This window comes from Caballeronia sp. RCC_10 (genome assembly GCF_041360715.1).
Classification (GTDB): Bacteria; Pseudomonadota; Gammaproteobacteria; order Burkholderiales; family Burkholderiaceae; genus Caballeronia; species Caballeronia grimmiae.
Genome location: NZ_JBFUPT010000005.1, coordinates 1 through 57,671 on the forward strand (window position 1 = coordinate 1; position 57,671 = coordinate 57,671).

General features: G+C 63.6%; 47 protein-coding genes and 1 other RNA gene (1 of these 48 running past the window's edge). 31 read left to right on the plus strand and 17 right to left on the minus strand.

Annotation, left to right across the window (positions count from 1 at the left end; all coding sequences use genetic code 11):
• Positions 1-855 precede the first annotated feature (855 nt).
• The 3 genes from AB6804_RS11535 to AB6804_RS11545 form a co-directional block, all read right to left on the minus strand.
• Positions 856-2,172, minus strand: coding sequence for an MFS transporter (locus AB6804_RS11535; protein WP_370886587.1), 1,317 nt, complete (start codon positions 2,170-2,172; stop codon positions 856-858).
• A gap of 138 nt (positions 2,173-2,310) precedes the next feature.
• Positions 2,311-3,087, minus strand: coding sequence for an SDR family oxidoreductase (locus AB6804_RS11540; RefSeq protein WP_370886588.1), 777 nt, complete (start codon positions 3,085-3,087; stop codon positions 2,311-2,313).
• Positions 3,088-3,112: 25 nt separating this feature from the next.
• Positions 3,113-4,552, minus strand: coding sequence for an aldehyde dehydrogenase family protein (locus AB6804_RS11545; RefSeq protein WP_370886589.1), 1,440 nt, complete (start codon positions 4,550-4,552; stop codon positions 3,113-3,115).
• 432 nt (positions 4,553-4,984) lie between these two features.
• Here AB6804_RS11545 and ppa point away from each other — a divergent pair, with 432 nt between their 5' ends.
• Positions 4,985-5,512 (plus strand): inorganic diphosphatase, encoded by a 528-nt coding sequence (gene ppa, locus AB6804_RS11550; protein ID WP_370886590.1) that lies wholly within the window; start codon positions 4,985-4,987, stop codon positions 5,510-5,512.
• A gap of 51 nt (positions 5,513-5,563) precedes the next feature.
• Here the strand turns inward: ppa and AB6804_RS11555 are convergent, their stop codons facing one another.
• A complete protein-coding gene (locus tag AB6804_RS11555) occupies positions 5,564-5,863 on the minus strand; it encodes a GIY-YIG nuclease family protein (protein WP_370886591.1) in 300 nt (99 codons plus the stop codon).
• 146 nt (positions 5,864-6,009) lie between these two features.
• Here AB6804_RS11555 and AB6804_RS11560 point away from each other — a divergent pair, with 146 nt between their 5' ends.
• From AB6804_RS11560 to AB6804_RS11580, 5 genes are all read left to right on the plus strand, one after another.
• Positions 6,010-7,152, plus strand: coding sequence for a GNAT family N-acetyltransferase (locus AB6804_RS11560; protein ID WP_370886592.1), 1,143 nt, complete (start codon positions 6,010-6,012; stop codon positions 7,150-7,152).
• A gap of 69 nt (positions 7,153-7,221) precedes the next feature.
• The gene (locus AB6804_RS11565; protein WP_244794266.1) at positions 7,222-9,276 is read left to right on the plus strand and encodes an NAD(+) synthase; all 2,055 of its coding nucleotides are present in this window, start codon (positions 7,222-7,224) and stop codon (positions 9,274-9,276) included.
• 117 nt (positions 9,277-9,393) lie between these two features.
• Positions 9,394-9,732: a P-II family nitrogen regulator gene (gene glnK / locus AB6804_RS11570; RefSeq protein ID WP_008342452.1), complete on the plus strand. Its 339-nt coding sequence runs from the start codon at positions 9,394-9,396 to the stop codon at positions 9,730-9,732.
• Between the two features lie 180 nt (positions 9,733-9,912).
• Positions 9,913-11,670 carry a cation:proton antiporter gene (locus tag AB6804_RS11575; RefSeq protein ID WP_370886593.1) on the plus strand — a complete coding sequence of 586 codons (1,758 nt, stop codon included), beginning with the start codon at positions 9,913-9,915 and terminating at the stop codon, positions 11,668-11,670.
• 117 nt (positions 11,671-11,787) lie between these two features.
• On the plus strand, positions 11,788-13,233 hold the full coding sequence (locus AB6804_RS11580) for a gamma-glutamyl-gamma-aminobutyrate hydrolase family protein (RefSeq protein WP_370886594.1): 1,446 nt from the start codon (positions 11,788-11,790) through the stop codon (positions 13,231-13,233).
• 197 nt (positions 13,234-13,430) lie between these two features.
• On the opposite strand, the gene AB6804_RS11585 is transcribed toward AB6804_RS11580, so the two are convergent.
• Entirely contained in the window at positions 13,431-14,189 is a 759-nt protein-coding gene (locus AB6804_RS11585) for a hypothetical protein (protein ID WP_370886595.1), read from the minus strand.
• A 519-nt stretch (positions 14,190-14,708) separates the two neighbouring features.
• Between AB6804_RS11585 and AB6804_RS11590 the strand changes: the two genes are divergently transcribed.
• A complete protein-coding gene (locus AB6804_RS11590; protein ID WP_035959704.1) occupies positions 14,709-16,004 on the plus strand; it encodes an MFS transporter in 1,296 nt (431 codons plus the stop codon).
• A 91-nt stretch (positions 16,005-16,095) separates the two neighbouring features.
• On the opposite strand, the gene AB6804_RS11595 is transcribed toward AB6804_RS11590, so the two are convergent.
• The gene (locus AB6804_RS11595; protein WP_370886596.1) at positions 16,096-17,946 is read right to left on the minus strand and encodes a tetratricopeptide repeat protein; all 1,851 of its coding nucleotides are present in this window, start codon (positions 17,944-17,946) and stop codon (positions 16,096-16,098) included.
• Positions 17,947-18,056: 110 nt separating this feature from the next.
• On the opposite strand from AB6804_RS11595, the gene AB6804_RS11600 reads away from it, so the two are divergent.
• From AB6804_RS11600 to AB6804_RS11610, 3 genes are all read left to right on the plus strand, one after another.
• Positions 18,057-18,422 (plus strand): ArsR/SmtB family transcription factor, encoded by a 366-nt coding sequence (locus AB6804_RS11600; protein ID WP_370886597.1) that lies wholly within the window; start codon positions 18,057-18,059, stop codon positions 18,420-18,422.
• A gap of 15 nt (positions 18,423-18,437) precedes the next feature.
• Positions 18,438-19,439 carry a cation diffusion facilitator family transporter gene (locus AB6804_RS11605; protein ID WP_370886598.1) on the plus strand — a complete coding sequence of 334 codons (1,002 nt, stop codon included), beginning with the start codon at positions 18,438-18,440 and terminating at the stop codon, positions 19,437-19,439.
• A gap of 223 nt (positions 19,440-19,662) precedes the next feature.
• The gene (locus AB6804_RS11610) at positions 19,663-21,396 is read left to right on the plus strand and encodes an FAD-dependent monooxygenase (protein WP_370886599.1); all 1,734 of its coding nucleotides are present in this window, start codon (positions 19,663-19,665) and stop codon (positions 21,394-21,396) included.
• Positions 21,397-21,407: 11 nt separating this feature from the next.
• On the opposite strand, the gene AB6804_RS11615 is transcribed toward AB6804_RS11610, so the two are convergent.
• The 4 genes from AB6804_RS11615 to AB6804_RS11630 are packed head-to-tail and all read right to left on the minus strand — an operon-like array spanning position 21,408 to position 26,630.
• On the minus strand, positions 21,408-21,653 hold the full coding sequence (locus tag AB6804_RS11615) for a formate dehydrogenase subunit delta (protein ID WP_244794275.1): 246 nt from the start codon (positions 21,651-21,653) through the stop codon (positions 21,408-21,410).
• 3 nt (positions 21,654-21,656) lie between these two features.
• Entirely contained in the window at positions 21,657-24,584 is a 2,928-nt protein-coding gene (gene fdhF / locus AB6804_RS11620) for a formate dehydrogenase subunit alpha (protein ID WP_370886600.1), read from the minus strand.
• 10 nt (positions 24,585-24,594) lie between these two features.
• Positions 24,595-26,151: a formate dehydrogenase beta subunit gene (locus tag AB6804_RS11625; protein WP_370886601.1), complete on the minus strand. Its 1,557-nt coding sequence runs from the start codon at positions 26,149-26,151 to the stop codon at positions 24,595-24,597.
• Entirely contained in the window at positions 26,148-26,630 is a 483-nt protein-coding gene (locus AB6804_RS11630; protein ID WP_370886602.1) for an NAD(P)H-dependent oxidoreductase subunit E, read from the minus strand. The genes AB6804_RS11625 and AB6804_RS11630 overlap by 4 nt, the downstream gene beginning before the upstream one ends.
• Positions 26,631-26,756: 126 nt before the next feature.
• Here AB6804_RS11630 and AB6804_RS11635 point away from each other — a divergent pair, with 126 nt between their 5' ends.
• The 3 genes from AB6804_RS11635 to AB6804_RS11645 all read left to right on the plus strand — a co-directional run bounded on the left by AB6804_RS11635 (position 26,757) and on the right by AB6804_RS11645 (position 29,686).
• A complete protein-coding gene (locus AB6804_RS11635; RefSeq protein WP_370886817.1) occupies positions 26,757-27,827 on the plus strand; it encodes a substrate-binding domain-containing protein in 1,071 nt (356 codons plus the stop codon).
• Between the two features lie 126 nt (positions 27,828-27,953).
• Positions 27,954-28,223 (plus strand): hypothetical protein, encoded by a 270-nt coding sequence (locus AB6804_RS11640; protein WP_035959694.1) that lies wholly within the window; start codon positions 27,954-27,956, stop codon positions 28,221-28,223.
• Between the two features lie 386 nt (positions 28,224-28,609).
• Positions 28,610-29,686 carry a glycosyltransferase family 4 protein gene (locus tag AB6804_RS11645; protein ID WP_370886603.1) on the plus strand — a complete coding sequence of 359 codons (1,077 nt, stop codon included), beginning with the start codon at positions 28,610-28,612 and terminating at the stop codon, positions 29,684-29,686.
• 52 nt (positions 29,687-29,738) lie between these two features.
• Here the strand turns inward: AB6804_RS11645 and AB6804_RS11650 are convergent, their stop codons facing one another.
• The 5 genes from AB6804_RS11650 to ompA form a co-directional block, all read right to left on the minus strand.
• Entirely contained in the window at positions 29,739-32,081 is a 2,343-nt protein-coding gene (locus tag AB6804_RS11650; protein WP_370886604.1) for an FG-GAP-like repeat-containing protein, read from the minus strand.
• 647 nt (positions 32,082-32,728) lie between these two features.
• Positions 32,729-33,086, minus strand: a transfer-messenger RNA (tmRNA) gene (gene ssrA, locus AB6804_RS11655).
• A gap of 77 nt (positions 33,087-33,163) precedes the next feature.
• Positions 33,164-33,928, minus strand: a complete 765-nt coding sequence (gene gph / locus AB6804_RS11660; protein ID WP_370886605.1) for a phosphoglycolate phosphatase — start codon at positions 33,926-33,928, stop codon at positions 33,164-33,166.
• A gap of 4 nt (positions 33,929-33,932) precedes the next feature.
• Positions 33,933-34,631 carry a bifunctional 2-polyprenyl-6-hydroxyphenol methylase/3-demethylubiquinol 3-O-methyltransferase UbiG gene (ubiG, locus tag AB6804_RS11665; protein WP_370886606.1) on the minus strand — a complete coding sequence of 233 codons (699 nt, stop codon included), beginning with the start codon at positions 34,629-34,631 and terminating at the stop codon, positions 33,933-33,935.
• Positions 34,632-34,814: 183 nt separating this feature from the next.
• On the minus strand, positions 34,815-35,480 hold the full coding sequence (gene ompA / locus AB6804_RS11670; protein WP_035959690.1) for an outer membrane protein OmpA: 666 nt from the start codon (positions 35,478-35,480) through the stop codon (positions 34,815-34,817).
• 653 nt (positions 35,481-36,133) lie between these two features.
• On the opposite strand from ompA, the gene gyrA reads away from it, so the two are divergent.
• The 16 genes from gyrA (at position 36,134) to cysM (ending at position 54,179) form a co-directional block, all read left to right on the plus strand.
• On the plus strand, positions 36,134-38,791 hold the full coding sequence (gene gyrA, locus AB6804_RS11675) for a DNA gyrase subunit A (RefSeq protein ID WP_244794285.1): 2,658 nt from the start codon (positions 36,134-36,136) through the stop codon (positions 38,789-38,791).
• A gap of 180 nt (positions 38,792-38,971) precedes the next feature.
• Positions 38,972-39,583 (plus strand): DUF2059 domain-containing protein, encoded by a 612-nt coding sequence (locus AB6804_RS11680; protein WP_370886818.1) that lies wholly within the window; start codon positions 38,972-38,974, stop codon positions 39,581-39,583.
• Positions 39,584-39,777: 194 nt separating this feature from the next.
• Positions 39,778-40,860, plus strand: a complete 1,083-nt coding sequence (gene serC / locus AB6804_RS11685) for a 3-phosphoserine/phosphohydroxythreonine transaminase (protein WP_370886607.1) — start codon at positions 39,778-39,780, stop codon at positions 40,858-40,860.
• Positions 40,861-40,886: 26 nt separating this feature from the next.
• Positions 40,887-41,969 (plus strand): prephenate dehydratase, encoded by a 1,083-nt coding sequence (gene pheA, locus AB6804_RS11690; RefSeq protein WP_370886608.1) that lies wholly within the window; start codon positions 40,887-40,889, stop codon positions 41,967-41,969.
• Between the two features lie 62 nt (positions 41,970-42,031).
• Entirely contained in the window at positions 42,032-42,958 is a 927-nt protein-coding gene (locus AB6804_RS11695) for a prephenate dehydrogenase (RefSeq protein ID WP_370886609.1), read from the plus strand.
• A gap of 39 nt (positions 42,959-42,997) precedes the next feature.
• Positions 42,998-44,302 carry a 3-phosphoshikimate 1-carboxyvinyltransferase gene (gene aroA, locus AB6804_RS11700; RefSeq protein ID WP_370886610.1) on the plus strand — a complete coding sequence of 435 codons (1,305 nt, stop codon included), beginning with the start codon at positions 42,998-43,000 and terminating at the stop codon, positions 44,300-44,302.
• Between the two features lie 55 nt (positions 44,303-44,357).
• A complete protein-coding gene (cmk, locus tag AB6804_RS11705; RefSeq protein ID WP_370886611.1) occupies positions 44,358-45,038 on the plus strand; it encodes a (d)CMP kinase in 681 nt (226 codons plus the stop codon).
• Positions 45,039-45,208: 170 nt separating this feature from the next.
• Positions 45,209-46,942, plus strand: coding sequence for a 30S ribosomal protein S1 (gene rpsA, locus AB6804_RS11710; RefSeq protein WP_174447177.1), 1,734 nt, complete (start codon positions 45,209-45,211; stop codon positions 46,940-46,942).
• A 22-nt stretch (positions 46,943-46,964) separates the two neighbouring features.
• Positions 46,965-47,294 (plus strand): integration host factor subunit beta, encoded by a 330-nt coding sequence (locus AB6804_RS11715; protein WP_035959682.1) that lies wholly within the window; start codon positions 46,965-46,967, stop codon positions 47,292-47,294.
• 318 nt (positions 47,295-47,612) lie between these two features.
• Positions 47,613-47,906 (plus strand): lipopolysaccharide assembly LapA domain-containing protein, encoded by a 294-nt coding sequence (locus AB6804_RS11720; RefSeq protein ID WP_370886612.1) that lies wholly within the window; start codon positions 47,613-47,615, stop codon positions 47,904-47,906.
• A 73-nt stretch (positions 47,907-47,979) separates the two neighbouring features.
• Positions 47,980-49,155: a lipopolysaccharide assembly protein LapB gene (gene lapB / locus AB6804_RS11725; protein ID WP_035959680.1), complete on the plus strand. Its 1,176-nt coding sequence runs from the start codon at positions 47,980-47,982 to the stop codon at positions 49,153-49,155.
• Positions 49,156-49,225: 70 nt separating this feature from the next.
• The gene (locus AB6804_RS11730; RefSeq protein WP_370886613.1) at positions 49,226-50,629 is read left to right on the plus strand and encodes a UDP-glucose/GDP-mannose dehydrogenase family protein; all 1,404 of its coding nucleotides are present in this window, start codon (positions 49,226-49,228) and stop codon (positions 50,627-50,629) included.
• Positions 50,595-51,572 carry a D-glycero-beta-D-manno-heptose-7-phosphate kinase gene (rfaE1, locus tag AB6804_RS11735; RefSeq protein WP_370886614.1) on the plus strand — a complete coding sequence of 326 codons (978 nt, stop codon included), beginning with the start codon at positions 50,595-50,597 and terminating at the stop codon, positions 51,570-51,572. Before AB6804_RS11730 ends, rfaE1 begins: the two co-directional genes overlap by 35 nt.
• Before the next feature lie 20 nt (positions 51,573-51,592).
• On the plus strand, positions 51,593-52,585 hold the full coding sequence (rfaD, locus tag AB6804_RS11740; protein WP_370886615.1) for an ADP-glyceromanno-heptose 6-epimerase: 993 nt from the start codon (positions 51,593-51,595) through the stop codon (positions 52,583-52,585).
• Between the two features lie 73 nt (positions 52,586-52,658).
• Positions 52,659-53,027: a ComEA family DNA-binding protein gene (locus AB6804_RS11745; protein ID WP_370886616.1), complete on the plus strand. Its 369-nt coding sequence runs from the start codon at positions 52,659-52,661 to the stop codon at positions 53,025-53,027.
• A 249-nt stretch (positions 53,028-53,276) separates the two neighbouring features.
• Positions 53,277-54,179 (plus strand): cysteine synthase CysM, encoded by a 903-nt coding sequence (gene cysM, locus AB6804_RS11750; protein ID WP_035959675.1) that lies wholly within the window; start codon positions 53,277-53,279, stop codon positions 54,177-54,179.
• 41 nt (positions 54,180-54,220) lie between these two features.
• Here the strand turns inward: cysM and mltB are convergent, their stop codons facing one another.
• Positions 54,221-55,375: a lytic murein transglycosylase B gene (mltB, locus tag AB6804_RS11755; protein ID WP_370886617.1), complete on the minus strand. Its 1,155-nt coding sequence runs from the start codon at positions 55,373-55,375 to the stop codon at positions 54,221-54,223.
• A 306-nt stretch (positions 55,376-55,681) separates the two neighbouring features.
• Between mltB and AB6804_RS11760 the strand changes: the two genes are divergently transcribed.
• Complete coding sequence (locus AB6804_RS11760) at positions 55,682-56,605, plus strand: histone deacetylase family protein (protein ID WP_035959673.1); 924 nt, start codon at positions 55,682-55,684, stop codon at positions 56,603-56,605.
• On the opposite strand, the gene AB6804_RS11765 is transcribed toward AB6804_RS11760, so the two are convergent.
• Entirely contained in the window at positions 56,602-57,483 is an 882-nt protein-coding gene (locus AB6804_RS11765) for a lysophospholipase (RefSeq protein ID WP_370886618.1), read from the minus strand. The genes AB6804_RS11760 and AB6804_RS11765 overlap by 4 nt on opposite strands.
• A gap of 174 nt (positions 57,484-57,657) precedes the next feature.
• On the opposite strand from AB6804_RS11765, the gene AB6804_RS11770 reads away from it, so the two are divergent.
• Positions 57,658-57,671, plus strand: the start of a protein-coding gene (locus AB6804_RS11770; protein WP_370886619.1) for a methionine ABC transporter ATP-binding protein. The gene runs 1,021 nt beyond the window's last position; 14 of the gene's 1,035 nt are visible here — the first part of the coding sequence; it begins with the start codon at positions 57,658-57,660; the stop codon falls past the right edge of the window.

The following is a 57,671-nucleotide window of genomic DNA, read 5'->3' on the forward strand; positions in this document are numbered from 1 at the left end:
CATTGCTGCCTCCAGGTCGTGACCAATATAGTAGCATTCCTAAGGGCCATTACACGCGCGAGTTACGCAGAGTTTCCTTAAGTCGCAAGTCGCAAGTCGCAAGTCGCAAGTCGCAGGTCGCAGGTCGCAGGTCGCAGGTCGCAGGTCGCAGGTCGCAGGTCGCAAGTCGCGAGTCGCAGGTCGCGGAACGCGAGTAGCGAGTACCGAGTAGCGAGTAGCGAGTAGCGAGTAGCGAGTAGCGAGTAGCGAGCCGTAGCCGTAGCCGCAGCGCGCAGCCCGCAACTCCGCAAGCGACAAAAAGCATAAGCACGGACGGACCACGACCACGGACGGACCACGACTAGGGACCACGACTACGGACCACGACCGGATCACCGATTTTGACGGCGAGTGATGGCCGGACGTAGTGTTCGCGAGCGAAGTCGATGATGCGCTGAGGCACTTGTTGGAAGGGGAAGGTGCTTGTGAAATGTTTTGTTGTAGCGAGGCGGCCGGTGTCCCGATGGTGTTGACGAGCCGAGGGGCTCGGAGGACGTTAGTAGTCAGCGGGCGGGGAAGGTGATTCAAGGCTCTTTCAAGCTGAGTGCCACCGATGTTCTACGGGGTGGGCACACAAGTTCGTGCACTGGGCGGTTCGAAAAAAAGCTGCTTTCTTTGGTTACTTTCTTTGCAGCGGCAAAGAAAGTGACCCCCGCCCCGGGGAGGGGCGAGCTAATAGACCGACACGAGAAACCGGAGAAAATCAAGCTACCCGCTCAAGGGCAAAAACTTCTTCTGATGCCCGCCCCGGCGAAGGGGCAAGCAAACAGACCACCACAAAAAAAAAGACGCCCCCCCGCCCAAGGGCAAACCAAATCACCGATTGACCATCCGCGCAGGAACACTGAGCGCAAGCAGAGCCCCAACCACGAGAAACCCGGCAAGCATATACATCCCACTGGAATTAGCCCCGGTGGCTTGCTTGAGCCAGCCAACAAGATAAGGACTAAGAAACCCGGCAAGATTGCCGAGAGAGTTGATCATGGCGATCCCGGCCGCCGCCCCAGTGCCCGCAAGAAACGCCGTAGGCAAACTCCAGAACAACGGCAGCGTAGTGAGAATGCCCATCGTGCCAAGCGTGAGCCCAAGCATCGCAAGCGGCGTATTCCCGGCCCAGATAACCGACAGCACAAGCCCGATAGCCCCAACAAACGCCGGCACGGCAATATGCCACCGACGCTCACCACGCTTGTCCGCACTGCGCGCCACGAGCAGCATGCCAACCACCGCCGCGCCATAAGGAATCGCCGACAGCAGCCCGATGGTCAAAGCATCGGTCACGCCCGTCGCCTTGATGATCGTTGGCAGCCAGAAACTCACGCCATAAAGACCCATCACGAACGAGAAATAGATCAGGCTCATCAACCAGACCTTCGGGCTCGACAAGATACGGCTGATCGGCAGATCCTCCTTCTCGACGTTATCCGCCGCGATGTTCCGCTCCAGCAAATCGCGCTCTTCCTGCGTGAGCCACTTCGCCTTGCAAATGCGATCGTCCATCATCAACAACACGACGATGCCCACGATCACCGACGGAACGCCCTCCAGCAGCAACAGCCATTGCCAGCCGTGCCAGTTGTTCGCGCCGTCGAAGGTCTTCATGATCCAGCCAGACACCGGCCCGCCGATCAATCCCGACAGCGCAATCGCCGTCATGAACAGCGTCGTCATCCGCCCGCGCCGATGCGCCGGATACCAGTACGTCAGATAAAGAATGATGCCGGGAAAGAAGCCCGCTTCCGCGACGCCGAGCAAAAAGCGCATCACGTAGAACATCGTGGGCGTAGTGACGAACATCGTGAGCGCGGAAATGATGCCCCACGAAATCATGATCCGCGCGATCCACACGCGCGCACCGACCCTATGCAGAATGACGTTGCTCGGTATCTCGAAGATGAAATAGCCGAAGAAGAAAATGCCAGCGCCGAAGCCATACACGGCATCCGACAAACCGAGATCGGTGGACATTTGCAGCTTGGCAAAGCCAACGTTCACGCGGTCCAGATACGCCACCACGTAACAGATTAGCAGCAGCGGCGAGAGCCGCCACGCGACCTTTCGATAGGTCGCTTCCTCAAAGCTCGAAGGCGCGCCCGCGCCCGGGCGATGCACGGGATTGGCAGTGCTCGACATCTCGTCTCCTTACGCTCGTGCAAACGCGAGCATCGTTATATTGGCGTAAGGATTCTAGCCGCTCGGCTGCACGCCAAGCGGCTGTTTTAGATGGGGAAAACACCGATGAAGCCCACGCGGGCGCGCGTCGGCCCCGCGTCAGACGCAGCGTCCGCCGTCCACTTCGAGCGCCACGCCCGTGATGAATTCGGCATCGTCGGAAGCGAGATAGAGCGCCGCATTCGCGATGTCCTGCGGCGTCGACAGGCGGCCGAGCGGAATCGTCGCGAGGAACTTCTGACGGTTCGCGGGCGTGTCCTCCATGCCCATGAACTCGGAGAGCAAGCCCGTTTCGCCCATCACCGGATTGATGCAGTTCACGCGGATGCGATCGGGGCCCAACTCCACGGCCAGCGCCTTGCTCGCGACGATCACCGCCGCCTTGCTGCCGTTGTACCAGACAAGACCAGGGCGCGGCCGCACGCCCGCCGTCGATGCAATGTTGATGAACGCGCCGCCGCCTTGCTGACGAAAATACGGCACGAACTGCTCGACGCTCCAGTAGATGCTCTTCACGTTCACTGCATAGACGCGATCGAACTCGGCCTCGGTCACATCGAGCACGGGCTTGTTACGGTGCGTCGTCCCCGCGTTGTTGACGACCACCTGCACGCTGCCGAAGTCGTCGATGGTCGCATCGAAGAGACGCTGCCAGTCTTCGCGCTTCGTGACATCGCCCTGAACGGCGATCGCGCGTCCGTGCTTCGCTTCCTGCGACGAAGCCAGCGCGATTTCGCTGGCGACGCGCTCGGCAGCCGCGCCGTTCAGATCGTTGACGACGACGTTCGCGCCTTCGCGTGCGAACGTCTTGGCGATGCCTTCGCCGAAACCCGAGCCCGCGCCCGTCACGAGTACCGTTTTGCCTTGCAGTCGCATGTTGTCTCCTGTTGATGGCTGTGCGTCAGCCGTGCTTGATTGCAATGGTCTTGAGCGTCGTGAAGCCATAAAGCGCCTCGAAGCCCTTCTCGCGTCCGTGTCCCGAATGCTTGACGCCGCCGAACGGCAATTCGACGCCGCCGCCCGCGCCATAGTTGTTGATGAACACCTGGCCCGAACGCACGCGCCGCGCAAGCCGCATTTGCCGCGCGCCGTCGCGCGTCCAGATGCCCGCGACGAGGCCGTAGTTGGTGTCGTTGGCGAGCTTCAATGCGTCGGCTTCATCGTCGAAGGGCATCACGGCGAGCACCGGGCCGAACACTTCCTCACGCGCGAGCCGATGCGTGCGCGGCACGTCGCGCAAGAGCGTCGGCGCCTGATAAAAGCCCGCTTCCGGCGCTTCGGTGACGACTTCGCCATGCGCGGCCATCGCGATGCCGTCGTGCTGCGCATCGGAGAGAAAGTCCCACACGCGCTGCTGCTGCTTCGCGCTGATGAGCGGGCCGCAGTCCAGATCGAGCCTGCTCGGGCCGACCTTCAGCGCCGCGAACGCCTCCGACAGCCGCTCGATGAGCGGCTCGTAAGCCGCACGCTCGATCAGCACGCGGCTGCCCGCCGAACACGTCTGTCCCGCGTTCTGCACGATCGCCGCGACGAGCACGGGCAGGGCGGCGTCGAAGTCGGCATCGGCGAACACGATTTGCGGGGACTTGCCGCCCAGCTCGAGCGTGACGGGGACGTGGTTGTCGGCGGCCATCTTCGTGACGGCGGCGCCCGTCATCGGCGAGCCGGTGAACGAAATGTGATCGATGCCCGGATGACGCGCGAGCGCCGCGCCCGCTTCGTATCCGTAGCCGGTGACGATGTTCAGCGCGCCTTCCGGCAATCCCGCCTCGGCGGCCAGCTCGGCGATGCGCAGCAGCGAAAGGCACGCGTCCTCCGCCGGCTTGACCACGCACGCGTTGCCCGCGGCCAGCGCCGCGCCGACGCTGCGCCCGAAGATTTGCAGCGGATAGTTCCACGGCACGATATGGCCGGTCACGCCATGCGGCTCGCGGATCGTGAGCACGGTGAAGCCGGACTGGTACGGCAGCGTCTCGCCGTGCAGCTTGTCGGCGGCGCCCGCATAGAACTCGAAGTATCGTGCGATGCCCGCCGCGTCGGCGCGCGCCTGCGTGAGCGGCTTGCCGGTGTCGCGCGCCTCGATTTGCGCGATGTCCTCGTGACACGCGGCGATCAGCATCGAGAGCCGCGCGAGGATGCGCCCGCGGTCGGCGGCGCTCGTCGCGCCCCATGCGCCGTCATAAGCGGCGCGAGCGGCGCTCACGGCGCGGTCGATATCGGCGCTCGTGCCGCGAGCGATCTGCGAGAACGCCTGCCCATCCGATGGATCGACGACCGGAATCGTTTCGCCGCTCGACGGCGCGGTCCACCGGTTGCCGATGAAATGCTTGCCTTCTTCCATGCGTGTCTCCTGGGTCTGTTCGAATATAAAACAGCCATGCGATGCCGCGTAAGGGGCCGGTCGCACGGAATGCGACGTCGACGTATCAGCGAGGCGCATGACGCGGCCAGCGGTCCCTGCGCAGCAGCCCCTGACTATAATTGCATTCCGGCGAACGCCTGAAACGCGCCGCATCGCCGCGCCGCGCGCCCCTTGCTCGGGGAGGCGAAACGGCGCGCCGCGTTCCGCGCGCTGTAGCCGTTTTCAAGCGTCCGCGTGGCCGTTCGGTCATGCAAACGGCCCTTGCGATCGTCCGCCATCGTCCAGCACGGCGCGCCACACAGCCCCGGTCCGGCAGGCTCCTTTGGCTATAATGCCTGAAGTGTTTCACCTCGCTGCGCCGGCGTTTCACGCGTCGCCTGCTTCCCGTACCAACTTCTCCAGAGAGCGCTCATGAGCTTCAACAACGTACCTCCCGGTAAGGACCTTCCGCAGGATTTCAACGTCATCATCGAAATCCCCGCACAGAGCGATCCGGTCAAATACGAAGCGGACAAGGACATGGGCCTGCTCGTCGTCGATCGCTTCATCGGCACCGGCATGCGCTATCCGGCGAACTACGGCTTCATCCCGCAGACGCTGTCGGGCGACGGCGATCCCGTCGACGTGCTCGTCATCACGCCGTTCCCGCTGCTGGCAGGCTCGGTCGTGCGTGCACGTGCGCTCGGCATGCTGCAGATGACCGATGAATCCGGCGTGGACGCAAAGCTGATCGCCGTGCCGCACGACAAGATCTGCCCGATGACGGCGAACATCAAGTCGATCGACGACGTGCCCGAATACCTGAAGGATCAGATCAAGCACTTCTTCGAGCAATACAAGGCGCTCGAAAAGGGCAAGTGGGTGAAGATGGAAGGCTGGGCGGGCATCGACGCCGCGCACAAGGAAATCACCGAAGGCGTCGCGAACTACAAGAAGTAAGCGCGTTTCATCGTTAAGAAACGCCGCCGCGTGCTTCGACGCGGCGGCGTTTTATTTTTGTTCGCTTGCTTCGGCCTCGGTCCGGGGCAACACGGACTCAAGCGTTCTTTCGCCCGCGATCAACGCGCGCTTTTGCTGCACCGGCAGGCGCTTGACCCAATACTCCGCGCGCGACGCCTCGGAGCGCCCGGACACTTCGAACGACGCCATCACTCTGACCGGCTTTCTCGTGCGCGTATAACGCGCGCCCTTGCCGCTCGCGTGCGCGGCGAAACGCGCATCGACATCGGTGGCGATGCCGGTGTACAGGCTGCCGTCGGCACATTCGATCAGATAGAGAAACCACGGCATCGCGTCGTATCGGCAAGGGCAAGAAATTGCCGCGCATTATCGCCGATGACCGCGCCATCGGCCCATGCCGACGCCTTTTATCGACTTGCGCGAAAATAGCCGCTTCGCGCATGACGCGCTCATCGGTCACACAGCGAGGTAGCCTGTTGAATCGCGAAGTCGAAATTCACGTGGTCGATACGCTCGACGATATCCCGGCGGACGACTGGAATCGCCTCGCCGGCGACAATCCTTTCGTGCGGCACGGCTTTCTTCGAGCGTTGCAGGACACGCATTGCGCGGTCAAGCGCACGGGCTGGCGCGCGCATCATCTCGTTCTGCGGCGCGGCGGCGAATTTGCGGGCGCGATGCCGCTCTATCTCAAGTCGCATTCGCGCGGAGAATATGTCTTCGATCACGCCTGGGCCGACGCCTTCGAGCGGCATGGCCTGCGCTATTACCCGAAGGCCGTGTCCGCGGTGCCGTTCTCGCCGGTGACGGGACCGCGCCTCATCGCGGCGGAGCATGAGGATCGCGTGCTGCTCGCGCGAGGGGCGATCGAACTGACGCGCCGGCTCGATATCTCCTCGCTGCACGTGTTGTTTCCGCACGCCCAGGACATCGATGCGCTGACGGACGCCGGCTACATGCTGCGCGAAGGCGTGCAGTTCCACTGGGAAAATCTGCCCGGCGACGGCTACGCGAACTTCGACGCCTTCCTCGCGACGATGAGTCACGACAAGCGCAAGAAGGTGAAGCAGGACCGGCGTCGCGTGATGGAAGCGGGCGTGAGCTACACGTGGCTGCGTGGCGCGGAGATTGACGAGAGCGCGCTCGACTTCTTCTACGACTGCTACGACAACACGTATCGCGAGCACTGGAATGCGCCGTATCTGTCGCGCGAGTTCTTCGGCCAGATTCACGCCGATGCCCCCGACAGCATGCTGCTCGTGATCGCCGAAGCGGACGGCGAGCGGCTCGCGTGCGCGCTCAACATGATCGGCGGCGACACGATGTATGGCCGCTACTGGGGCACGCGCGAGTTCATCTCGGGGCTGCACTTCGAGACGTGCTACATGCAGGGCATCGCGTATTGCATCGAACACAGGCTCGCACGTTTCGAAGGCGGCGCGCAGGGCGTGCACAAGATGTCGCGCGGTCTTCTGCCTACGCCGACATGGTCCGCGCACTGGATCGCGGATCAACGCTTCGCGCACGCGATCAGCGAGTTTCTGGATGCCGAAACCACCGCGATGAACGAGCATATCGAAGAGCTGGAAGCGCATACGCCGTTCAGAAAAATGGCTTAGGGTCACATGCGATAATCGTTTCGACGCTTCGCTTTTCGTCCGACACACCCCGCGCAGGCAACGATGAACATGAGCCAAAACTTCTTCAATTTATACAGTCATGATTTCGCGCGCGTCGCTGTCGCCATTCCGAACTGCAAGGTGGCCGATCCCGCGTTCAACGCCGAAGAGACCATCAAGCTCGCAAGGCAGGCGGCCGCCCGCGGTGCGGTGCTCGTCGCGTTTCCTGAGCTAGGCCTGTCCGCCTATACGTGCGACGATCTCTTTCATCAAAGAGCCTTGCTCGATGCCTGCGAAGATGCGCTCGGCAGCATCGTCGAGGCGTCGAAGGGATTGAAGATCGCGATGATCGTCGGCCTGCCGGTGCGCGCGGAGCACAAGCTCTTCAATTGCGCGGTCGTCGTGGCGGATGGCGTGATTCGCGGCGTCGTGCCGAAGAGCTATCTGCCGAACTACGGCGAGTTCTACGAAGCGCGTCAGTTCAGTCCCGCCGATGCGGCCACCACAAACACGCTCGCGCTTTGCGGCCAGCAGGTGCCGTTCGGCGCCTCGCTGCTGTTCCAGCTCAAGGACCTGCCGCTCTTCCGGTTCCATGTCGAAATATGCGAGGACGTGTGGGTGCCGATCCCGCCGTCGTCGTTCGCGGCGCTCGCAGGTGCGACGGTGCTCGTGAATCTGTCGGCGTCGAATATCGTCGTAGGGAAGTCGGCGTATCGGCATCAGCTCGTCGGGCAGCAGTCCGCGCGTTGCGTGGCCGCGTATCTCTACACGTCGGCGGGCGAGGGCGAGTCGACGACCGATCTCGCATGGGACGGCCAGGGCCTCATCTACGAGAACGGCGAGATGCTCGCGGAGTCCGAGCGGTTCGCGGGCGAATCGCATGTGATCTATGCCGATGTCGATCTCGAACGGCTCTCGCGCGAGCGCATGAAGCAGACCACCTTCGGGCGATCCACCGCGCGTCATGCCGATGAAGTCGCGAAGTTCACCGTCGTCGAGTTTTCGCTGGCGGCGCCGGTCGAAGGCGCCCTGCCGCTGGAGCGTCGCGTCGCGCGCTTCCCGTACGTTCCGGCCGATCGCACGCGTCGCGACGCACGGTGCAACGAGGTCTACAACATTCAGGTTCAGGCGCTGTTGCAGCGGCTGCGGTCGTCGGGGATATCGAAGGTCGTGATTGGCGTATCGGGCGGGCTCGATTCGACGCATGCACTGCTCGTGTGCGCCAAGGCGATGGACCGGCTCGGCCTGCCGCGCGCCAACATTCTCGCCTATACGATGCCCGGCTTCGCCACCAGCGACCGCACGCTTCGACAGGCGCGCGAACTGATGCAGGTGATCGGCTGCACCGCCGAGGAAATCGACATTCGGCCGAGCTGCACGCAGATGCTCGCGGACATCGGCCATCCACACAGCGAAGACAACGAGCAATACGACATCACGTATGAGAACGTGCAGGCTGGCGAGCGCACGAGCCATCTCTTCAGGCTGGCCAATCTTCATAACGCGATCGTCATCGGCACCGGCGATCTGAGCGAACTTGCGCTCGGATGGTGCACGTATGGCGTCGGCGATCACATGTCGCACTACAACGTGAACGCCAGTGTGCCGAAGACGCTCATCACGCATCTGGTGCGCTGGGTCGCGGAGTCGGGCGCAATCGGCGATGCCGGAACCGACGTGCTCGAACATATCCTGAGCACCGATATCAGCCCGGAGCTCATCCCCGGCAAGGCGAGCGGGGCGCTCGAACAGAAGACGGAAAGCGTCATCGGGCCGTACGAGCTTCAGGACTTCAACCTGTACTACACGATCCGCTTCGGCTTCGCGCCGTCGAAGGTTGCGTTCCTCGCCCATGCCGCCTGGCGCGACCGCGATGCCGGCGACTGGCCGGAAGACCCGAACGTCGCGCGCAATCAATACGGGCTCGCGGATATCCGCAAGAACCTGCGCATCTTTCTGGACCGGTTTTTCCGCACGAGTCAGTTCAAGCGTTCCTGCATCCCGAATGCACCGAAGGTGGGATCGGGCGGCTCGCTGTCGCCGCGTGGCGACTGGCGCGCCCCGAGCGATTCGCAAGCCACCGTGTGGCTCAAGGATCTGGAGCGGATTCCCGAGACGGAGTGACCTTCATCTCGCGGTTTACCGAACCGCCGGCACCATCAAACGCGACTAGAATCGAAAGCATCCGTCACGAGAGTGACGCCCCTTCTCTGAACTCCTGACTCCGAAGCGAGGCACGCCATGAAACGCATCACCGCCATCATCAAACCGTTCAAGCTCGACGAAGTTCGCGAAGCACTCGCCGAAGTCGGTCTGACGGGGCTCACGGTCACGGAAGTGAAGGGCTTCGGCCGCCAGAAAGGGCATACCGAACTCTATCGTGGTGCAGAGTATGTGGTGGACTTCCTGCCGAAGGTGAAGATCGAAGTGGTCGTCGCGAACGATCAGACCGATCAGGTCATCGATGCGATCATCGGCGCGGCGCGCACCGGCAAGATCGGCGACGGCAAGATTTTCGTCGCGGACGTGGAGCGCGTCATCCGCATTCGCACCGGCGAGGAAAACGAAGCAGCGGTCTGATCGCCGCGCGTCGAGCTTCGCCGCATCGCAGCCCGCTCGCCCGAGCGGGCTTGTTCTTTCCGCTTCCGCATCGCATGCACCGGTTCGATGCGCGTCTCGCCGTTCCGTCTTACTCCAGGCCGCAACGGATCATCGTGCTGTAACATCGGCTCGAATAATATTTTTGTAAGGAAACTGTCGATGCACCACGCGATCGGCTTCATTCAGGATCTCGCTGTCATCATGGCCATCGCGGGCGTCGTGACGGTGCTGTTTCATCGCTTGCGGCAACCGGTGGTGCTGGGCTATATCGTGGCGGGCGTCATCATTGGGCCGTACACGCCGCCGTTTCAGCTCATCAACGACGAAGCGACCATTCAGACGCTCGGCGAAATCGGCGTCGTCTTCTTGATGTTCTCGCTCGGGCTCGAATTCAGCTTGCGCAAGCTGTTTCGCGTCGGCGCGACGGCGCTGGTCGCGGCGCTCTCCGAAATCGTGCTGATGATCTGGATCGGCTTCGAGATCGGCCGATGGTTCGGCTGGAACGCGATGGACTCGCTCTTTCTCGGCGCGATGCTCGCCATCTCGTCGACGACGATCATCGTGAAGGCGCTGTCCGAGCTTGGCATGAAGCGCGAGAGCTTCGCGCAACTCGTGTTCGGCATGCTGATCGTCGAAGACATTCTCGCCATCGCGATGCTCGTGCTGCTGTCGGGCATCGCGCAGACGGGCTCGGTGAGCGCGGGCATCGCCGTCGTGACACTCGGCAAGCTGCTGCTCTTCATGACGGTATCGCTCGTCGTCGGCATTCTGACCGTGCCGCGCGCGCTCAATTACGTCGCGGGCGCAAAGAGCGACGAGATGCTGCTCGTCACGGTGCTCGGCTTTTGCTTCGGCTTCTGCCTGCTCGTCGTGAAGCTCGATTATTCGATCGCGCTCGGGGCGTTCCTGATCGGCGCGATCATGGCGGAATCGAAGCATCTTGCGCGCATCGAACATCTGATCGCGCCGTTGCGCGACATGTTCTCCGCGATCTTCTTCGTGACGATCGGGCTGCTGCTCAATCCGACGGTCCTCGTCGATTACGCATGGCCGATCGCCGTCATCACGGTCGCGGTGGTGCTCGGCAAGATCGTGTCGTGCGGCCTCGGCACCTTCCTCGCGGGCAAGGACGGACGCACGTCGATGCGCGTCGGCATGAGCGTCGCGCAGATCGGCGAGTTCTCGTTCATCATCGCGTCGCTCGGCTTGTCGCTGAAAGTGACGAGCGGCTTTCTCTATCCGATCGCGGTCGCCGTCTCCGCGCTGACCACGCTGTTCACGCCGTATCTGATGCGCGCCGCCGATCCGCTGACGCTGCGCCTCGCCCGCGCGATGCCCGCGCCGCTCGCGAACACGTTCGGGCTCTATTCGCAATGGCTCGCGAGCCTGACGCCGGCCACGGGCGGCGCGACGCTCTTCTCGATGACGCGGCGCATCGTGCTGCAGATCGCCGTCAATCTCGCGCTCGTCGCCGCGATCTTCCTCGGGGCGTCGTATTCGGCGCCGTTCGCATCGCAGTATCTGTCGCGCTGGCTCGACACCGACAATGCGCAACGCGTCGTGCTGTGGAGCGCCGCGCTCGTCGTCGCGTTGCCGTTTCTGGTCGCGGTGTATCGCAAGCTCGAGTCGCTCGCGCTGTTGCTCGCGGAAGTCAGCGTGCAGCCCGCGAAAGCGGGGCGCTTCACGAGCGCGATCCGCACCGCGATTTCCGGCCTGATTCCGATCGTCGCGATGTTCGGCGTCTTCCTGCTCGTCGCGGCGCTGTCGGGCGGCATCCTTCCGCCGTTCGGCCTGATGATCGGCGTGCTGCTGTGCGCGGCGCTGCTGCTGACGGTGTTGTGGCGCTGGTGCGTGAAAATCCACGCGACGATGCAAATCGCGTTGCGCGAGACGATGGAGGAAACGCGCGATCATTGAGGCGCGCGCATTGATGCAGATGTGAGCAAATGTGTGCTGGTTTGCGTCGTGCGGTTCGATGGGCGGATAATCGACTTCTCTTTTTCTTTCGTGGCGCCGCGCGCGCCTGAAATCGGGATGAGCGAAAACAAAACGTCCAACGACTCAGGCAACACCGCCAATAACGAGACCCGCGCAGGCAATGCCGCCGGGGACGCCGCCAGTCGCGCCGCCGAAGCCCGGCGCGGCGGCGCGGATGCTTCCGCCGCCGGCGGCTCGCGCGACAGCGCATCGCCCGCGGCCTCGACATCGCCTCCGGTGAGCGCGACGCAGCGCGCATCGACGGATTCGCCTGCGAGCGCATCGGCCGTCGAACCCGTCGATACCGCCGCCGCGCGCCGCGACGACGCGCAGCAGTCCGCTCGCGAAGCCCGCGCGAATGCCGCAAGCGCGACCGCCTCGCAAGAGGCCGCCGTCCGCGCCAAACATTCGGCGCGCGTCGAGCCGGTCGACGCGAAGGCAAGCCTCGCGCAGAACCTCGAAGCCGCCACCGAAGCGGAGGCCGAGGCCGAAGCGGAAGCCGCCACCGAAGCTCAAGGCTCGGCTGCGGCGGACGTGGACACGCAGGTCAACGCCCACGTTCTGCCGCCCGATTTCAGCAAGCTCAATCCGCCGCAGCACATGGCGGACGCGCCTTCCGCACCTCCGGCCTACCTCAAGAATTCCGATTCTGCGTGGTCCGTGTTCGGGCGGATCATCGCGGCGCGCGCGCGGCAAATCTTCGACCGGGCGGGGCAGCGCATCACGCAGCGGACCTTGCGCATCGGCGTGTCGGCGCGGATCTTTCATCCGGAGCCGGGCGCGCGGGGCTTGCGCGGCAAGACGCTGCAGTATCTGGAGGAATCGATCGCGCACTGGGTCATGTCGCGCGACGTGCTCGTGTTCATGATCCCGACGGTCGGTCATCAGGGGATGCTGCATCCGAGCAACATCCGTCTGCGCGATTACGCAAAGCATCTGGATGGCCTGCTGCTGCAGGGCGGCGCAGACGTGTCGCCGCAGTCTTACGAGGAAGCGACGACGCGTCCCGAGTGGCCCGGCGACCGCGTGCGCGACATGTACGAGCTGGAACTGCTGCATGAGTTCGTCGAGTCGGGCAAGCCGGTGCTCGGCGTGTGCCGTGGCTGTCAACTCATTAACGTGGCGTTCGGCGGCACGCTTTACGGCGATATCGCCACCGATGTGCCGACGGCCGGCCTGCACGTCAGCGAGCACTACGACCAGCATCGCCATTCGATCCGCTTCCCCGATGGCTCGTCGCTCGTCAACATGTTCCCGCATCAGCGCGAGGCGATCGTCAACTCGATCCACCATCAGGCGGTGAAAACGCTCGGGCGCGATCTGAACATCGAGGCGGTGTCGTCGTCGGACGGGATCATCGAGGCGGTGCGGTATCGCAAGGCTCCGTTCGTCGTCGGCGTGCAGTGGCATCCGGAGTTTCATCGCGCGGGCGGCGAGGAGTTGCTCGATTGCACGCCCTTGCTCGATACGTTCCTGCGTGTCGCGCGGGAGACGCGGTTCTAGGCGCGCGTGACCGGTCAGGCGCAAACCACAAGGCCCGCTTCGAGCGGGCCTTGTGGTTTCCAGCGATCTATTTGCGCGAGCCTTAGCGCGCCGGCGTTACCGTCACCGGCGTGATGCCGGCTTCCGTTGCGCGCTGAAGCTGATCGACCTGCTGCTGCAATGCGTTGCTGCCTTCGGCAGCTTGGCGCGATGGACGGTCACGCTGCTGACGCTGGCCGACGCTTCGGGGTTTGCCGCCTTGGCTTGGCCGGTCGTCCGGATATGCGTCTCGTTCGAGCCTGCGCCGAGGTTGCCGCCGGCTGTGACGCGCTCTGAGCCTCGGCTCCCGCCGGGCTGGAGATCGCGCTCGCTTCGACGTGCGATGCCGGCGCGTCCGAGCTTGCAGCGGCGCTTACAGGCACGGTGACTTGCGATGCTGCCATCGGCTTCGGCGTATCGATCGCCCGGACTGCCGCGATGGCGCCGTCGGGTTCCTCGTTCACCGGATGCTGACCGCGACAAAACAGCAGCCACACGATCAGCGCGGCGCACGCGAGCGCAATGGCTCCCGTCATCGGCTTCGCGAGGAACGCGTAACGGTCGTGCCTAACCGACGCAGCCGCGGGTGCGCTCACGGCAAGCGGAACGCGGACCGGCTCTGCGGGTTGTTGCACGGCGGGGTTCGCTGGCGCGTCCACCGCCTGCATCAGATGCAGCATCTTTTGACGAATGCGGCCTTCGGTCAGCATGCCCCAGATGTTGGCGGCGCGGTAAGGCGCGTTGCCATCGCGAAGGCCCAGCGCGTCGACGTAAGCGGTTCGAAAGAGCGCTGCCGCGATTGCAAATTCGGACTCCGAGCGAATAGGGCGCGACCGCCAGGGCGCCCATTCTCGACCGAACATCAGTGACGGACCGGCGATTGCGCGAAGCGCCGGCAGGCGCAGCTTGCCTTCGATATCGATCAGAGGTTCGGTCATGAAGATTCAGATGCATGGGTCCAGGCGCTAGACCGGAGCCGCGCCCAAAGCCCCGTCACGGGTCGCGGGCCGCGGTGCGCGGCATGGGCGGCGTGACGGGGCGTCGAGTGAGAAGCCAGCGTTGAGCCGCGATGATACGGAACGCCTGGACGCCCCGCGACCGCATTTCTGCGAAAGAAAGATTTTTATAGGATCACTGATTGACGAAACCGCGCTCGTATGCTGGTCGGGAGTTTGCGCGGTTTTAGCAATTTCACCGGCTGGCGGCTAGCCCGGCTGTTTGACAGTCCGAAAGTACAACGTATGCGAAAAGACAGTATAAAGAAAGCGTAAATTAATGTTAATTGACCGGAGTTGAGCGAGGTTGCGTGCAATGTTTCGTCGGCAGGCGGTAAGATTCCGATTACCCACATTCAAAAACAAATGTAAGGGGTAAACCCTAGGAAAACCGCGCCGGCTCTTGCGTCCTTTTGTCCCGTATCGCACCGGACGCCATGAGCCCCGCTTAGAGGAAGTCTCATGTCCACGACCCACCTGGCACCTGCCAACGAATCCAAGGCCAAGACCGTATTTCGCGTCGTCAGCGGAAACTTTCTTGAGATGTACGACTTCATGGTCTACGGCTACTACGCTTCGGCGATCGCCAAGACCTATTTCCCGAGCGACAACGACTTCGCCTCGCTGATGCTCGCGTTGTCGGTGTTCGGCGCGGGCTTTCTGATGCGCCCAGTCGGCGCCATCGTGCTCGGCGCGTACATCGATCATCACGGCCGGCGCAAGGGGCTGATCCTCACGCTCGCGCTGATGGCGGTCGGCACTGCGCTCGTGGCGCTCGTGCCGGGCTACGCGACCATCGGCGCGCTCGCACCGATCATCGTGTTGTCGGGGCGGCTGCTGCAGGGCTTTTCGGCGGGTGTCGAACTGGGCGGGGTATCGGTCTATCTCTCCGAAATTGCGACGCGCGGCAACAAGGGTTTCTATTGCGCGTGGCAGTCGGGCAGCCAGCAGGTAGCCGTCGTGTTCGCGGCGCTCATCGGCGTGATGATGAACCGCCTGCTGCCGCCCGAGCAGATGACCGCGTGGGGCTGGCGCGTGCCGTTCCTGATCGGCTGCCTGATCGTACCGTTCCTGTTCATCGTCCGCCGCTCGCTGCGTGAGACGGACGAGTTCCTCGCCAGGAAGCATCGCCCGAGCATGGGTGAGATCGCGCGCTCCATCGCTCAGAACTGGGGCGTCGTGCTGGCGGGCATGGGGATGGTCATCATGACGACCGTCTCGTTCTACATGATCACTGCCTACACGCCGACCTTCGGCAAGGAAGTGCTGAAGCTCAGCGCCATCGATGCGCTCGTCGTGACGGTCTGCGTCGGCCTCTCGAATCTGGTCTGGCTGCCGGTGATGGGCGCGGTGTCGGATCGCATCGGCCGCCGTCCGGTGCTGCTGTTTTTCACCATTCTGACGATTCTCACGTCGTATCCGGCGGTGCAGTGGCTCGTCGCGGAACCGTCGTTCGGGCGTCTGCTGATGGTCGAACTGTGGCTTTCGTTCCTGTACGGCAGCTATAACGGCGCGATGGTCGTGGCGCTGACGGAAGTCATGCCGGTCGATGTCCGCACCACCGGTTTCTCGATGGCCTATAGCCTCGCGACCACCATCGGCGGTTTCACGCCCGCCATCTCGACTGCGCTGATCCACGGGACCGGCAACAAGGCAGCGCCCGGCCTCTGGATGGGCCTCGCGGCGATCTGCGGGTTGATCGCCACGCTCGTGCTGTACCGTTCGCCGGAAGCGCGGAACCAGTACAAGACCGCCTGAGTTCGCACCGTATCGCATGGATTTGCATGCGGATGCGAATGCGAAAAGCCCCTCGCGTCAGTCTGAGCGAGGGGCTTTTCATTATCGGCGTTCAGGCGCGCAAGGCGGCGGCGACTTCCGCCACGACGCCCGCCCAGTCGCCCGGCGCGCGCTGCCGCACGAGCCGCGCGCTCGGATACCACGCCGTTCGTCGACTATCGACGCCCCAGCGCCAGTCGGCCGCGAAAGGCAGCATCACCCAGACAGGTTTGTTGAGCGCGCCGGCCAGGTGCGCGACGGACGTATCGACCGATACGACCGCATCGAGCCGATCGACGATCGCGCCGGTATCCGCTAAATTCTCGAGCCGTCCTTCGAGGCGATGAATGGTGCGCGCACGCGGATGCGCGATGAGCGCCGCGCGTTCGTCGTCGGTGAGGAAGGGCTGCAGCACGATCCAGTCGATGCCTTCGAGCGCGAAAAGCGGCGCGAGCGCGTCGAGCGGCGCCGAGCGTGTTTCGCCCGGCTGCAGCCGCCCGGACCACGCGATGCCGATCTTGCGCTTCTGCTGACCGCCGAGCGAGCCGCGCCATTTGCGGCGATAGTCAGCCGGCACGACGATATACGGCGCGCGCGCCGGAATCGTCTCCAGCGATGTCATGCCGAGCGCAAGCGGCAGGCTCAGCAGCGGACAGAAGGCGTCGGCGCTGGTCGCGGGTTCGTCGGTCCGGCTCTTCAGTTCGATGCGAGCCGCGCGCGCCGCCGGCGCGAGCAGCGGCACGAGCGCCGGCTGCACTTCGAGCACGAGCTTGCCGACGCGCTTTGCCGCAAAAGCCGCAAAGCGCATGAACTGCAGCGTATCGCCGAAACCCTGTTCCGCGCGCACGCGCAGCGTTCGGCCCGGCAGCGGCTCGCCCGACCAGCGCGGCAGTGGCGGCGCGGGTTCGCTGCCGGGCGTCTGCAAACGCCATTCGTAGGCGGGGAGACCGCGCTCGTAGTCGCCCGTCGCGAGCAGCGCAAGACCGCGATTGAGATGCGCGGCGGGCATCTGCGGATCAAGGCGCAAGGCTTCGTCGAATGCGCGGATGGCGGCGGCGTGGGCGGTGAGCGCGAGATGCGAATTGCCGAGACACAACCACGCGACGCCGTATTTCGGATCGAGCCCGACTGCGCGTTCATACGACAGCACGGCCTCTTCATGGCGATTCAGCCTGGCGAGCGCATGGCCGAGGCCGAAGTGCCCCGGCGCGAAACGCGGCTGCAGGCTGATTACCTTGTGGAAGCGGGGCAGCGCTTCTTCCGCTTGCGCGCGGGCATCCAGCAGATTGCCGAGGTTGAAGTGCGCGGCGACGTAGTCCGGTTCCGCGTCGATCGCGGCGCGAAAATGCGCGATCGCGCCCATCGGATCGCCGAGCGCGTTCAGCGCCATGCCGAGGTTGTTGTGCGCGCCCGCGTGACGAGGCCGCAGCGTGATCGCGCGGCGAAAGGCGCGGGCGGCGTCCTCGTAGCGGGAAAGCGAAGAGAGCGCGTTGCCGAAGTTGTTCCAGGCGGCGGCATCGTTCGGCTGGGCGCGCAGGGCTTTCTCGAAGGCGTCGGCGGCGTCTTCGTGCCGGCCTATCGCCGTGTAGGCGTTGCCGAGGTTGTACTGCGCGAGTGCGAAGCCCGGCGCGAGCGTGAGCGCGTTGCGGAAACGCTCGATGGCGTCGTCGATACGGCCGAGCGCCTTCAACGCGTTACCGAGGTTCAGTTGCAGGGCGGCATCGGTGGGGCGCAGATCGACGGCGCGGCCGACGAGCGCAGCCGCTTCCTCGTGCTGCCCCTGTTGATGGCGCAGCACGCCGAGATAGTGCAGCGCTTCGACGTGGGCGGGTTCAGCGGCGAGCGCGGCTTGATAGTCGCGTTCCGCATCGGTCAGGCGGCCGTCACGATGGGCCGCGAAGCCGCGGGCAAATACGGTGTCCATGACGGAGGAATGTTGCAAACCACGCATTTTCCCACATCGGCAGGCAGGGCTTCCGAATCTACGGTTGACACGTTGTCCCGATGATACTTAACATGTGAACACCTATTCATATGTTAACGATATCCGTGGCGTCCTCAGTTCCTGTCTCCGATTCGGCGACTTCCGATGATCGCGTGGTGCCACTTGCGGACTTGTTCCGTTTGCTTGGCGATCCGACGCGGCTGCGCATCGTGCTGGCCTGTGTCGAGCGCAGGCGCGCGGTCGGGGCGATTGCGGAATCGCTGGGCTTGTCGGGATCGCTCGTGAGCCATCACTTGCGCCTGTTGCGCGCGGCGCGGATCGTGCGGGCGGAGCGGCAGGGCAAGCAGGTCTTCTACGTCGCGGCGGACCGCCATATCAGTTCGATGCTGGGAGAACTGCTGGAGCACGTGGCCGAGCCGCACCACGACGCCACCGATATCGACTCGACCGACTGAAACAAGAGCAAGCCGATGAGTACGCATTCGCATCACGATCATTCCCACGCGCACGATCACGCCGACCATGCGGGCCACGCGGATCATGCCGGGCATGCCCATGGTCATGAGGCCGGCGGGCATCACCATCATCATCATCATGCGCCGCAGGCGGGGCAGGGGCGCACCTTCGCGATTGCCGTCGGGCTCAATGTGGTGATCGTGATCGTGCAGGCCGTTTATGGCGTGATTGCGCATTCGACTGCCTTGCTCGCGGATGCGGGCCACAATCTTTCGGATGTCCTCGGTCTTCTGCTTGCGTGGGGCGCGGTGTGGCTCGGCGCGCGGCGGCCGAGTGCGCGTTATACGTTCGGGCTCGGGAGTTCGTCGATACTCGCGTCGCTTGCCAATGCCGCGCTGCTGCTTTTTGCGTGCGGTGCGATCGTGCTCGAAGCGGTGCAGCGTCTTTTGAATCCGGCGCCGGTCGCGGGATTCGATGTGTTCATCGTCGCGATGCTGGGTCTTGTCGGCAATGGATTTTCCGCATGGCTTTTCATGCGGGGGAGCAAGGAGGATCTCAACGTTCGCGGTGCGTTCCTGCATATGGCCGCGGATGCGGCGATTTCCGCGGCCGTCGCGGTGAGCGGGCTCGTCATTCTTTACACGGGATGGAACTGGATCGATCCGGCGATGAGCATCATCGTGGTGGGCGTCATTCTTTACGGCACGTGGGGGCTGGGGCGCGATGCGGTGCGGCTCGCGATGGCTGCCGTGCCGCCGGGGGTCGATACCGCGGTTATTCAGAATTATCTAACTGCGTTGCCCGGGGTGCGGGGGGTGCATGATCTTCATGTCTGGGCGCTTTCCACTACCGAAAATGCGCTTACCGTGCATCTGGTCATGCCGCAAGGGCATCCGGGGGATGCGTTCTTGCAAAGCGTCGTCGCGACGCTTCGGCGCGACTATTCCATGCATCACGCTACTTTGCAGGTCGATTTTGGGGATGCTTTTACGGGGTGTAGTCTGGATCGGCGGTGAACGATCTTTTTGCCCTTGCGCAGGCGGGCGTTTTCTTCTTCGGTTATTCGTGTCGGTCTATTAGTGCGCCCCTCCCCGGGGCGGGGCGCGCCAATAGACCGACACGAATACAAGCTCCACGCAGCAAGAAACGCAACATGCGAACCACAAACACGCCCCGTGCGAACCACAAAGACCAACCAGCGTACACTAACCCGAACGCAGGGAAAGCGGAGCCACCAGCATGTACGCGTACAAGCTGAACCCCAACGACAAACTCGACGTTGCGCCGGTCCTGATCGTCGGCGCGGGCCCGACTGGCCTCGCCGCCGCAATAAGTCTCACACGGGCGCACATCCCCGTGCGCATCATCGACAAAGCGCGTCAGCCTTCGCCCTATTCACGCGCCATCGGCATCCAGGCCCGCACGCTCGAACTGTTCGAACAGCATCGCATCGTCAACGGGTTTCTCGAAGCCGGACACCGCGCCCGCGTCGCCAATCTGTATTCCAACGGTCAGCGCCTCGCGCGGCTCGACTTCGATCCGCTCCAGACACGTTATCCCTATCTGCTGTTTCTCGCGCAATCGGAAACCGAACGCCTCCTCGCCGAACACCTGCACGAAGCCGGCGTGAACATCGAACGCGGTATCGAACTGACCGACTTCACGCAAGGCTCCGCCGGCATACAAGCGACGCTGCGGCATCCCAACGGCCGCGACGAAACCCTGCGCCCCTCGTACATGATCGCAGCCGACGGCGCGCACAGTTCCGTGCGGCACCGGCTCAACGTCGGCTTCGACGGCAAGACCTTCGATCAAACCTTTCTGCTCGCCGACCTGCAAGCCGATTCCGACTGGCCCGACGACGAATTCCACATCTTCGCGTCCGGCGAAGGTCTCGCCGCGCTCTTTCCGATGGGCGATGGCCGCGCACGCCTGATCGCAGACCTGCCCGCCGCCGGCGTCGCAACGAAAGCCGATGAGCTGAAGCCCGGTCCGACACTCGACGAATGCCGGGCGCTCGTCGAGCGGCGCGTGCATCATCGCGTGATGCTCTCGAGTCTCACGTGGTCATCGACGTTTCATGTGAACAGCCGCATGGTCGACCGCCTGCGCGTCGAACGCATCTTCCTCGCGGGCGATGCCGCGCATGTCCACAGCCCCGCAGGCGCGCAAGGCATGAACACGGGCATTCAGGAAGCGCTCAACCTCGGCTGGAAAATCGCGCGCGCGCTGGCCGGCGGCGCGTCCGAGCGTCTGCTCGATACTTACCACGCCGAGCGGCATCCGATCGAACGCGACGTGCTGCGTCAGACCAGCATCCTGACGCAGATGGCCGAAGCCGAGCACGGTCCGATGAAGCTGATGCGCGACCACGTGATGCCCGCGCTCGCGGCAATCGGACCCTTGCGAGACGCGATGCGGCGCACCGTCAGCGAACTGTCGATCAACTATCGCAAGAGCCCGCTCACGCTGGAGCGTCTGCTCGATGGCGGCCCGCGCGCCGGCGAACGCGCGCCCGATGCGCGCGTGCATGTCGTCGATGGGCCGCTCGGCCGCTTGCCCGGCGTCGGCTGCCTCTACGATCTGCATGATCCCGGCTGCTTCTCGCTGTTCCTGCTCGTGAATCCGACCGGTGACGACGACATCGCGCTCGCTCCCGCGACGCTCACTCCGGCCCATGCGATGCGCGATCCCGACCTCGACGGCCTCGCGCAATCCATCGAAGCGATCCTGCCGAACGCGGTCCGCATCTGGCGCATCACCGATACGAGCGGCGACGATGCGCACTCGCTCACCGACAACTATGGCCGCACGCGCCCCGCGTTCTATCTGGTGCGCCCGGACGGCTACATCGCCGCGCGCGGACGCGTGCCGTCGGATGTGAGCGCGCTGCTGCGTCATTGCGAAACATGGTTCGGACAGGAGCGCCCGAGCAGCCCGCAACGCAGCGTGAGCGAGTATCCCGAAGACTGAGGCGTCCACGCTCAGGCCGTGGCGACTTTCGGTTGCAGATCGGCCCGGTGCAGCGTCAGCGCCTCGCGCAGGATCGGCTCCATCGTCGCGCTCGCCCGTTCATCATCGAGCGCCGCGAGAATCGCAAGCCGCATGCGCGGCTCCCAGAAGCGGCGGATGTGATCGGCGATGCTATCGACAGCTTCGGCGCGATCCGGCATCGAATCGAAAAACTGTCCGATGCGGTTCGCCATCTCGATCAGGTTATCGACGTCCATGGATCATTTCCCCGAAGTAGTCGCAACGTCGCGCATGTTGAGCAGTTCGAGCTGCTGCGTGTTGAAGCGCGAATAATCCTTCTGCCATTGCGACGGCTGTTCCACCGGCATGACCTGCACGGCCGTCACCTTGTACTCCGGACAATTGGTGGCCCAGTCGGACGAGTCCGTCGTGATCACGTTCGCGCCCGATTCCGGGAAATGGAACGTGGTGTAGACGACGCCCGGCTGCATGCGCTCAGTGATCTTCGCGCGCAGCACGGTCTGCCCCGCACGCGATTCGATGCCGACCCAGTCGCCCGTCCGGATGCCGCGCTCTTCCGCGTCGTGCGGATGGATCTCCAGTCGGTCCTCGTCGTGCCAGCGCGAGTTCTCCGTGCGCCGTGTCTGCGCGCCGACGTTGTATTGCGACAGGATGCGCCCCGTCGTCAGCAGAAGCGGATACTTGCGCGTGACCTTTTCCGGCGTCGCGACGAACTTCGTGATGACGAAGCGACCCTTGCCGCGCACGAATTCGTCGATGTGCATCGTTGGCGTGCCGTCGGGCGCCTTCTCGTTGCACGGCCACTGGATGCTGCCGAGTTCGTCGAGCTTCTCGAAGGAGACGCCGTGAAAGGTCGGCGTGAGACGCGCGATCTCGTCCATGATTTCGGACGGATGCGTATAGCTCATCTCGTAACCGAGCGCGCGAGAAAGCTTGATCGTCACTTCCCAGTCGGCGTAGCCGGCAAGCGGCGGCATCACCTTGCGCACGCGCGAAATGCGGCGCTCGGCGTTCGTGAACGTGCCGTCCTTCTCGAGGAAGGTCGAGCCCGGCAGCAACACGTGCGCGTACTTCGCCGTCTCGTTCAGGAAGATGTCCTGCACGACGATGCATTCCATCGCCGACAGCGCGCCCGCGACATGCTGCGTGTTCGGGTCCGACTGAACGATGTCCTCGCCCTGGCAATAGAGGCCCATGAAGGTGCCGTGCGTGGCGGCATCGAACATGTTCGGAATGCGCAGGCCCGGCTCCGGCTGCAGCTTCACGTCCCACGCTTCTTCGAAGAGGGCGCGCGTCGCGGCGTCGCCGATATGGCGATACCCCGGCAACTCGTGCGGGAACGAGCCCATGTCGCACGAGCCCTGGACGTTGTTCTGCCCGCGCAGCGGATTCACGCCGACGCCTTCGCGGCCGACGTTGGCCGTCGCCATCGCGAGGTTCGCGATGCCCATCACCATCGTCGAGCCCTGCGCGTGCTCGGTCACGCCGAGGCCGTAGTAGATCGCCGCATTGCCGCCCGTCGCGTAGATGCGCGCGGCTTCGCGGACCAGGTGCGCGGGCACGCCGGTGATCGCTTCCATCGCTTCCGGCGAGTTCTCCGCTTGCGAGACGAAGTCGCGCCATTGCTGGAACGCTCGCGGCTCGCATCGGTCGGCGACGAACTGCTCGTCGACGAGTCCCTCGGTCACGATCACATGCGCGAGCGCATTGATCATCGCGACGTTCGTGCCGGGCCGCAGCGCCAGATGATGCGACGCCTTCACGTGCGGCGTATCGACGATATCGATGCGGCGCGGATCGATCACGATCAGCGTCGCGCCTTCACGCATGCGGCGCTTCAGGCGCGATGCGAAGACCGGGTGGCCGTCCGTCGGATTCGCGCCGATCACGACGATGACATCCGCTTGCTCGACCGATGCGAACGTCTGCGTGCCCGCCGATTCGCCGAGCGTGGCCTTCAGGCCGTAGCCGGTCGGCGAATGGCAGACGCGGGCGCACGTGTCTACGTTGTTGTTGCCGAACGCAGCGCGCACGAGCTTCTGCACGAGATAGGTTTCCTCGTTCGTGCAGCGCGACGACGTGATGCCGCCGATCGAATCGCGTCCGTACTTGCCCTGAATGCGGCGGAATTCGCTCGCCGCATAGTTGATCGCTTCGTCCCACGACACTTCGCGCCACGGATCGGTGATCTTCGCGCGGATCATCGGCTTGGTGATGCGGTCCTTGTGCGTCGCGTAGCCCCATGCGAACCGGCCCTTCACGCATGCATGGCCTTCGTTCGCCTGGCCGTTCTTGTTCGGCACCATGCGCACGACGGTGTTGCCCTTCATCTCGGCCTTCAGCGAGCAACCGACGCCGCAGTACGCGCACGTCGTCACGACCGAATGCTCCGGCTGGCCGAGCATGATGACGCTCTTTTCCTGCAGCGTCGCGGTCGGGCACGCGGCGACGCACGCGCCGCACGACACGCACTCCGATTCCATGAACGGCACGCTTTCGCTCGCCGCCACACGCGATTCGAAGCCGCGCCCGGTGATGGTCAGCGCGAACGTGCCTTGCGTTTCCTCGCAGGCGCGCACGCAGCGATTGCAGACGATGCACTTCGACGGATCGTACGTGAAGTACGGATTCGACTCGTCCTTCTTGTCCTTCAGGTGGTTCGCGCCTTCGTAGCCGTAACGCACTTCGCGCAGGCCCACGACGCCCGCCATGTCCTGCAATTCGCAGTCGCCGTTGGCGGGGCAGGTGAGGCAGTCGAGCGGGTGATCGGAGATATAAAGCTCCATCACGTTGCGGCGCAGGGATTGCAGCTTGTCGCTTTGCGTGCGTACCTTCATGCCCGCTTCGACGGGCGTCGTGCACGATGCCGGATACCCGCGCTTGCCTTCGATCTCGACGAGGCACAGACGGCACGAGCCCCACGGTTCGAGCGAATCGGTGGCGCAGAGCTTCGGCACGTTGACGCCGGCTTCGATCGCCGCGCGCATCACCGACGTGCCCGCCGGCACCGTCACGTTTTGCCCGTCGATTTCGAGCGTGACGTCGACATCGGCGTGACGCAGCGGCGTGCCGTAGTCGGTTTCGTCGAAGGGATCGCGGCGCTGCGCGGAAGCGGCGCTCTTGCAGGCGCAATTGCCGGAGCCGCAGCCGTTGATGGTGTTGGACATAGCGTTATCCTCAGGCAGCTTTTTGCGCCGGCGTACGCGGCAGGCCAAAGTCTTCGGGGAAATGATCGAGCGCGGACAGCACCGGGAAAGGGGTCATGCCGCCCATCGCGCAGAGGGAGCCTGCGACCATCGTGTCGCAGAGTTCGCGCAGCAGCGTGATCTGTCGCACCGATGTATCGCCGTCACGAATCTTCGCGATGACTTCTTCGCCGCGCGTCGAACCGATGCGGCAGGGCGTGCACTTGCCGCACGATTCGATGGCGCAGAAGTGCATCGCGTATTGCGCAAGTTCGGCGAGATTCGAGGTGTCGTCGTGGATCACGAGACCGCCGTGGCCCACCACCGCGCCGACCTTCGCGTAGGCTTCGTAGTCGAGCGGAATGTCCCACTGGCTTTCCGGCAGATACGTGCCGAGCGGACCGCCCACCTGCACCGCGCGCGCGGGACGGCCGCTTGCCGTGCCGCCGCCATAGTCGTAGATGAGTTCGCGCAACGTCACGCCGAACGCGAGTTCGACGAGACCGCCTTGCTTCACGTTGCCCGCGAGCTGGAACGGCAGCGTGCCGCGCGAACGGCCCATGCCGTAATCGCGATAGAAGGCCGCGCCCTTCGCGAAGATGATAGGAACCGTCGCGAGCGTGATGACGTTGTTGATGACCGTCGGCTTGCCGTACAAACCGACGAGCGCCGGCACCGGCGGCTTCGCGCGCACGATGCCGCGCTTGCCCTCGAGCGATTCGAGCAGCGCGGTTTCCTCGCCGCACACATACGAGCCCGCGCCTTTCGCCACGTACAGATCGAACGCGTGCGACGTGCCGAGGACGCTCGCGCCGAGCCATCCCGCTTCGCGCGCCTTGTCGATCGCGCGATTGAGTGTCGTGATCGAATGCGGATACTCGCTGCGCACGTAGATATAGCCTTTGGTCGCACCCGTCGCCACGCCCGCGATGATCATGCCTTCGATCAGCATGTACGGATCGCTCTCCATCACGAGGCGGTCGGAGAACGTGCCGGAGTCGCCTTCATCCGCGTTGCAGACGACGTACTTCTGATCGGCCAGCGCCGCGCGCACGGTCTTCCACTTGATGCCCGCCGGAAACGCCGCGCCGCCGCGTCCGCGCAGCCCCGAGTCGACGAGCGCTTCGCAGACGGCGTCGCCGTTCATGTCGAGCACGTTGCGCAAGCCTTGCAGGCCGCCGAGCGCGGTGTAGTCGTCGATCGAAAGCGGGTCCGTGATGCCGATGCGCGCGAACGTCAGACGCTGCTGGTTCTTCAAATACGGGATTTCGTCGACGATGCCGACGTTCTTCGCATGCGCCGCGCCTTCGTGAAAGCGTGCATCGAAGAGGGCGGCGATCTCGTCTTCATCGACGTTCGCGTAACCGACGCGTCCCTGCTCCGTTTCCACTTCGACGAGCGGCTCCAGATAGAACAGCCCGCGCGATCCGTTACGCACGATCTGCACGTCGATGCTGCGCGACTGCGCTTCATTCGCGATTGCCTGCGCGATGCGATCGGCGCCGAGCGCGAGCGCGGCGGAATCGCAAGGGACATAGATGCGCGTCATGCCGTCACCTCGTTCTTGTCTTTGGCTGCGCTGAACAGGCGATCAAATTTCTGCGGCGTCATCCTGGCGTGAATCTCGCCGTTGATCGTCATCGACGGCGACAGCGCGCACTGGCCGAGGCAGTAGACCGATTCGAGTTCGGTGTCTTCGGCGTGACCGCTATCGAAGCGGCAGCCTGTATGGCCTTCGATGTGATCCTTCAGCGCCTCGGTGCCCATGCTGCGGCACGCCTCGGCGCGGCACAATTGCACGGTGACGCGCGCGGGCGGCTCGGAACGGAAGTGGTGGTAGTACGTGATCGTGCCGTGAACTTCGGCGCGCGACAGCGACAAGGCGCGCGCGAGCGGCTCGACGGTCTCGGGCGGCACGAAGCCGGTTTCGTCCTGGATGGCGTGCAGGATGGACATCAGGGTCGCGCCTTGCACGGCATGGCGACGCACGAGTTCCTCTGCGGCGACGGCGGATAGCGGTTGTCTCATGGGGCTCCTCCACACTCGGCATATGTTTTCTTGATGCATATTTCGATCATATAATCAGGGTCGCCGAGCCTGTGAAAGAACAATAGGCGTCGTGATATATCTTGGCAATAGGAAGGGGCAATGCATATGGTCGACATCGAATGCCGCGCCGAGCTCATCTTGCGGGACGTCGATGGCCGGGAAACCAGTCTCAGCGCGGTTGTGCCGCTTTTGCAGCTCGTGGCGCAGACGGGAAGCATTGCCAATGCGGCGAGCGCTAGGGGTTTGTCCTATCGGCATGCGTGGGGCCTGCTGCGCGAAATCGAGGCGCGGCTGGGCGGCGGGTTGATCACCAAGTCGCGGGGGCGCGGGTCCGTGCTGTCGGAACTGGGCGAATCGGTGCTGCGCGCGCAGCGCATGTGCGGCGACCGGCTCGAAGCGCCATTGCAGGCGGTCGCTAACGAAGTCGCCAAGGAACTGAACCGCCGGCTCGCGGGCGAAGTATCGGAGGTGCGCATTCACGCATCGCACGGCTATGCGGTCGCGACGCTTGTGCGCGCGCTCGGCGAGCGGCGCGTGCCGGTGGACATCAAGTATCGGGAAAGCGCTGAGGCGGTGAGGGCGCTCGCGCGCAACGAGTGCGAGCTGGCCGGCTTCCATCTGCCGATCGGCGAATTCCGCTCGGTCTGCGCGGATATCTACCGGCCTTATCTGGATACCAGGAAGCATCAGTTGATTCGCCTCACCCGGCGCACGCAGGGCCTCTTTCTCGCGAAGGGCAATCCGAAGCGCGTCTCAGGCCTGCGCGATCTCGCGCGCGACGACGTGCGCTTCGTGAACCGTCAGCCGGGCTCTGGCACGCGCATGCTGCTCGATCTGGCGCTGCGCGGCGTCGGCGTCGATCCGGACCAGATCAACGGCTATGCGTCGACCGAGCTCACGCACTCGGCGATCGCCGCGTTCGTCGCGAGCGGCATGGCGGATCTCGGCTTCGGCGTGCAGCCGGCCGCGCAGCACTTCGGGCTCGATTTCATTCCGATCATCGACGAGGATTATTTCTTCGCCTGCGAGCGCGCGCGGCTCGACGAAGCGCGTCTCTCGACCGTGCTCGGCGTGTTGCGCAGCGAGGCGTTCAACCGCAGCGTCGCGCATCTCGGAGGCTACGATCCCGAGCAATGCGGCACGCTCGTCGATATCGACGAGGGCTTGCGCGGCTGAACGCGAAACGATCCGTAAGAGGAACGCGGGCCGCGAAGCGGGCTTGCGGCGGCGAATTGGGTTAACCTAACGGCTTGCTGTCGAGTTCCACTTTGTTGAGACGCGCGTCGCCGCGCGAATACCGCCATGAAATTCTCGTTGCTCGCTTCATTGTCGGCGTCGCTCGTCGCCGGCGCCATCTGTCTCGCGCCCGTTGCTTTTGCCCAGAATTCGCCGGGTCTGCCTGGCGGCGTGCTGCAGGAACAATTCCGCCTCAACGAGCATCCGCAGATGCCGTTTGCCGCGTCCGCGCCGTCGGACAAGTATCAGCAAGGCACGTCCGCGATGCGTCGACGCGCCGATAACGGCGACCCCAACGGCTGCAACCTGAAGTGCCCGAAAGACGGCACGAACTAAAGCCCGGATGAATTGCGGCGCGTGCAATGCGCGCCGTCATCGGCTTCCATTCTTTCCCTCGCTTTCTCCCGTTCCGTATGGCCATCCGCACGCAGCGTGTGCGCGTCACCTCATTGCGCGCGCAATGGTTCGGGCGCGGACCGAAAAGCACTACGAGATGGCCGATGTGCGGCATGACCTCGGCAGTACCTTAATCCGGGCGTGTCATTGCGGCTTTTGGCGGGGCGCGCGGTCGTTTTTCTTACCGTCGAAAAATCACAAAAACACGAGTGCGCCGGCTGCCCGAAGACGCGGATATCGCGCGCGGGCGAGGCACGGGGGACGCGATGCCTTGGGCACGGCGCGTGGCTTCGAGCGCACTACGGACCATCCGAGGGACTGCAACCATGCGAATTCTGCAGGTCATACTTGCGCCCCGCCTGTCGGGGGCGGAGGTTCTTGCAAAGGGCGTCGCGATCGGACATCAGCGCGACGGACACGATGTCTCCATCGCTTCGCTGATGCCGGAGCACGATGACTTCGCGCACATCAGCGCCGAGCTTCGCGCGCACGGCGTGTCGTGCATTTTCCCGGACAAGACGCCGGGCAAGCTGGGCCGCCTGCTGTTTCTTCATCGGGCGATCCGCACGTTCCGGCCGGACATCATCTTCGCGCACGCGACGATTCCCGCGCTCTACGTGCGCGCCTTGCCGACGCGCGTGCCGATCGTCTGGGTCATGCACTCCGGTGCGAACGACTTCGCCAACGCCGCGCTGATGCGTGCCGAGCGGTTGCTGTCGAACCGGGCGAAGGCGGTGATCGGCGTTTCGCAGAAGAATATCGACGAGTACGTGAAGGAGATCGGCCTGCATCCGTCGATGATCGTCGTGCCCAACGGCGTCGACGTCTCCCGCTTCGCCGACGATGGCGGTCCGCGCGTGCCGGTCGCGTACAAGCAGATCGTGCAGGTGGGCCGCTACATTCCCGAGAAGAACCAGTTGCAGACGGTCGAAGCGTTCGCCCGCGTCGCGCGCGCCGATCCCGATGCGCGGCTCCTGCTGTGCGGCGTGATCGAGAACCTCGACTATCACAAGGCGGTCGTCGAACGCGTCGCGCAACTGGGACTGAACGATCGCGTGACGATCGACGGGCCGCAGACCAACGTCGCGCAGATTCTGCGTGCATCGGCCGTCTTCGCGATGCCTTCCAGCTTCGAGGCGCACAGCATCGGCTTTCTGGAGGCGCTCGCGTCCGGGATTCCGGTGGTAGGCAACGAGATCGCGTCGTTCGCATTCGCGGGCGGTTTTCCCGGCGTGCAACTGCTCGATACGAACGATGCGGAGGCCTACGGCCGGGCGCTGCTCCACGCGCTGACGCAGCCGCGCGCCAAGCGTCCGCTGCAAGGATTGACGTTGCAGAGCACCGCCGACCGTTACCTCGCGATTGCCCGCGATGTGCTGAACATGCGGGTGGGACTGAGCTAGACAGCGAGAGCTGGAAAGCCGGAACGCCGCCTTGATCGGGCGGCGTTGTGCTTTAGCGGCTCCAGTAAACGAGTGTCTTCGTCCAGAGCGATTCCGAGAACAAGCCCGGCAGGTCGCCCCAGATTTGCACCGGCCCGAGACGGAACGACGTGTCGATGTCGTAGCCCGACAGGCTCGGCGCGCCGCCCGTGTAATAGAACTCCTTGAGCAGCGCGTTCGCACGCCGGAACAGCATCAGCGTGGCGTGATTGTCGTGCTCGTTGCGGCGGATCAACGCGGGCATCGAATCGGCATAAGACGTGTCGCGCAGCGTCGCCGTCTTCTGCGCGGGGCCGAAAACGCGACCGCCCTTGATCGTGAAGACGCGCGTGCCCGAGGCGTCGCCGCGCGGTTCGAGCACGGCGAGATCGTCGATGCCGTCGCCGTCGATATCGCCCGCTGCGACTTTCACCGATGCCGCGCGCAACTGCGGATACACATTCGTGCGATAGCGCGCGGTGAACGCGCTTCCCGTGCTCGCGAGCGGCGAGAGCGCGAGCGCGCCATCGACGTTTTCCATCGCGATGAGGCCCGCTTTCGGCGAGCCCGCCACGCGCGCCGGGAGAAAGCGCGCGCTGGCATCGAGTTCCCGGGCTTCGAGCCATAGCGCCGGCGGCGCGGCGGAATCGAGCATCCAAAGATCGAGGCCCGCGTCCTTGCGCTTCTGCGCGATGACGAGATCGGCGCGGCCGTCGCCGTTGAAATCCCCCGCGATGTATTGCTGCGCGATGTCGGGCGTCCATGCGGCGCTCGTCTGCCGCCACAGGCGCGGCGCTTCGAAATTCGTGCCCGCGCTTCGCAAGAGCCAGAATGCGGTGCCGCCATTGCGCGGCGTGACGACCATCAGATCGGCGCGGCCGTCGCCATCGAAGTCGGCGAGCAGGAAGCGGGCGCTGTCGAAGCACAGCGTATCGCCCTGGCACGTGGGCGCGGTCGCTTTGGGATCGAACGGCACCGCGTTCAGATACCAGGGCGCGGCCTGATCGATGCGCGACATCTCCGCGACCCACACGTTGAAGCCTGGGCCGTCTTTGCGGCGCTGGACATAGACGGTGCTGTCGCGGCCCGCGCCGCGCACGTCGCCATAAAACGCGCCTTCCTGACGCGTATCGGTCCACGCGGTCTGCGGCGACGGCGACCAGCGGTATTCGGCGGTCAGGAGCGAGCATCGGCCCGCGGTGAGCGCGCCGTTCTTCTCACCGAGGCAATGGTTGAGCGGCGTGTAGACGAAGCCGAAGTCCCACGGCGTCCATCGTTGCGCTGCGCTTTTCGCGTCGCATGCTTCTTCGACCAGCCCCGAGTCGCGCTCCGCGATGCACGCTCGCGTCGATGCGTTGATGAGCAGCGCATCGTTCTTCTCGCCGGGCGTCGCGGGCAATTGCTTCCAGAACCAGTTCTGTGATGCATCGCCTGAACATGCGCCAAGGCGCGGCGCATTGCCCGGTCCGCCGGACGTGAGGCATCGGCTGGAATACTCGTTGACGAGCTGGAACGGGCGCAACTGGAAGTCGGGGCCTGCGTCGCTGCTGCGGGCGGCGCTCCAGTAGCGGCGCGCAACCCAGTTGCCGTCCCACATGTATTCGCCGAAGACGTGGCCGGCGTCGTTGCCATCGACGGCGAAATAGCTGGCGACGACATCGCGCTTGCGTAGCGTGTCGGCGGCATCGAGGTTCTTCGGCAGGCCGCCGGTCGGATAGGTCACGTGGTAGCCGATCGGCAGGCTGCGCTTGAGGCCCTGCGCCGCCGTGCGGGTCATGCGCGCGGCGTAGATGTGGTCCGGATGCTCCATGAACGCGACGGTGTCGGGATTCAGCGTGTAGATCTCCGTGGCGTCGGCGAGGATCGCGCGCAGCGTCGCGATTAGCGAGGGGCGGTCGTAGGTGGTCGGGGCGGTGCCATCCGCGTTCAGCGGGTAGGTGGTGAGCGTCTGGCCGCGGTCCCACAGCAGGCCGAGCGGCACCTTGCCGCCGCGCACGCCGCCGCCGGGCAGGCGCAATTCGAGCAGCTTGACGCGCGGTTGCTGCGCGAGCACGAGTTGATGCACGGGCTTGCCGGCGAACGTGACCGTCGATTCACGCCATTCGTCGGGAACGCCGGCCATGCGCGCATAGGCCAGTTTGGTGCCGGTCTCCCGCAGCAGCACGTAGTCGAACTTCGCGCCATTTGCGCCGCCGACGATGTGAACCGTCGTGATGCACCAGCCGGCGTCCAGCTTGTCGCTGATGCCGGGGTTCACGAAGAGAAGGTCGTCGTCGAGATGCGCGACCACGGTGATGAGCGTGCCGGCGTGGCAATCCGGCGATGCCGCTGCGGCGTGGGCCTGCACAGGAACGAAGAGGCTGAAGAAGGCCCACATCAACGACAAGCACGCCGATTCTAACCATGTAGTCCTGATGCCTCTGCGCATGCTTTCCCCGTGTTTGCGCGACCGCGCAAACTGATTCGAACGATAGAGCAGAAGATTGCCGCGCGTTGGCCGATGGGGTCGGTGCCCGAGCGAACATGTATGAAGGATGCGCGGGAAGCTCGATCGACGAGCGGCGCGACAGGCGAAAAAAACCTCGCTCGAAGGCGAGGCCAAGTACTTGGAATGACTCTGCGTCCGCAACAGGTCAAGGGTCAGCCGCTCGGTGGACGAACAGCAAGGGAAGGGTAGGCGGGATGCCGGAGTGCGGACGTCGATTCATCCGATAAGTCGTTTATCAGTCAGAGATGATTGACTGCAGTCAACAAAGAATGTTGGCGTACGCTTGACCGAGTGCAAAAGCAGATAGTTGGCGGAAGGCAATTATCGGATCGGTCCGATTCGAGCGACGCGCCGGAGCCTCTATTCTCTCGCCGTAGTTCACGTTGTCTCTGCCGTGACTATGTCTCTCAAGGATGTTTGCCCCGCCCCGTGCGGGGCTTTTTTTCGCGCCTTGCAGACGTACGGCCCTCAGCAGTGCCGGACGACAGAAGAAAAAACCCGCGACGCTTGCGCTGTCGCGGGTCTTTGAAAGGGGGTGGTGGAGGCGGCGGGAATCGAACCCGCGTCCAGAAGCGATCTACGACCAGTTCTACATACTTAGTTCTGTCTTTTGATTTAGCCGCAACGACGCGGACGAACACGCTGCGTTACGGCGATTCACTAAATTTTCGACTTTGGCGTCGTGACGCCACCAAAGCTTAACTGACGTATATGACCTCTCGCGGTATTGCTACCCTAGCCCGTCAGTGAACTAGTGAGAGGACGGCGGCCCTTAGGCTGCCAGTGCGAACGTATCGTCGTTTGCAGTTACGATTTTCCCATTGATTAACGAGGTGACGGGTCCTCGGTATGCCCTGACCGCTTCACAACCCCTGTCGAAACCAGGTCGCCCCCAAAGCGGAAGTTTCATTATCCCACGAAAAGCCATATGAGGCGAACGGCCCCGTTTTCAAGACGCCGCCGCGCCTGCGTTACGCGATGTCGCGCAACAGATGCTGCAATTCCTCAGGGGTATCGACGACATGGTTCGCGTGCCACCGGCGCGGCGGGATGTCGTCGCCGCAATAGCCGTAGGCGGCCGCCACCGTGATCATTCCCGCCGCGAACCCCGCTTGTACGTCGCGCAGGTCATCGCCCACATAGACGATACGTTCCGGCGCGACATCGAGCAGCTCGGCCGCATGCAGCAGCGGTGCGGGATGCGGCTTGGAATGCGGAGTCGTGTCCCCGCAGACGAGGCAGGCCGCCCGCGTGTCGAGGCCTAGCAGCGCGACGAGCGGCGCCGCGAGCCGCGTCACCTTGTTCGTCACGATGCCCCAACGCACGCCGCGCGCGTCGAGCTGATCCAGCAATTCCGCAATACCCGGAAACAGCGTCGTTTCGATGCACAGATCGGCTTCGTAGTTGGCGAGAAACTCCTCGCGCATCGATGGAAACTCGTGATGTTCCGGCCCGATATCGAACGCGCCGCCGAGCAGCCCGCGCGCGCCCGCCGACGCATACGGCCGCAGCATTTCCAGCGGACGCATCTCTAGTCCGCGGTCGTGGCGCATCTTGTTGACCGCTGCCACGAGGTCGGGCGCGGTATCGGCGATGGTGCCGTCGAGATCGAACAGCACCGCCTGGCAAAGACCGAGCGAGTTGCCTTCGGCGGCCCGCTGGGGCAGGGGAGTCGGATCGTCGGGCAAGGGCTTCGTCTGCACGACGCCCGTTTCATCCTGGTCTTCTTGATTCATCGTGTCACGCTTCCCGGCGGCAAGCCATCATGTAGTTGATGCTCGTGTCGTTGGACAGGCCAAAGTGCCTCGAAATCGGCCGGTAGGTGATGCCCTTGATGTCGACGGGCAAGAGCGAAGCCATGCGCGCGTACGACGCCAGTTCGGACGGCTTGATGAAGCGCGCGTAATCGTGCGTGCCGCGCGGCAGCATCCGCGCGATGTATTCCGCGCCGATCACCGCGAACAGATACGCCTTCGCGTTGCGGTTGAGGGTGGAGAAGAACACCCAGCCGCCCGGCTTCACGAGCGCCGCGCACGCGGCAACGGTGCCCGCCGGACTCGGTACGTGCTCGAGCATTTCCATGCACGTCACGACGTCATACGAGGCCGGCTCGCGCGCCGCCAGCGCTTCGGCGGAAATCTCTTCGTAGGCGACTTCGACGCCGCTCTCCAGACTATGCAAATCCGCGACGCCCAATGCGTTCGACGACAGATCGATGCCCTTTACCGTCGCGCCGCGCGTGGCCATCGATTCCGACAGGATGCCGCCCCCGCAACCGATGTCCAGGACACGCTTGCCCATGAGGTGCGCGTGATCGTCGATCCACGCGAGCCGCACCGGGTTGAGTTCATGCAGCGGTTTGAACTCCGCGTTCGGGTCCCACCAGCGATGCGCCAGCTCGCTGAATTTTTGTAGTTCGTGGGGATCGACATTGGTCATGAGAGAAAACCCTTGCTAAGTCGTGAATCAGTTAGACCGAGTATATAGGCGCTCATTGAGGCGGGCAAAAGGCGCAACGGGCGATGCGACCGGCATTCGGCAAGAAAGCGAGTCGATCCCGGCGATCCAGGCATAAAAAAACCCCCGCCGAGGCGGGGGTTCGATCTGCGGCAATCCGACAGCTTACTGCTGCGGCTGACGCGTCGTGCCAACAACTTCGACTTCCACGCGACGATCCGGTGCGAGGCAGGCGATGAGTTGCTTGCGATTCTTCTGGTTGCACGAACCCTTCGTGACCGGGTCGCGCTTGCCCTTGCCTTCCGTGTAGATACGGTTGGCTTCGATGCCCTTGCTGACCAGGTAAGCCTTCACAGCTTGCGCACGGCGCAGCGACAGACGATCGTTGTACTTGTCCGAACCGATGCGGTCGGTGTAGCCGGTAGCGACCACGACTTCCAGGTTCAGCGCGCCGATCTTCGATGCGAGATCGTCCAGCGCGGTCTTGCCAGCCGGCTTCAGAACTGCCTTGTCGAAGTCGAACAGAGCGTCGGCCTGATACGTGACCTTCTGCGTCGTGATTTGCGGAGCCGGTGCGACCGGCGGAGCGACTGCGGGAGCCGGCGCTTGCGCGACCAGTGCACCGTCGCACTTTGCGTTAGCCGTTGCCGGCGTCCAGAACGCATCGCGCCAGCACAGCTCGTTCGTGCCGTTCATCCACACATACTCGCCCGTGCCATTCACCCAGTTGTCATTGACGGCTTGTCGCGAGGCCGGCACCGACTGTGCCGAGGCCGATGCAGCCATAACTGCGGTAGCTGCAATGAACGCGAGCTTTGAAAGTTTATTCATATTTCTCCTCTCGAAATTGAGATTACCGCAGGTTTACTGCGAGCCTGTAGACAAAGACAAGTCATACATTGCTCGAAGTATAACATTCCCCGCGGAGCCAAACGCTGTGTGTAGACTTCGAGCAGTGTCTAACTTTGTGCGTTGGCATTTTGCCATATCGTTCCCTTGCAACGATAAAAATATCCCCGCACCCAGCCCGCTCGCAACCTTATGTGGTGCCTCCGCAACAAGAAAGGGACAGGAAGGCGCAGCCGTCGGATAAGGCGCTGCACGTGCGCATTCGGCGTGCCCGAAACGCGTTTCCATAACCCGTCGTTGCGGCTGATTCTGCAGGCAGAAACAGTTGAGGCGGCATGATAGCCCGCGCGCGTGACGAAATGACTGATAACGTTCCCCGGTTTTTGTAAGTAATTGGTACGAAGCGGCGCACCGTTCCTTCAGAAGCGGGGCACTGCCGGGCAACTGTATGTATACGCGACGCGCCGGGTGTGAATTTCCCGCATGGTAGAATCTGCTGATGCGCTGCGTTCGCGGCGCCGCAGCGTACGTCGGCTGCGCGCCTGCCCGGCGTGCGCCGCGCGGCCGGCGGATGGGTGTCGTGAGGTCGACGAGCGCGCTGCCGTGTCGCTGCTGCACAGTTCAAGACACGGATAATGGATCAATTCGCCAAAGAGACTCTGCCAATCTCCCTCGAGGAGGAAATGCGCCGTTCGTATCTCGATTACGCGATGAGCGTAATCGTCGGGCGTGCGCTTCCCGATGTCCGCGATGGCCTGAAACCGGTGCATCGCCGGGCGCTGTACTCGATGCACGAACTGAACAACGACTGGAATCGCCCGTACAAGAAGTCGGCGCGTATCGTCGGGGACGTGATCGGTAAGTACCATCCCCACGGCGACGCGTCGGTCTACGAGACGATCGTTCGCATGGCGCAGCCGTTCTCGCTGCGCTACATGCTGGTGGATGGTCAGGGCAACTTCGGTTCCGTCGACGGCGACAACGCCGCGGCCATGCGGTACACCGAAATCCGCATGGCGAAGATCGGCCACGAACTGCTGGCCGACATCGACAAGGAAACCGTCGACTTCGGCCCGAACTACGACGGCAGCGAAAACGAGCCGCTCGTCATGCCGGCGCGTATTCCCAACCTGCTCATCAATGGCTCGGCTGGTATCGCGGTCGGCATGGCGACGAACATTCCGCCGCACAACCTGCGCGAAATCGTCGATGCATGCCTGCATCTGCTGAACACCCCTGACGCGACAGTCGACGAACTGATCGAAATCGTCCCTGCGCCGGACTTCCCCACGGCCGGCATCATTTATGGCGTCGCGGGCGTGCGCGACGGCTATCGCACCGGGCGCGGGCGCGTCGTCATGCGTGCGGCCACGCACTTCGAAGAGATCGATCGCGGGCAGCGCATGGCGATCATCGTCGACGAGATTCCGTATCAGGTGAACAAGCGCACGCTGCTCGAGCGCATCGCCGAACTCGTCAACGAGAAGAAGATCGAGGGCATCTCCGACATTCGCGACGAATCCGACAAGAGCGGCATGCGCGTCGTGATCGAGCTGAAGCGCGGGGAAGTGCCGGAAGTCGTGCTGAACAATCTGTACAAGCAGACGCAGCTTCAGGACACGTTCGGCATGAATCTGGTCGCGCTCGTCGACGGCCAGCCCAAGCTGCTGAATCTGAAGGAAATGCTGGAGTGCTTCCTGTCGCACCGGCGGGAAGTGCTGACGCGGCGCACCGTGTTCGAACTGCGCAAGGCGCGCGACCGCGGGCACGTGCTCGAAGGTCTGGCCGTGGCGCTGGCGAACATCGACGAATTCATCGCGATCATCAAGGCCGCGCCGACGCCGCCCATCGCCAAGCAGGAATTGATGAACCGTCCGTGGGACTCGTCGCTCGTGCGCGAGATGCTCACGCGTGCGGAAACCGAGGCTTCGGGCGGGCGTATCGCGTATCGGCCGGAAGGGCTGAATCCGGCATACGGTCTGCAGGAAGACGGCCTCTACAAGCTGTCCGACGTTCAGGCGCAGGAAATTCTGCAGATGCGCCTGCAACGCCTGACCGGTCTCGAACAGGACAAGATCGTCGGCGAGTATCGCGACGTGATGGCGCAGATCGCCGACCTGCTCGACATCCTCGCGCGGCCTGAGCGTATCCGCCAGATGATCGTCGACGAACTCGGCCAGATTCGCACGGAATTCGGCGACGAACGCCGCTCGCGTATCGAGATGAACGCGACCGAGCTGAACACCGAAGACCTGATCACGCCGCAGGAAATGGTCGTGACCATGTCGCACGCGGGCTACGTGAAGTCGCAGCCGCTGTCCGAATATCGCGCGCAAAAGCGCGGCGGTCGCGGCAAGCAGGCCACGCAGATGAAGGAAGACGACCTGATCGACACGCTGTTCATCGCGAACACGCACGATCACATGCTGTGCTTCTCGAACCGTGGCCGCGTCTACTGGATCAAGGTCTACGAAGTGCCGCAGGGTTCGCGCAACTCGCGTGGCCGGCCGATCGTCAACATGTTCCCGCTGCAGGACGGCGAAAAGATCAACGTCGTGCTGCCGATCAAGGAATTCTCGGCGGACAAGTACGTGTTCATGGCGACGTCGCTCGGCACCGTCAAGAAGACGCCGCTCGAAGCGTTCAGCCGTCCGTTGAAGAAGGGCATCATTGCGGTCGATCTGGACGAGGGCGATTACCTCGTCGGTGCAGCGATCACCGATGGCGCGCACGACGTCATGCTGTTCTCGGATGCGGGCAAGGCCGTCCGCTTCGACGAAAACGATGTCCGTGCGATGGGTCGCGGCGCGCGCGGGGTGCGCGGCATGCAGCTCGAGGACGGGCAGCAGGTCATCGCGCTGCTGGTCGCGGGCGGGGAAACGCAGTCGGTGCTGACCGCAACGGAGAACGGCTTCGGCAAACGCACGCCGATTCACGAGTACACGCGCCATGGCCGCGGCACGAAGGGCATGATCGCGATTCAGACTTCCGAGCGCAACGGCAAGGTCGTCGCGGCGACGCTCGTCGAACCCGAAAGCGAGATCATGCTGATCACCACGGCGGGCGTTCTCATCCGCACGCGCGTGTCCGAGATACGCGAAATGGGCCGCGCAACCCAAGGTGTTACACTCATCAGCCTTGACGAAGGGACGAAGTTGTCGGGACTGCAGCATATCGCCGAGGCCGAAGCTGATGCCGAACTCGACGAAGCGGATGCGGCCGCGAACGGCTCCACGCCCACGCCGGACGATGCGGAAAACGGAGAAGGCGGCGAAAGTGGTGAAAGCGCCTGATATTTTTTGTGTCGCCGGTTTCTCGTTATCGCTTTTGAAAGCCTGAATTGGTTAAGCTGCGCGACGTGAGCTTCATGCCGGCGCTGCGCTTCGTTTCTCTTCGAAGCCAGCGCCGAGCGCATACAGATGTGCAAAGCTCGTCGCCGGTGCTGAACTGAATATTTTTTACAGGGAGTAATGATGCAAGGACGTTTCAAGCAGTGGATGTTGCTGGCCGCTTTCGTGCCGACTTTCGCGATGGCTCAGTCGCTTCAGAACCAGGCGCCGAACCAGGCGGCGGCGCCGGCTGCCGCAGCAGCACCGGCTGATCCGGCCAAGCAAGCCGCGATCAAGGAGCTGCTCGACGCAATCGACGCACAGAAGCTCGTCGGCGCGATCGGCAACAGCGCGCAAATGCAGGCGAAGCAACTGGTTCCGGCGATCCTGTCGGACGCACTGTCGGAAAACAAGTCGCTGAACGACAAGCAGAAGCAAGCTGCTGTTCCGACGCTGCAAAAGAACGCAGTGCCGAAGCTGGTTGATTCGGCAGGTCAGGTTTTCGCAACGGACAACTTCCGCCAGGACGCCATGAAGGCTCAGTACGACGCGTACGCGAAGTACTACTCGACGGACGAGATCAAGGACCTGACGAACTTCTACAAGAGCACGACGGGCCGCAAGTTCATCCAGGTGCAGGATCAAGTTGGCCGCGACGTGGTCAACGGCCTGATGCAGAAGTACATGCCGCAAGCGATCAAGGCAACGCGTACGCAAGCCGATTCGGAAGTGGCAAGCGTCAAGGCCGCCAAGTAAGCACGGGCACGCAGTCCGCATAGATTCGCCAGCGAGGCATGCCGCCTCGCGCGTTGGCGGGTTTTCAGGACAATGCGATAATGGCTGTTTGCGTGAGAGCGCAAGCAGCCATTTCTTTTTCAGGCGCGACGAACGAGGCCACGTCTCTTCGCCAGTCCGTATTCTCGGCAGCGCCTGCCAATCGGGACCCTCAGATGCGCGTGTTCAATTTCTCCGCCGGCCCGGCCGCGATGCCAGAAGAAGTGTTGAGGCAAGCCGCCGACGAAATGCTCGACTGGCAAGGCAGCGGCATGAGCGTGATGGAAATGAGCCACCGTGGCGCCGAATTCATGTCGATTCACGAGGCGGCGCTCACTGATCTGCGTGAATTGCTGAACGTGCCGGCCTCGCATCGCATTCTGTTTTTGCAGGGCGGCGGCATCGGCGAAAACGCCATCGTGCCGATGAACATGCTCGGCGCAAAGAAGACCGCCGACTTCATCGTGACCGGTTCGTGGTCGACGAAATCGCTCAAGGAAGCGCACAAGTACTGCACGCCTCACATGGCCGCCACCGGCAAGACGGAGCAGGGCTTCACGCGCGTGCCGGGCATCGACGAATGGAAGCTGTCGGACGATCCCGCCTACGTGCATCTCTGCACGAACGAAACCATCGATGGCGTCGAAGCGTTCGATATCCCCGATCTCGGCAATATCCCGCTCGTCGCGGATGCGTCGTCGCATATTCTTTCGCGCCCGATGGACGTCGCCAAATACGGCGTGCTGTTCGGCGGCGCGCAGAAGAACATCGGCATGGCGGGGGTGACGGTGGTCATCGTGCGCGAGGACCTGCTGGACCGCGCGCTGGCCATCTGCCCGTCCGCCTTCGAATGGAAGACGGTCGCCGAAAACAACTCGATGTACAACACGCCGCCCACGTATGCGATTTACATCGCCGGGCTTGTCTTCAAGTGGCTGAAGAAGCAGGGCGGCTTGCAGGCGATCGAAGCGCGCAACGTCGAAAAGGCAAAGCTGCTCTACGACACCATCGATTCCAGCGATTTTTACGTCAACAAAGTTGAGCGGCAGAACCGTTCGCGCATGAACGTGCCGTTCTTTCTCGCCGATGAATCGCGCAACACAGACTTCCTGGCCGGCGCAAAGGCGCGCGGCCTTCTGCAACTGAAGGGCCACAAGTCCGTCGGCGGCATGCGGGCATCGATCTACAACGCGGTGCCGGTCGAGGGCGTACGGGCTCTCGTCGAATACATGAAGGAATTCGAGCGCGAATGCGCTTAACCCGCATCCGGACATCACAGCACCGCATGGACGACGACCTCAATACAAGACTCAAGCCACTGCGCGAGCGCATCGACGCGCTCGACGCGCAACTCATCGCTTTGCTGAATCAGCGCGCTTCGGTGGCGCTCGAAGTCGGCGAGGTGAAGAAGCATTTCAACGCGCCGGTGTTTCGTCCCGAGCGCGAGATGCAAGTGATCGCGCGGCTTCAGGAGATGAGCGACGGGCCGCTCGCAGCCGAGCACATCAGCGCCATCTGGCGCGAGATCATGGCGGCAAGCCGCTCGCTCGAGCAGACCATCCGCGCCGCCTTCCTCGGGCCGGTCGGCACCTATAGCGAACAGGCGATGTTCGAGTACTTCGGTCATTCGATCGAAGGGCTGGCGTGTCCGTCGATCGACGAAGTGTTCCGCGCGGTCGAAGCTGGCGCGGCGCAGTATGGTGTGGTGCCGGTCGAGAATTCGGCGGAAGGCGCGGTGTCGCGCACGCTTGACTTGTTGCTGCAAACGCAATTGATGATCGGCGGCGAACTCGCGTTGCCGATCCATCACAACCTGCTGACCGCGTCCGGCACGCTCGACGGCGTGACGCGGATCTGCGCGCATCCGCAGGCGATCGCGCAATGCCAGCGCTGGCTGTCGACGAACGCGCCGCGTCTCGAGCGGCAAGCCGTGTCGAGCAACGCGGAAGCGGCGCGCATCGCGGTGAACGATCCGGCCGTCGCGGCCATCGCCGGCGATCGCGCGGCCACGCATTACGGGCTCGGCGTCGTCGCTCCGATGATCCAGGACGATCCGCACAATCGCACGCGCTTCGTGATCATCGGCAAGCAGCCGACCGATTCGAGCGGTCACGATCAGACTTCGCTCATCGTGTCGGTGGCGAACGAGCCGGGCGCGGTGTTCAAGCTGCTGGAGCCGCTCGCGAAGCACGGCGTCTCGATGACGCGCTTCGAGTCGCGGCCCGCGCGCATCGGCACGTGGGAGTATTACTTCTATATCGATGTCGAAGGTCATCGCGACGATACCGCCGTGGCCGCCGCGCTCGATGAACTCGGACGCAAGGCTGCGTTCCTGAAGATTCTCGGGTCCTATCCGCGCGCCCGGTAAAATCCGCGCTTTCAGCCGTCCGATTGTCCCGCGTCCCCGCGACGCGTTTTCTCCGGTGTTCCGTGACCGAGTTCGCTTTCAACAAACTGGTTATCTTCGGTGTCGGCCTGATTGGCGGCTCGCTCGCGCGCGCGCTGCGTGAACGCGCGGGGTTGGGCGGGCGCATCGTCGGCGTCGGGCGTTCGGCGCAGTCCGTCGCGCGCGCGCTCGAACTGGGCGTGATCGATGAAGCCGCCGCCTGCGACGACGACGCCGCGCTCGTCCGCGCCCTCGAAGGCGCAGACGTCGTCTTGCTTGCCGCGCCCGTCGCTCAGACGGAGCCGCTGCTCGCGCGCATCGCACCGTTTCTCGACGCGCGGACCATCGTGACGGACGCCGGCAGCACGAAAAGCGATGTCGTCGCCGCGGCGCGCTCGGCGCTCGGCGCACGCGTCGCGCAATTCGTGCCGGGCCATCCTATCGCCGGGCGGGAGTCGAGCGGTGTCGATGCCGCGCTGCCCGAGCTTTACGTCGATCGCAATGTGGTGCTTTGTCCGCTCAGCGAGAACGCGCCGGAAGCGGTCGAACGGATTGCGGCGATGTGGCGCGCGACCGGCGCCGCCGTGCATCGGATGAGCGAAGCCCAGCACGATCGCGTGTTCGCATCGGTGAGCCATCTGCCGCATGTGCTGTCGTTTGCGCTCGTCGAGCAGATTCTCGAAGCGCCGGACGCGCAGTTGAAGTTCTCGTTCGCGGCAGGCGGCTTCCGCGATTTCACGCGCATCGCGGCATCCAGCCCGGAAATGTGGCGCGACGTCTGCATCGCGAACCGCACCGCGCTGCTCGCCGAACTGGACGCCTATACCGATGTCCTTGCGCGTTTTCGGGCGGCCATCGACGCGTCGGATGGCGCCGCGCTCGAAGCGGCGTTTGCGCGCTCGCGCGTCGCGCGAAAGGAATGGCAGGAACGCGGCGGCATGCGGATTTCCGCCGATCCCGCCGCAAAGTAACCACACAGCAACGACATAGCGGCACACCCAGGACACACAATGGAACATCTCGATCTCGGACCTTTCGCTCGCGCGTCCGGCACGGTGCGGCTGCCCGGCTCGAAGAGCATTTCGAACCGCGTGCTGCTGCTGGCGGCACTGTCGGCGGGCGACACCACGATCACCAATCTGCTCGATTCCGACGACACGCGCGTGATGCTCGCCGCGCTGGAGGCGCTCGGCGTCGTGCTGAAGCGCGATGGCGACCGCGTCATCGTGACCGGCACGGGCGGCGCCTTCCCGTCGAAGTCAGCGGAGCTGTTCCTTGGCAACGCAGGCACGGCGGTGCGCCCGCTCACGGCGGCGCTGGCGGTCAACGGCGGCGAATATCGCGTGCACGGCGTGCCGCGCATGCACGAGCGGCCCATCGGCGATCTCGTGGACGGCTTGCGCCAGATCGGCGCGTCGATCGACTACGAGCAGAACGACGGCTTTCCGCCGCTCAAGATTCACGCATCGAAGATTGCCGTCGACAAGCCGATCCGCGTGCGCGGCGACGTGTCGAGCCAGTTCCTCACCGCGCTCCTGATGAGCCTGCCCCTGATCGAAGGCCGCAGCGGGCCGGTCACCATCGAAGTAGAAGGCGAACTGATTTCGAAGCCGTACATCGACATCACGATCCGGCTGATGGAACGCTTCGGCGTGGCGGTCGAACGCGACGGCTGGGCGCGCTTCACCGTGCCGGCCGGCGCGGGCTACCGGTCGCCGGGCTCGATCATGGTCGAAGGCGATGCGTCGTCGGCGTCGTACTTTCTGGCGGCGGGCGCGATCGGGCACGGGCCGGTGCGCGTCGAAGGCGTCGGACGCTCCAGCATTCAGGGCGACGTCGGGTTCGCGGATGCGCTCAACCGCATGGGCGCGAACGTGATGATGGGCGACGACTGGATCGAAGTGCGCGGCGTCGAATCGGAAGACGGCAAGCTCGCGCCCATCGACATGGACTTCAACCTGATCCCCGATGCGGCGATGACCATCGCGGTGGCCGCGCTGTTCGCGAGCGGCACGACGACACTGCGCAACATTGCAAGCTGGCGCGTGAAGGAAACGGACCGCATCGCCGCGATGGCGACGGAGTTGCGCAAGGTCGGCGCGACGGTCGAAGAGGGCGCGGATTACCTCGTCGTCACGCCGCCCGCACGGCTCACACCGAACGCCGCCATCGACACCTACGACGATCACCGCATGGCGATGTGCTTCTCGCTGGTCAGCCTCGGCGGCGTGCCCGTGCGGATCAACGATCCGAAGTGCGTCAACAAGACCTTCCCCGACTATTTCGACCGTTTCGCGACGCTCACCCGGACGTGAGCCGCGCAATGCCTTCGATTCACACCGCAACGACCGGCCGCAACGGCCACACGCAATGAAACCGACTCGCCCATTCGACCCCACTCCAGTTATCACCATCGACGGGCCGACGGCGTCGGGCAAAGGCACCGTCGCGGCGCTCGTCGCGGCCACGCTCGGCTTCCACCTGCTCGACAGCGGCGCGCTTTACCGGCTTGCGGCGCTCGCGAGCATCCGCTATGGCATCGATCAGGGCGACGCCGCCGCGCTTGCAAAACTGGTCGACGACCTGCATATCACCTTCCGCGAGGGCTGCGCACAGCTCGACGGCGTCGACGTATCGAGCGAAATCCGGGCGGAAGCGGTTGGCAATCGCGCGTCCGCGATCGCGGTTCATCCCGAAGTGCGGCAGGCCCTCGTCGCTCGCCAGCGGGCGTTCCGCAAGCGTCCCGGCCTGGTTGCGGACGGCCGCGACATGGGCACCGTGATCTTCCCGGACGGCACGCTTAAGGTCTTTCTTACCGCGAGCGTCGAGGCACGCGCGGCCAGGCGCTATAAGCAATTGATGCAAAAAGGCTTTTCTGCTAATATGGATGACTTGCTGCGCGATTTGCGCGAACGCGACGCCCGGGACACCAACCGTGCGGCCGCGCCGCTCAAGCCCGCAGCGGACGCGAAGACGCTGGATACGTCGAGTCTCTCCATCGACCAGGCGGTCGAGCAGATCATCGGCTGGTACAGCGAAGTTTGCGTCTGATGGTTTCGTAGTGAATCAGCAGTAACCGGCGGCGGGCAACGGCTGCCGGATAGCAAGGTGTTTCGCCGTGAGGCGGAACGTGTGTTAACCCCTTAACCCCGTGCGGCTTCGCGCACTTACCGGTCTAGTGTCCGGCTTTTCCGGGCCATTAGGACCACCGCGCCAAGGCTGTGCAAATTCCGATTTTTATGTCCGACCTGCAAACCTCCACCCCGAATACCGAATCTTTCGCGGCTCTGTTCGAAGAGTCGCTGACCAAGCAGGACATGCGCGCCGGCGAAGTGATCTCCGCCGAAGTCGTGCGTGTCGACCACAACTTCGTGGTCGTCAACGCTGGTCTCAAGTCCGAAGCCTATATTCCGCTCGAAGAATTTCTGAACGACGCGGGTGAAGTGGAAGTGCAGGCGGGCGACTTCGTTTCCGTCGCGATCGACGCGCTGGAAAACGGCTATGGCGACACCATCCTGTCGCGCGACAAGGCGAAGCGCCTCGCTTCGTGGCTGTCGCTGGAAAAGGCGCTGGACAACAACGAACTCGTCACCGGCACCATCACCGGCAAGGTGAAGGGCGGAATGACCGTGATGGTCAACGGCATCCGCGCGTTCCTGCCGGGTTCGCTCGTCGACACGCGTCCGGTCAAGGACACGACGCCGTACGAAGGCAAGACGCTCGAATTCCGCGTCATCAAGCTCGACCGCAAGCGTAACAACGTCGTGCTGTCGCGCCGCGCCGTGATCGAAGCTACCCAAGGCGAAGAGCGCGCAAAGCTGCTCGAAACGCTGAAGGAGGGCGCGATCGTCGAAGGCGTGGTCAAGAACATCACCGACTACGGCGCGTTCGTGGACCTCGGCGGCATCGACGGCCTGCTGCACATCACCGACATCGCATGGCGTCGCGTGCGTCACCCGTCGGAAGTGCTGTCGGTCGGCCAGGAAGTCACGGCCAAGATCCTCAAGTTCGACCAAGAGAAGAACCGCGTTTCGCTCGGCATCAAGCAACTGGGCGACGATCCGTGGGAAGGCATTTCGCGCCGTTACCCGTCGGGCACGCGCCTGTTCGGCAAGGTCACGAACATCACCGATTACGGCGCATTCGTCGAAGTGGAATCGGGCATCGAAGGCCTTGTCCACGTGTCGGAAATGGACTGGACCAACAAGAACGTTGCGCCGTCGAAGGTCGTTCAGCTCGGTGACGAAGTCGAAGTCATGGTTCTCGAAATCGACGAAGACCGCCGCCGTATCTCCCTCGGCATGAAGCAGTGCAAGCCGAATCCGTGGGATGACTTCAGCCGCAACTTCAAGAAGGGCGACAAGATCAGCGGCGCCATCAAGTCGATCACCGACTTCGGCGTGTTCATCGGTCTGCCTGGCGGCATCGACGGTCTGGTTCACCTGTCGGACCTGTCGTGGTCGGAAACCGGCGAAGAAGCCGTGCGCAAGTACAAGAAGGGCGACGAAGTCGAAGCCGTGGTTCTGGGCATCGACGTCGAGAAGGAACGCATTTCGCTCGGCATCAAGCAGCTCGAAGGCGATCCGTTCAGCAACTTCGTCGCGATCAACGACAAGGGCGCTATCGTCGACGGCGTCGTGAAGTCGGTCGATCCGAAGGGTGCAGTCGTGACGCTGTCCGGCGAAATCGAAGGCTACCTGCGCGCTTCGGAAATCGCACAGGACCGCGTGGAAGATGCGCGCAACGTGCTGAAGGAAGGCGACAAGGTCAACGCGATGATCATCAACATCGATCGCAAGTCGCGCGGCATCAACCTGTCGATCAAGGCGAAGGATTCGGCGGAGCAGCAGGAAGCCATGCGCGGCCTGCAGTCTTCGGATTCGAACGCCGCCGCGACCGGCACGACCAACCTCGGCGCGCTGCTCAAGGCCAAGCTCGACGGCCAGAACAGCTAAGCCTTAAAGGCATTGCTGCAGTATGACCAAAAGTGAATTGGTCGCCCAGTTGGCGCTGCGATTTCCGCAACTTGTCCTCAAGGATGCGGATTTCGCAGTGAAGACGATGCTCGATGCGATGTCGGAGGCGCTTGCCAACGGTCATCGCATCGAGATTCGCGGCTTCGGCAGCTTCGGGCTCAACCGTCGTCCGTCGCGCGTCGGGCGCAATCCCAAGTCGGGTGAAAAAGTGCTGGTGCCGGAGAAATTCGTGCCGCACTTCAAGCCGGGCAAGGAATTGCGCGAACGCGTCGATGGCCGCGCGGGCGAGCCGCTGAAGGCGTCGAATGACGACGATGCGGACGATCTCTGATCGGCGCGCATCGACGCCGGCCGGCTCCCGAAATGCGGGCAGACCGGTCGTCGCGACGTCCGGCCATGAGGCAATCGACCAGAAAAGCACCCCTCGGGGTGCTTTTTTTACGTCTCAAGCAAGCGAGCGCGTCTGTGACACTGTCCGGACGTTCGGTAGCGCACACAGATGCTTACATTCCTACTAAAGCCTTGCCCGTGCTTCGGTGTCCCCGGCCAGATGCATCCATTACAATACCGGTCACTTTGACTCGGGTAATCACGTAGGCCGACCACGACGGGAAGGCTGCGGGATGCGACCGCTTTTGCGAGACCGTACATGAAATTCATCGTCTGGCTGATCCGCGTTCTGGTCTTCGTGCTGCTGCTCGTGCTGGCGCTCGCCAATACCCAGACGGCCACGCTGAATTTCCTTGCAGGCTACGGCTGGGACGCGCCGCTGATTCTCATCGGTCTGGCGTTCTTCGTCGTCGGCCTGCTGGCAGGGCTGGTGTCGGCCGTTCCGGCGATGCTGCGCGTGCGGATGGAAAACAGGCGTCTGAAGCGGGAACTGCGCGTTGCGCGCGAAACGCCGGCCGTCAAGGAAGAACCGCCGATGCCGCCGCTCATTTGAGCGCACCCGTCGCTGCGATACGTGGCGGGACCCCGCAACAGCAGACACCTAACCGACTCAACCACACATTCGCATGGATCTAGACTTCTGGTGGCTGCTCGTGATTCCCGTAGCCTTCGCGCTCGGATGGATGGCGTCGCGCTACGATCTGAAAACGCTGCTGTCCGAAAATGCGAATCTGCCACGCTCCTATTTTCGCGGCCTAAACTTCCTGCTCAACGAGCAACACGACAAGGCGATCGACGCGTTCGTGGAAGTCGCCAAGCTGGACCCCGAAACCATCGAATTGCACTTCGCGCTCGGCAACCTGTTTCGCCGGCGCGGGGAAACGGATCGCGCGATCCGCGTGCATCAGAATCTGTTGAGCCGGGCCGATTTGCCCGTCGCCGAACGCGATCACGCGCTGTATGAACTGGGCCAGGACTTTCTGAAAGCCGGCCTGCTTGACCGCGCCGAAGAAACCTTCCGCTCGCTGGAAGCAGGCGAATACTCGCTCGGCGCGCAGCGCGCGCTGCTGACCATCTACGAGATCGAAAAGGACTGGCCGAAGTCGATCGTGACGGCGGAACGCATCGAGAAGATGGGCGCGCCGTCGCTGCACATGGAAATTGCGCACTTTCATTGCGAACTCGCGCAGGAAGCGTTGCAGCGCAAGAATCTCGACGAGGCACGCGCCGAACTGAAACTCGCGCTCGCATCGAACCCGGACAACGTGCGCGCGACCATCCTCGCGGGCGATGTCGAGGCCGCCGCCGGCAACGTCGAAGCCGCGATTGCCGTGTGGAAGCGCGTCGAAGCGCAGAACGAGGCGTATCTGCCGCTCGTCGCCGAGAAGCTGATGAAGGCGTACGCCGCGCTCGGGCGCAAGGACGAGGGCGTCGATCTGCTGACCGATTACGCAAGCCGCTATCCGTCGAATGACCTGCTCGATGTCGCGTACAAGCATGTTCAGGAACTGCGCGGCCTCGATGCAGCGCACGCGCTCGCACGCAAGCAGATGCAGATCGCGCCGAATCTTGCCGGCATGACGCGACTGCTCGAAGCGCAGGAAGCGACCGCCGAGGAGCCGCGCCGCGGCGAACTGGAACTCATGCGCACGCTCGTCAAGCAGCGCACCAAGAATCTGCCGCGGTACACGTGCCAAACGTGTGGATTCCGCGCCCGTCTTTTTTATTGGCAATGCCCCGGATGCAGCGGCTGGGAAACTTACGCGCCGCGACGCGTCGAACCCATCACGAGCTCGGCCTGAATTGCAGCACGGCGGGCGTGTTCATTCGAACGCCCGCCACGGCCGGCACCTTTGAAACCAACGGAGCGTTATGAAAGTTACTATCGTGGGTACGGGTTATGTCGGTCTGGTGACCGGCGCATGTCTCGCTGAAATCGGCAATGACGTATTTTGTGTCGACGTCGATGCGCGCAAGATCGATATCCTGAATAGTGGCGGCGTACCGATTCACGAGCCCGGCCTGCAGGAAATGCTCCGGCGCTGCCGCGCGGCAGGACGCATCCAGTTCTCCACCGACGTCAAGGCGAGCGTGGAGCACGGCGACATTCAATTCATCGCGGTCGGCACGCCGCCCGACGAAGACGGCTCCGCAGACCTGCAATACGTGCTCGCAGCGGCGCGCAATATCGGGCGCTACTCGAATGGCTTCAAGGTGATCGTCGATAAGTCGACGGTGCCGGTCGGCACGGCGCTGCAAGTGAAGCGCGTCGTCGACGAAGAGCTGAAGGCGCGCGGGCTCGAAGGCGCGGACAAGCACGGCTTCTCGGTCGTGTCGAACCCCGAGTTCCTGAAGGAAGGCGCGGCGGTGGACGACTTCATGCGTCCGGACCGCATCGTGATCGGCATTGACGACGATCAGGCCGGCAATCGCGCGCGTGAAATGATGAAGCGTCTCTACGCGCCGTTCAACCGCAATCACGAACGCACGCTGTACATGGACGTGCGCTCCGCCGAGTTCACGAAATACGCGGCCAACGCGATGCTCGCGACGCGCATCTCGTTCATGAACGACCTCTCGAATCTCGCCGATGTCGTCAACGCCGATATCGAATCGGTACGGCGCGGTATTGGCTCGGACCCGCGCATCGGCTATCACTTCCTGTATGCGGGCTGCGGCTACGGCGGCTCCTGTTTCCCGAAGGACGTGCAGGCGCTCGTGCAGACGGCGCGCGAGAACGGGCATCGGCTGCGGATCCTGGAAGCCGTGGAAGAGGTCAACGACGCGCAGAAGGAAGTGCTCGTCAACAAGATCGTCAAGCGCATGGGCGAAGACCTGCGTGGCCGCACGTTCGCCGTGTGGGGGCTCGCGTTCAAGCCGAATACGGACGACATGCGCGAGGCGTCGAGCCGTCGTCTTATTGCGTCGCTGCTCGAACGCGGCGCGACCGTGCGCGCGTATGATCCGGTAGCGATGCAGGAAGCGCAGCGCGTGTTCGCACTCGATCTGGCCGATCGCACGAGCGACATGGACCGTCTGCATTTCGTGAACACGCAGCAGGAAGCGTTGACGGGCTCGGATGCGCTTGTCATCGTGACGGAATGGAAGGAATTCAAGAGCCCCGACTTCGGGCATTTGAAGAGCGAGCTGAAGATGCCGGTCATCTTCGATGGCCGCAATCTGTATGAACCGGAAACGATGGCTGAACTAGGCATCGATTATTTTGCAATAGGACGTCCCCATGTCGAACTCGACGGCAATGGCAGCCGGCAGTAAGCCGGCAAATATCCCTGTGGTGTCGCGCGCCCGCATTTCGGCGGCGCGCGTGCTCGTGGTCGGCGATGTCATGCTCGACCGGTACTGGTTCGGCGATGTGAATCGCATATCGCCGGAAGCGCCCGTGCCGGTCGTGCATGTGCAGAAGAAGGAGGATCGCCTGGGCGGCGCGGCGAACGTCGCACGCAACGCGGCGGCGCTCGGCGCGCAGGCGGGCCTGCTCTGCGTCGTGGGGTATGACGAACCGGGCGAGCGCATCGTCGAATTGCTCGGCGAAAGCCGCGTGACGGGACATTTGGCTCGCGATGCCGAACTGCTCACGACCATCAAGCTGCGCGTGTTGTCGCGTCAGCAGCAACTGCTGCGCGTCGACTTCGAAAACACGCCGAATCACGAAGTGCTGCGTGCATGCCTCGCACGCTTCACCGAACTGCTGCCGCAGCACGACGTCATCCTGATGTCCGATTACGCGAAGGGCGGCCTCACGCACGTCACGCAGATGATCAGCGATGCGCGGGCCGCCGGCAAAACCGTGCTCGTCGATCCGAAGGGCGACGACTGGGAACGCTATCGCGGCGCAACGCTGATCACACCGAACCGCGCGGAGTTGCGCGAAGTGATCGGCCAGTGGAAGTCGGAAGAAGACCTGCACGAGCGCGTGACGAAACTGCGCGCCGACCTCGACCTGAGCGCGCTGCTGCTGACGCGTTCGGAAGAAGGCATGACGCTCTTCACCGAGAACGAAGTGCTCCACAATTCGGCCGAAGCGCGCGAAGTGTATGATGTATCGGGCGCGGGCGACACCGTCATTGCAACGGTTGCAACGATGCTCGGCGCGGGCGTGCCCCTCGTCGACTCCATCGTCTATGCGAATCGCGCGGCGGGAATCGTCGTCGGCAAGCTCGGCACGGCGACCGTCGATTACAACGAACTCTTCGCCTGATCCTATTTGATTACTTCGCCATGACCTTTATCGTTACCGGGGCGGCCGGCTTCATCGGCAGCAACATCGTCAAGGCGCTCAAGGAGCGCGGCGAAAACCGCGTGATTGCGGTCGACAATCTCACGCGCGCGGACAAGTTCAAGAATCTGGTCGACTGCGAGATCGACGATTACCTCGACAAGACCGAATTCATCGAGCGTTTTCGCCGTGGCGATTTCGGCCGGGTGCGTGCGGTGTTCCATGAAGGCGCGTGCTCGGACACGATGGAAACCGACGGCCGCTACATGATGGACAACAACTTCCGCTATAGCCGGGACGTGATGGACATCTGTCTCGAGCAGGGCGCGCAGTTTCTGTATGCGTCGTCGGCTGCGACCTATGGCGGTTCGAGCCGCTTTGTCGAAGAGCGCGAAGTCGAAAAGCCGCTCAACGTCTACGGCTACTCGAAGTTCCTGTTCGACCAGGTCGTGCGTCAGGTCTTGCCGAAGGCGGGCAGTCAGATCGTCGGCTTCCGGTACTTCAACGTGTACGGCCCGCGTGAGACGCACAAGGGGCGCATGGCGTCGGTTGCGTTCCACAACTTCAACCAGTTCCGCTCGGAAGGCAAGGTGAAGCTCTTCGGCGAGTACAACGGCTACGGCGCGGGCGAGCAGACGCGCGACTTCGTGTCCGTCGAAGACGTGGTGAAGGTCAATCTGCACTTCCTCGATCATCCGGAGAAGTCGGGCATCTTCAACCTCGGCACGGGACGCGCGCAGCCGTTCAACGACATCGCGTCGACGGTGGTGAATTCGCTGCGGTCGATGAACGGCGAAGCGCCGCTCTCGCTCGCGGAGCTGGTGCAGCGGGGGCTGATCGAGTACATTCCGTTCCCCGACGCCCTGCGCGGCAAGTACCAGTGCTTCACGCAAGCCGACCAGACGCGCCTGCGCGCAGCCGGCTACGACGCGCCGTTCCTCACGGTTCAGGAAGGCGTCGATCGCTACGTGCGTTGGCTATTCGGCCAGCTATAAACGCCTTTCAAGTCTCTCTACACTGGGTCTCGCGGTCGGCACTGTTCGCCGGCCGGTTCTTCTGGAGACCAGTATGTTCAAGCAAGCACTCTCAACGATCGTCGCCCTGGCGCTGACCCTTTCCATCGGTTCGGCGTTCGCGGCGGTCGATGTCAACACCGCCAATACCGATGCGCTGCGCGGCATCAAGGGCATTGGTCCGGCAAAGGCGAAAGCCATTCTCGACGAGCGACAGGCGCACGGCCCGTTCAAGGACGCGGCCGATCTCAGCTCGCGCGTGAAGGGCATGGGCGGCAAGACGGTGCAGCGTCTGGAGGCGGAGGGCCTGAGCATCGGCAACGCGCCGAAGACAGCTGCCGCCAGCGCGGGCGGCGCGAATCATGTCAGCGCGACGCCGGTGGCCTCGTCGGCCGGCGCGAAGCCTGTCGTCGTGAAGAAGTAAGCAGCGCGGCGCACCGGCGGAGCCTCGCCGCCGGTGCGCCGAATCGGTCACGCTCCTTCAGCCTTCGGATGTTTTGGGCCCCCGCGGTTTGCCTCACCGCGGGTTTTTTGCGTGAGCGCGAGGAAGCCATTGGCGCATGAGGGGCGCGACGCATCGGAAAGACCGGTGGGCTACAATCGATTCATTCCCTCATCACAATCCCTGAACGCGGTCCAAGCATTCGCCGCGGGATTCGACATCCGGTTCGCTATGGCTTACATGACTATCGAAGACACTATCGGCAACACGCCGCTCGTGCAACTCGTCCGCGTCGTGGACGATGAAATCCGCAGCCGCAACAACGTCGTGTTGGGCAAGCTCGAAGGCAACAACCCGGCGGGCTCGGTGAAAGACCGGCCAGCTTTGTCGATGATCAGGAAAGCTGAAGAGCGCGGCCGCATCAAGCCGGGCGACACGCTGATCGAAGCGACGAGCGGCAACACGGGCATCGCGCTCGCAATGGCCGCCGCCGTGCGCGGCTACAAGATGGTGCTGATCCTGCCGGAGGATCTGTCGATCGAGCGCCGTCAGAGCATGGGCGCGTACGGCGCGCAGATCATTCTGACGCCGGTGACGGGCGGGATGGAATACGCCCGCGATCTCGCGGACCAGATGCAGCGCGACGGCAAGGGCATCATCCTCGACCAGTTCGCCAATCCGGACAATCCGCTCGCGCACTACGAGACCACCGGTCCGGAACTCTGGCAGCAGACCGAAGGCCGCATCACGCATTTTGTCTCGTCGATGGGCACGACGGGCACGATCATGGGCGTGTCCCGGTATCTGAAAGAGAAGAACGAGAAGATCGAGATTGTCGGGGCGCAGCCGGAAGAGGGCTCGCGCATTCCGGGCATCCGTAAATGGCCGGAAGCGTATATGCCGAAGATTTTCGATCGCAGCCGCGTCGATCGTGTGGAAAACGTGAGTCAGGCCGCGTCGGAAGCGATGGCTCGCCGGCTCGCGTCGGTCGAAGGCATCTTCGCCGGCATTTCGTCGGGCGGCGCGTGTGAAGTGGCGCTGCGTGTCGCGCGTCAGGTCGAGAACGCGACCATCGTGTTCGTCGTCTGCGATCGCGGCGATCGCTATCTGTCGACGGGCGTGTTTCCTGCCTGACCGATGACGACGCGCGGACCGACCGCGCGTCGCATTTGCGCTTACTGGTCGGCGCCCGTCGCCGCCATGCGCGCCTTCACTGCCTCGCCGAGCTGGTACACGGCGAGTGCATAGAAGAAGCTGCGGTTGTAGCGCGTGAGCACATAGAAGTTCTTCAGTCCGAGCGTGTACTCGGTGGCTCGCCCGGGCGTCGGCAGATCGACGACGGTCAGCGGCGTCGCCGCCTCCGCCGCAACGTTCAGCCCCGGCTCGGCCATCAGCATGCCGGCCTTCGTCAATTGCGCGAGCGACCAGTGCGGCTCGGCCTGTCCATCGGCGGCGGCTTGCGCGATGCCCTGGCTGCCTTCATCCCCAGCGATGCGCCACACGACCGGACGGCCCGGTTCCCAGCCGTTCTGCTTCAGATAATTCGCGACGCTGCCGATCGCATCGGCCTGGCTCGTGCGCAAATCGATGCGGCTGTTGCCGTCGAAATCGACCGCGTATTGCACGATGCTGCTCGGCAGGAACTGCGGAATGCCGATCGCGCCGGTGTACGAACCGAGCACGGTGGTCGGATCAATCTGCGAATCGCGCGTCCACACCAGCAGGTCTTCGAGATTCTTGCGGAACGTCGCCTGACGTTCGAGCCGGTTCGGCGTATTCGGATAGTCGAACGTGAGCGTGGTCAGCGCGTCGAGCGCGCGGAAGTTGCCCATGTATCGCCCGTAGATGGTTTCCACGCCGATGATCCCGACGATCACCTCGGGCGGCACGCCGAACTGCGCGGACGCGCGCTGCAGTGTCGCCTGATTCGCGCGCCAGAATTTCACGCCCGCGTCGATGCGAATTGGCTCGATGAAGCGCGACTGGTACACACGCCAGTTTTTCGTCGATGGCGTCGGCGAGGGCAGCACGAGCTTCACCGCGGTCGCGGAATAGCTGACGCGATTGAACAGGTCGTGCAGCTTCGCGGCATCGAAGTCGTAACGCGCGACCATGTCGTTGATGAAAGCATCGACATTCGCGTTGTTCGCATAACGTTGCGGCACGATCTCTTCTTCGAACACTTGCCCTTGCGCGGTGGTCTGCGGCTGCTGCGACTGCGCGACGGCACTGTTGCCGGACATGACGCCGATCGCGCAGAAAAGAGATGCGATGAACGCGCGCGTCAGCGGCCTGAAGGTGGAGTCGAGCGGGGCAAACTGAAAAGTCATAGTGTGCGTGATGAGGCGATATGGGGCGATGCCGGATGTTCGAGCGCGCTTGGAGCGACGCGTCGCTATTCCCGATGCAAGAATGCTCAACCGGACGCAACGTCCTGCGACGAACCATCGACGATGCTTGCCTGTCGAGGCGTCGGGGCAGTATAACCGACGCCCCTCGCGCGCAAGGCCGATGCCCGCCCGGAAGGCGGCCGTTGGAAACGGTGTGGTAACTTAACGCCAAATACGCGGCGCGGGAATCGCGTATGACGAAAAAACACGAGACGAGAGCCGACGACAACGGCACTGCGAGACATCATGGCCACCGGCTTCTATACGCATCCCGACTGCCTCCAGCATGACAACGGCCAGTGGCATCCCGAATGCCCGGCGCGGCTGCAGGCGATCGAAGACCAGCTCATCGCGAGCCGGATCGATTCCCTGATCGAGCGCGAGGAAGCGCCGCTCGCCGAGGAAACCGACCTCGCGCGCGTGCATACGCAGGCGCATATCGACTACATCAAGAGCCGCACGCCGGAGCAGGGACGAAGCGAACTGGACCCCGATACGTCGATGTGTCCGGCTTCCTACCGCGCGGCGTTACGTGCTGCGGGCGCGGCCATCGCGGCTACCGACGCCGTCATGGAAGGGCGATACGACAACGCATTCTGCAGCGTGCGTCCGCCGGGGCACCACGCGGAGCCCGCCCGCGCGATGGGCTTCTGCCTCTTCAACAACGTCGCCATCGCGGCGCGTCACGCGCTCGAAGTGCATGGCCTGGAGCGCGTTGCGGTCATCGATTTCGACGTGCATCACGGCAATGGCACAGAGGCCGCCTTCACCGGCGATCCGCGCGTGCTGATGTGCAGCTTCTTCCAGCATCCGTTTTATCCGTTCAGCGGCGCGGACAACCACGCATCCAACATGGTGAACGTGCCGCTGCCGGCGCGCACGAAGGGCATGGCCGTGCGCGAAGTCGTCGATCTTATGTGGCTGCCGCGTCTCAATGAATTCAAGCCGCAGATGCTGTTCGTCTCCGCCGGCTTCGACGCGCATCGCGAAGACGATCTCGGCAACATGGGCCTCGTCGAGGACGACTACGCGTGGATCACCGAGCAGATTCGCGCCGTGGCGAAACGTCACGCGCAAGGGCGCATCGTCAGTTGTCTCGAAGGCGGCTACAACCTGTCGGCGCTCGGCCGCAGCGTCGTCGCGCACTTGCGGGCGCTGGCCGAGATTTAAGCCCGGCGGCTGCGGGCATAGTCGGCGCGCACGAGCGTCCAGTCGATCAGTGCGCGAATCACGCGATCGCGATCCAGATCGTTGAGCGTCTCGTGATAACTGCCTTCGTAGATCGCGAGGGTGGCGTCGGTCGAACCGGCGCTGGCTTCGAATTCGCGGCTGCCCGCGGGATCGCAGATCGCGTCGGCGCCGCCGTGGAAGATCAGGTAGGGCACCGTGATATCTGCGCGCTTCACCGCGATGCGTTCCATCGCTGCAAGAATCTGCGCAGCGGTGCGCGCGGTCACGGGTCCGTGATGCACGAGCGGGTCGCGCCGATAAGCCTCCACGACGCCGGGCGCACGCGATAGCAACGCGGCATCGATTTGCAACGCGCGCCAGCGTGGCAACACCGTGCCGACGATTCGCGCCAGCTTCGCCTTCCAGCGCGGCATGTCCTTGCCGGGCCGAAGCGCGGGGCTCGACAGGATCATGCCCGCAAGCGTCCCTTCCTCCGCCCGCTCCGCGGCATGCAACGCGGCGACGGTCCCGCCCATGCTGTGGCCCATGAGGAAAAGCGGCGTATCGGCGGGAGGCGTGGCGGCGCATGCTTCGAGCAGGACGGCGGCATCGCTCAGATAGTCGTCGAAAACGCGCACATACGCGCGCTCGCCCGACGACTTGCCGTGGCCGCGCAAGTCCAGCGCGATCACTTCGATGCCGGCCGCATTCAACGTCTGTGCGAGCGCGTCATAACGTCCGGCATGCTCGCCGAGCCCGTGCAGCAGCGCGATGCGCGCCTGCGGCACCGTTGGCGGCGACGGCTGCCAGCGGTGCAAAAACAGTTCGACGCCCTGTCGCGTCGTGATGGTGCTCGTCGAATAGACGTTTCGTGCCATGAGCGCTTAAATATCCAGCGGTAATTAGTCGATCGGAATTCATTATTAAACAGAATGAGGTGCGTCCTGTAAAATCGCTTCTCTCATAAAACAGCAGAGAACCAGCGGCGGCCGGCTGCGCGGGTGCGTTCACCCGGCGAAGCCTTCCGCCGTTTGTATTTTCACGACCGGCGCATGATCGAAATACG

Excerpts from the sequence above, each read along its gene's own strand:
- AB6804_RS11535 (WP_370886587.1), bottom strand. The coding sequence starts at position 2,172 with ATGTCGAGCACTGCCAATCCCGTGCATCGCCCGGGCGCGGGCGCGCCT.
- AB6804_RS11540 (WP_370886588.1), bottom strand. The coding sequence starts at position 3,087 with ATGCGACTGCAAGGCAAAACGGTACTCGTGACGGGCGCGGGCTCGGGT.
- AB6804_RS11545 (WP_370886589.1), bottom strand. The coding sequence starts at position 4,552 with ATGGAAGAAGGCAAGCATTTCATCGGCAACCGGTGGACCGCGCCGTCG.
- ppa (WP_370886590.1), top strand. The coding sequence starts at position 4,985 with ATGAGCTTCAACAACGTACCTCCCGGTAAGGACCTTCCGCAGGATTTC.
- AB6804_RS11555 (WP_370886591.1), bottom strand. The coding sequence starts at position 5,863 with ATGCCGTGGTTTCTCTATCTGATCGAATGTGCCGACGGCAGCCTGTAC.
- AB6804_RS11565 (WP_244794266.1), top strand. The coding sequence starts at position 7,222 with ATGAGCCAAAACTTCTTCAATTTATACAGTCATGATTTCGCGCGCGTC.
- glnK (WP_008342452.1), top strand. The coding sequence starts at position 9,394 with ATGAAACGCATCACCGCCATCATCAAACCGTTCAAGCTCGACGAAGTT.
- AB6804_RS11575 (WP_370886593.1), top strand. The coding sequence starts at position 9,913 with ATGCACCACGCGATCGGCTTCATTCAGGATCTCGCTGTCATCATGGCC.
- AB6804_RS11580 (WP_370886594.1), top strand. The coding sequence starts at position 11,788 with ATGAGCGAAAACAAAACGTCCAACGACTCAGGCAACACCGCCAATAAC.
- AB6804_RS11585 (WP_370886595.1), bottom strand. The coding sequence starts at position 14,189 with ATGACCGAACCTCTGATCGATATCGAAGGCAAGCTGCGCCTGCCGGCG.
- AB6804_RS11590 (WP_035959704.1), top strand. The coding sequence starts at position 14,709 with ATGTCCACGACCCACCTGGCACCTGCCAACGAATCCAAGGCCAAGACC.
- AB6804_RS11595 (WP_370886596.1), bottom strand. The coding sequence starts at position 17,946 with ATGGACACCGTATTTGCCCGCGGCTTCGCGGCCCATCGTGACGGCCGC.
- AB6804_RS11600 (WP_370886597.1), top strand. The coding sequence starts at position 18,057 with ATGTTAACGATATCCGTGGCGTCCTCAGTTCCTGTCTCCGATTCGGCG.
- AB6804_RS11605 (WP_370886598.1), top strand. The coding sequence starts at position 18,438 with ATGAGTACGCATTCGCATCACGATCATTCCCACGCGCACGATCACGCC.
- AB6804_RS11610 (WP_370886599.1), top strand. The coding sequence starts at position 19,663 with ATGTACGCGTACAAGCTGAACCCCAACGACAAACTCGACGTTGCGCCG.
- AB6804_RS11615 (WP_244794275.1), bottom strand. The coding sequence starts at position 21,653 with ATGGACGTCGATAACCTGATCGAGATGGCGAACCGCATCGGACAGTTT.
- fdhF (WP_370886600.1), bottom strand. The coding sequence starts at position 24,584 with ATGTCCAACACCATCAACGGCTGCGGCTCCGGCAATTGCGCCTGCAAG.
- AB6804_RS11625 (WP_370886601.1), bottom strand. The coding sequence starts at position 26,151 with ATGACGCGCATCTATGTCCCTTGCGATTCCGCCGCGCTCGCGCTCGGC.
- AB6804_RS11630 (WP_370886602.1), bottom strand. The coding sequence starts at position 26,630 with ATGAGACAACCGCTATCCGCCGTCGCCGCAGAGGAACTCGTGCGTCGC.
- AB6804_RS11635 (WP_370886817.1), top strand. The coding sequence starts at position 26,757 with ATGGTCGACATCGAATGCCGCGCCGAGCTCATCTTGCGGGACGTCGAT.
- AB6804_RS11640 (WP_035959694.1), top strand. The coding sequence starts at position 27,954 with ATGAAATTCTCGTTGCTCGCTTCATTGTCGGCGTCGCTCGTCGCCGGC.
- AB6804_RS11645 (WP_370886603.1), top strand. The coding sequence starts at position 28,610 with ATGCGAATTCTGCAGGTCATACTTGCGCCCCGCCTGTCGGGGGCGGAG.
- AB6804_RS11650 (WP_370886604.1), bottom strand. The coding sequence starts at position 32,081 with ATGTGGGCCTTCTTCAGCCTCTTCGTTCCTGTGCAGGCCCACGCCGCA.
- gph (WP_370886605.1), bottom strand. The coding sequence starts at position 33,928 with ATGAATCAAGAAGACCAGGATGAAACGGGCGTCGTGCAGACGAAGCCC.
- ubiG (WP_370886606.1), bottom strand. The coding sequence starts at position 34,631 with ATGACCAATGTCGATCCCCACGAACTACAAAAATTCAGCGAGCTGGCG.
- ompA (WP_035959690.1), bottom strand. The coding sequence starts at position 35,480 with ATGAATAAACTTTCAAAGCTCGCGTTCATTGCAGCTACCGCAGTTATG.
- gyrA (WP_244794285.1), top strand. The coding sequence starts at position 36,134 with ATGGATCAATTCGCCAAAGAGACTCTGCCAATCTCCCTCGAGGAGGAA.
- AB6804_RS11680 (WP_370886818.1), top strand. The coding sequence starts at position 38,972 with ATGCAAGGACGTTTCAAGCAGTGGATGTTGCTGGCCGCTTTCGTGCCG.
- serC (WP_370886607.1), top strand. The coding sequence starts at position 39,778 with ATGCGCGTGTTCAATTTCTCCGCCGGCCCGGCCGCGATGCCAGAAGAA.
- pheA (WP_370886608.1), top strand. The coding sequence starts at position 40,887 with ATGGACGACGACCTCAATACAAGACTCAAGCCACTGCGCGAGCGCATC.
- aroA (WP_370886610.1), top strand. The coding sequence starts at position 42,998 with ATGGAACATCTCGATCTCGGACCTTTCGCTCGCGCGTCCGGCACGGTG.
- cmk (WP_370886611.1), top strand. The coding sequence starts at position 44,358 with ATGAAACCGACTCGCCCATTCGACCCCACTCCAGTTATCACCATCGAC.
- AB6804_RS11715 (WP_035959682.1), top strand. The coding sequence starts at position 46,965 with ATGACCAAAAGTGAATTGGTCGCCCAGTTGGCGCTGCGATTTCCGCAA.
- AB6804_RS11720 (WP_370886612.1), top strand. The coding sequence starts at position 47,613 with ATGAAATTCATCGTCTGGCTGATCCGCGTTCTGGTCTTCGTGCTGCTG.
- lapB (WP_035959680.1), top strand. The coding sequence starts at position 47,980 with ATGGATCTAGACTTCTGGTGGCTGCTCGTGATTCCCGTAGCCTTCGCG.
- AB6804_RS11730 (WP_370886613.1), top strand. The coding sequence starts at position 49,226 with ATGAAAGTTACTATCGTGGGTACGGGTTATGTCGGTCTGGTGACCGGC.
- rfaE1 (WP_370886614.1), top strand. The coding sequence starts at position 50,595 with ATGTCGAACTCGACGGCAATGGCAGCCGGCAGTAAGCCGGCAAATATC.
- rfaD (WP_370886615.1), top strand. The coding sequence starts at position 51,593 with ATGACCTTTATCGTTACCGGGGCGGCCGGCTTCATCGGCAGCAACATC.
- AB6804_RS11745 (WP_370886616.1), top strand. The coding sequence starts at position 52,659 with ATGTTCAAGCAAGCACTCTCAACGATCGTCGCCCTGGCGCTGACCCTT.
- cysM (WP_035959675.1), top strand. The coding sequence starts at position 53,277 with ATGGCTTACATGACTATCGAAGACACTATCGGCAACACGCCGCTCGTG.
- mltB (WP_370886617.1), bottom strand. The coding sequence starts at position 55,375 with ATGACTTTTCAGTTTGCCCCGCTCGACTCCACCTTCAGGCCGCTGACG.
- AB6804_RS11760 (WP_035959673.1), top strand. The coding sequence starts at position 55,682 with ATGGCCACCGGCTTCTATACGCATCCCGACTGCCTCCAGCATGACAAC.
- AB6804_RS11765 (WP_370886618.1), bottom strand. The coding sequence starts at position 57,483 with ATGGCACGAAACGTCTATTCGACGAGCACCATCACGACGCGACAGGGC.